54 protein-coding genes and 1 tRNA gene (1 of these 55 running past the window's edge) are annotated in these 57,671 nt (G+C 33.3%); 27 read left to right on the forward strand and 28 right to left on the reverse strand.

What is annotated here, in order from left to right:
* The 8 genes from Q0770_RS00850 to Q0770_RS00885 all read left to right on the forward strand — a co-directional run.
* Window positions 1-1,035, forward strand: partial view of an anthranilate synthase component I family protein gene (locus Q0770_RS00850; RefSeq protein WP_299113046.1) — the 3' portion only. Its footprint begins 372 nt before the window's first position; the window shows 1,035 of its 1,407 coding nt (coding positions 373-1,407); the start codon falls outside the window, past its left edge; the stop codon is at window positions 1,033-1,035.
* Between the two features lies 1 nt (window position 1,036).
* Window positions 1,037-1,603 carry an aminodeoxychorismate/anthranilate synthase component II gene (locus Q0770_RS00855; RefSeq protein ID WP_299113049.1) on the forward strand — a complete coding sequence of 189 codons (567 nt, stop codon included), beginning with the start codon at window positions 1,037-1,039 and terminating at the stop codon, window positions 1,601-1,603.
* A 7-nt stretch (window positions 1,604-1,610) separates the two neighbouring features.
* Window positions 1,611-2,603: an anthranilate phosphoribosyltransferase gene (gene trpD, locus Q0770_RS00860; protein WP_299113051.1), complete on the forward strand. Its 993-nt coding sequence runs from the start codon at window positions 1,611-1,613 to the stop codon at window positions 2,601-2,603.
* Window positions 2,600-3,385 (forward strand): indole-3-glycerol phosphate synthase TrpC, encoded by a 786-nt coding sequence (trpC, locus tag Q0770_RS00865; RefSeq protein ID WP_299113053.1) that lies wholly within the window; start codon window positions 2,600-2,602, stop codon window positions 3,383-3,385. Before trpD ends, trpC begins: the two co-directional genes overlap by 4 nt.
* Before the next feature lie 98 nt (window positions 3,386-3,483).
* Window positions 3,484-4,095 carry a phosphoribosylanthranilate isomerase gene (locus tag Q0770_RS00870; protein ID WP_370454708.1) on the forward strand — a complete coding sequence of 204 codons (612 nt, stop codon included), beginning with the start codon at window positions 3,484-3,486 and terminating at the stop codon, window positions 4,093-4,095.
* Between the two features lie 57 nt (window positions 4,096-4,152).
* Window positions 4,153-5,340: a tryptophan synthase subunit beta gene (trpB, locus tag Q0770_RS00875; protein ID WP_299113056.1), complete on the forward strand. Its 1,188-nt coding sequence runs from the start codon at window positions 4,153-4,155 to the stop codon at window positions 5,338-5,340.
* A 1-nt stretch (window position 5,341) separates the two neighbouring features.
* Window positions 5,342-6,103 carry a tryptophan synthase subunit alpha gene (gene trpA, locus Q0770_RS00880; protein ID WP_299113058.1) on the forward strand — a complete coding sequence of 254 codons (762 nt, stop codon included), beginning with the start codon at window positions 5,342-5,344 and terminating at the stop codon, window positions 6,101-6,103.
* A 392-nt stretch (window positions 6,104-6,495) separates the two neighbouring features.
* On the forward strand, window positions 6,496-6,954 hold the full coding sequence (locus Q0770_RS00885; protein ID WP_299113061.1) for a tRNA (cytidine(34)-2'-O)-methyltransferase: 459 nt from the start codon (window positions 6,496-6,498) through the stop codon (window positions 6,952-6,954).
* Here the strand turns inward: Q0770_RS00885 and Q0770_RS00890 are convergent.
* Genes Q0770_RS00890 through Q0770_RS00900 form a run of 3 tightly spaced genes read right to left on the reverse strand, consistent with a single transcriptional unit; the run spans window position 6,951 to window position 8,690 of the window.
* On the reverse strand, window positions 6,951-7,175 hold the full coding sequence (locus tag Q0770_RS00890; RefSeq protein ID WP_299113063.1) for a VF530 family protein: 225 nt from the start codon (window positions 7,173-7,175) through the stop codon (window positions 6,951-6,953). The two genes, Q0770_RS00885 and Q0770_RS00890, sit on opposite strands and share 4 nt — an antisense overlap.
* A 1-nt stretch (window position 7,176) precedes the next feature.
* A complete protein-coding gene (locus Q0770_RS00895) occupies window positions 7,177-7,392 on the reverse strand; it encodes a DUF6500 family protein (RefSeq protein ID WP_299113065.1) in 216 nt (71 codons plus the stop codon).
* 2 nt (window positions 7,393-7,394) lie between these two features.
* Window positions 7,395-8,690: a DEAD/DEAH box helicase gene (locus Q0770_RS00900; RefSeq protein WP_299113067.1), complete on the reverse strand. Its 1,296-nt coding sequence runs from the start codon at window positions 8,688-8,690 to the stop codon at window positions 7,395-7,397.
* 205 nt (window positions 8,691-8,895) lie between these two features.
* On the opposite strand from Q0770_RS00900, the gene Q0770_RS00905 reads away from it, so the two are divergent.
* Complete coding sequence (locus Q0770_RS00905) at window positions 8,896-9,366, forward strand: hypothetical protein (RefSeq protein ID WP_299113069.1); 471 nt, start codon at window positions 8,896-8,898, stop codon at window positions 9,364-9,366.
* Window positions 9,367-9,577: 211 nt separating this feature from the next.
* On the opposite strand, the gene Q0770_RS00910 is transcribed toward Q0770_RS00905, so the two are convergent.
* From Q0770_RS00910 to Q0770_RS00930, 5 genes are all read right to left on the reverse strand, one after another.
* Window positions 9,578-10,315 (reverse strand): uracil-DNA glycosylase family protein, encoded by a 738-nt coding sequence (locus Q0770_RS00910; protein ID WP_299113071.1) that lies wholly within the window; start codon window positions 10,313-10,315, stop codon window positions 9,578-9,580.
* Complete coding sequence (locus Q0770_RS00915) at window positions 10,315-10,953, reverse strand: hypothetical protein (protein WP_299113073.1); 639 nt, start codon at window positions 10,951-10,953, stop codon at window positions 10,315-10,317. The genes Q0770_RS00910 and Q0770_RS00915 overlap by 1 nt, the downstream gene beginning before the upstream one ends.
* Before the next feature lie 113 nt (window positions 10,954-11,066).
* Entirely contained in the window at window positions 11,067-11,825 is a 759-nt protein-coding gene (gene yaaA / locus Q0770_RS00920; RefSeq protein WP_299113075.1) for a peroxide stress protein YaaA, read from the reverse strand.
* Between the two features lie 84 nt (window positions 11,826-11,909).
* The gene (locus Q0770_RS00925) at window positions 11,910-12,941 is read right to left on the reverse strand and encodes an RluA family pseudouridine synthase (protein ID WP_299113077.1); all 1,032 of its coding nucleotides are present in this window, start codon (window positions 12,939-12,941) and stop codon (window positions 11,910-11,912) included.
* Window positions 12,942-12,944: 3 nt separating this feature from the next.
* Window positions 12,945-13,508, reverse strand: coding sequence for a PASTA domain-containing protein (locus tag Q0770_RS00930; RefSeq protein WP_299113079.1), 564 nt, complete (start codon window positions 13,506-13,508; stop codon window positions 12,945-12,947).
* 153 nt (window positions 13,509-13,661) lie between these two features.
* Here Q0770_RS00930 and Q0770_RS00935 point away from each other — a divergent pair, with 153 nt between their 5' ends.
* The 7 genes from Q0770_RS00935 to coaD all read left to right on the forward strand — a co-directional run bounded on the left by Q0770_RS00935 (window position 13,662) and on the right by coaD (window position 19,189).
* Window positions 13,662-14,639, forward strand: coding sequence for a D-alanine--D-alanine ligase (locus tag Q0770_RS00935; RefSeq protein ID WP_299114048.1), 978 nt, complete (start codon window positions 13,662-13,664; stop codon window positions 14,637-14,639).
* A gap of 66 nt (window positions 14,640-14,705) precedes the next feature.
* A complete protein-coding gene (locus Q0770_RS00940; RefSeq protein WP_299113081.1) occupies window positions 14,706-14,912 on the forward strand; it encodes a hypothetical protein in 207 nt (68 codons plus the stop codon).
* 65 nt (window positions 14,913-14,977) lie between these two features.
* A complete protein-coding gene (locus tag Q0770_RS00945) occupies window positions 14,978-15,274 on the forward strand; it encodes a hypothetical protein (RefSeq protein WP_299113083.1) in 297 nt (98 codons plus the stop codon).
* 72 nt (window positions 15,275-15,346) lie between these two features.
* Window positions 15,347-15,976 (forward strand): hypothetical protein, encoded by a 630-nt coding sequence (locus Q0770_RS00950; RefSeq protein ID WP_299113085.1) that lies wholly within the window; start codon window positions 15,347-15,349, stop codon window positions 15,974-15,976.
* Window positions 15,977-15,980: 4 nt separating this feature from the next.
* Entirely contained in the window at window positions 15,981-16,508 is a 528-nt protein-coding gene (locus Q0770_RS00955; RefSeq protein ID WP_299113087.1) for a peroxiredoxin, read from the forward strand.
* A gap of 9 nt (window positions 16,509-16,517) precedes the next feature.
* Window positions 16,518-18,737, forward strand: coding sequence for a peptidase domain-containing ABC transporter (locus Q0770_RS00960; RefSeq protein WP_299113089.1), 2,220 nt, complete (start codon window positions 16,518-16,520; stop codon window positions 18,735-18,737).
* Window positions 18,734-19,189 carry a pantetheine-phosphate adenylyltransferase gene (gene coaD / locus Q0770_RS00965; RefSeq protein WP_299113091.1) on the forward strand — a complete coding sequence of 152 codons (456 nt, stop codon included), beginning with the start codon at window positions 18,734-18,736 and terminating at the stop codon, window positions 19,187-19,189. The genes Q0770_RS00960 and coaD overlap by 4 nt, the downstream gene beginning before the upstream one ends.
* Window positions 19,190-19,199: 10 nt before the next feature.
* On the opposite strand, the gene Q0770_RS00970 is transcribed toward coaD, so the two are convergent.
* Genes Q0770_RS00970 through alaS form a run of 3 tightly spaced genes read right to left on the reverse strand, consistent with a single transcriptional unit; the run spans window position 19,200 to window position 23,127 of the window.
* Window positions 19,200-20,162, reverse strand: a complete 963-nt coding sequence (locus tag Q0770_RS00970) for a GSCFA domain-containing protein (RefSeq protein WP_299113093.1) — start codon at window positions 20,160-20,162, stop codon at window positions 19,200-19,202.
* Window position 20,163: 1 nt separating this feature from the next.
* Window positions 20,164-20,496: a hypothetical protein gene (locus Q0770_RS00975; protein WP_299113095.1), complete on the reverse strand. Its 333-nt coding sequence runs from the start codon at window positions 20,494-20,496 to the stop codon at window positions 20,164-20,166.
* A gap of 3 nt (window positions 20,497-20,499) precedes the next feature.
* Window positions 20,500-23,127 carry an alanine--tRNA ligase gene (gene alaS / locus Q0770_RS00980; protein WP_299113097.1) on the reverse strand — a complete coding sequence of 876 codons (2,628 nt, stop codon included), beginning with the start codon at window positions 23,125-23,127 and terminating at the stop codon, window positions 20,500-20,502.
* Window positions 23,128-23,273: 146 nt separating this feature from the next.
* Between alaS and Q0770_RS00985 the strand changes: the two genes are divergently transcribed.
* From Q0770_RS00985 to Q0770_RS01005, 5 genes are read left to right on the forward strand one after another with little or no spacing between them, the layout of a single operon-like run.
* On the forward strand, window positions 23,274-24,245 hold the full coding sequence (locus Q0770_RS00985) for a M23 family metallopeptidase (protein WP_299113099.1): 972 nt from the start codon (window positions 23,274-23,276) through the stop codon (window positions 24,243-24,245).
* A 3-nt stretch (window positions 24,246-24,248) separates the two neighbouring features.
* On the forward strand, window positions 24,249-24,578 hold the full coding sequence (locus Q0770_RS00990; RefSeq protein WP_299113101.1) for a MerR family transcriptional regulator: 330 nt from the start codon (window positions 24,249-24,251) through the stop codon (window positions 24,576-24,578).
* Window positions 24,579-24,590: 12 nt separating this feature from the next.
* Complete coding sequence (locus tag Q0770_RS00995) at window positions 24,591-25,190, forward strand: LemA family protein (RefSeq protein WP_299113107.1); 600 nt, start codon at window positions 24,591-24,593, stop codon at window positions 25,188-25,190.
* Between the two features lie 13 nt (window positions 25,191-25,203).
* Window positions 25,204-25,641 (forward strand): TPM domain-containing protein, encoded by a 438-nt coding sequence (locus Q0770_RS01000; RefSeq protein ID WP_299113109.1) that lies wholly within the window; start codon window positions 25,204-25,206, stop codon window positions 25,639-25,641.
* Window positions 25,638-26,468: a YgcG family protein gene (locus tag Q0770_RS01005; RefSeq protein ID WP_299113111.1), complete on the forward strand. Its 831-nt coding sequence runs from the start codon at window positions 25,638-25,640 to the stop codon at window positions 26,466-26,468. The genes Q0770_RS01000 and Q0770_RS01005 overlap by 4 nt, the downstream gene beginning before the upstream one ends.
* Window positions 26,469-26,482: 14 nt before the next feature.
* On the opposite strand, the gene Q0770_RS01010 is transcribed toward Q0770_RS01005, so the two are convergent.
* From Q0770_RS01010 to der, 3 genes are all read right to left on the reverse strand, one after another.
* Entirely contained in the window at window positions 26,483-29,269 is a 2,787-nt protein-coding gene (locus tag Q0770_RS01010) for an outer membrane beta-barrel protein (RefSeq protein WP_299113113.1), read from the reverse strand.
* A gap of 159 nt (window positions 29,270-29,428) precedes the next feature.
* Window positions 29,429-31,849: a T9SS type B sorting domain-containing protein gene (locus tag Q0770_RS01015; RefSeq protein ID WP_299113115.1), complete on the reverse strand. Its 2,421-nt coding sequence runs from the start codon at window positions 31,847-31,849 to the stop codon at window positions 29,429-29,431.
* Between the two features lie 24 nt (window positions 31,850-31,873).
* Window positions 31,874-33,181 (reverse strand): ribosome biogenesis GTPase Der, encoded by a 1,308-nt coding sequence (gene der, locus Q0770_RS01020; protein ID WP_299113118.1) that lies wholly within the window; start codon window positions 33,179-33,181, stop codon window positions 31,874-31,876.
* 100 nt (window positions 33,182-33,281) lie between these two features.
* Between der and Q0770_RS01025 the strand changes: the two genes are divergently transcribed.
* Window positions 33,282-33,794: a GTP-binding protein gene (locus Q0770_RS01025; RefSeq protein WP_299113120.1), complete on the forward strand. Its 513-nt coding sequence runs from the start codon at window positions 33,282-33,284 to the stop codon at window positions 33,792-33,794.
* Window positions 33,795-33,808: 14 nt separating this feature from the next.
* Here Q0770_RS01025 and era read toward each other — a convergent pair whose 3' ends face one another.
* Complete coding sequence (gene era / locus Q0770_RS01030) at window positions 33,809-34,690, reverse strand: GTPase Era (RefSeq protein WP_299113122.1); 882 nt, start codon at window positions 34,688-34,690, stop codon at window positions 33,809-33,811.
* A 19-nt stretch (window positions 34,691-34,709) separates the two neighbouring features.
* On the reverse strand, window positions 34,710-35,168 hold the full coding sequence (locus tag Q0770_RS01035) for an RNA methyltransferase (protein ID WP_299113125.1): 459 nt from the start codon (window positions 35,166-35,168) through the stop codon (window positions 34,710-34,712).
* 40 nt (window positions 35,169-35,208) lie between these two features.
* Between Q0770_RS01035 and Q0770_RS01040 the strand changes: the two genes are divergently transcribed.
* Window positions 35,209-35,826, forward strand: a complete 618-nt coding sequence (locus Q0770_RS01040) for a hypothetical protein (RefSeq protein WP_299113127.1) — start codon at window positions 35,209-35,211, stop codon at window positions 35,824-35,826.
* Here Q0770_RS01040 and dcm read toward each other — a convergent pair.
* Window positions 35,801-37,069 carry a DNA (cytosine-5-)-methyltransferase gene (dcm, locus tag Q0770_RS01045; protein WP_299113129.1) on the reverse strand — a complete coding sequence of 423 codons (1,269 nt, stop codon included), beginning with the start codon at window positions 37,067-37,069 and terminating at the stop codon, window positions 35,801-35,803. The genes Q0770_RS01040 and dcm overlap by 26 nt on opposite strands.
* 91 nt (window positions 37,070-37,160) lie before the next feature.
* On the opposite strand from dcm, the gene Q0770_RS01050 reads away from it, so the two are divergent.
* On the forward strand, window positions 37,161-37,877 hold the full coding sequence (locus Q0770_RS01050; protein ID WP_299113131.1) for a hypothetical protein: 717 nt from the start codon (window positions 37,161-37,163) through the stop codon (window positions 37,875-37,877).
* Window positions 37,878-37,880: 3 nt separating this feature from the next.
* Here the strand turns inward: Q0770_RS01050 and Q0770_RS01055 are convergent, their stop codons facing one another.
* The 9 genes from Q0770_RS01055 to Q0770_RS01095 form a co-directional block, all read right to left on the reverse strand.
* Window positions 37,881-39,296, reverse strand: coding sequence for a TolC family protein (locus Q0770_RS01055; RefSeq protein ID WP_299113133.1), 1,416 nt, complete (start codon window positions 39,294-39,296; stop codon window positions 37,881-37,883).
* Between the two features lie 9 nt (window positions 39,297-39,305).
* Window positions 39,306-39,983: an ABC transporter ATP-binding protein gene (locus Q0770_RS01060; protein WP_299113135.1), complete on the reverse strand. Its 678-nt coding sequence runs from the start codon at window positions 39,981-39,983 to the stop codon at window positions 39,306-39,308.
* A gap of 17 nt (window positions 39,984-40,000) precedes the next feature.
* A complete protein-coding gene (locus Q0770_RS01065; RefSeq protein ID WP_299113138.1) occupies window positions 40,001-40,744 on the reverse strand; it encodes a head GIN domain-containing protein in 744 nt (247 codons plus the stop codon).
* 36 nt (window positions 40,745-40,780) lie between these two features.
* Window positions 40,781-43,135, reverse strand: a complete 2,355-nt coding sequence (locus tag Q0770_RS01070) for an ABC transporter permease (protein WP_299113140.1) — start codon at window positions 43,133-43,135, stop codon at window positions 40,781-40,783.
* Between the two features lie 163 nt (window positions 43,136-43,298).
* Window positions 43,299-45,746 carry an ABC transporter permease gene (locus Q0770_RS01075; protein ID WP_299113142.1) on the reverse strand — a complete coding sequence of 816 codons (2,448 nt, stop codon included), beginning with the start codon at window positions 45,744-45,746 and terminating at the stop codon, window positions 43,299-43,301.
* A 29-nt stretch (window positions 45,747-45,775) separates the two neighbouring features.
* Window positions 45,776-48,208: an FtsX-like permease family protein gene (locus Q0770_RS01080; protein WP_299113144.1), complete on the reverse strand. Its 2,433-nt coding sequence runs from the start codon at window positions 48,206-48,208 to the stop codon at window positions 45,776-45,778.
* A gap of 27 nt (window positions 48,209-48,235) precedes the next feature.
* Entirely contained in the window at window positions 48,236-50,641 is a 2,406-nt protein-coding gene (locus Q0770_RS01085; RefSeq protein WP_299113146.1) for an ABC transporter permease, read from the reverse strand.
* A gap of 132 nt (window positions 50,642-50,773) precedes the next feature.
* Complete coding sequence (locus tag Q0770_RS01090) at window positions 50,774-51,451, reverse strand: ABC transporter ATP-binding protein (RefSeq protein ID WP_073082207.1); 678 nt, start codon at window positions 51,449-51,451, stop codon at window positions 50,774-50,776.
* 34 nt (window positions 51,452-51,485) lie between these two features.
* On the reverse strand, window positions 51,486-52,736 hold the full coding sequence (locus tag Q0770_RS01095; protein WP_299113149.1) for an efflux RND transporter periplasmic adaptor subunit: 1,251 nt from the start codon (window positions 52,734-52,736) through the stop codon (window positions 51,486-51,488).
* Window positions 52,737-53,011: 275 nt separating this feature from the next.
* Between Q0770_RS01095 and Q0770_RS01100 the strand changes: the two genes are divergently transcribed.
* From Q0770_RS01100 to Q0770_RS01110, 3 genes are all read left to right on the forward strand, one after another.
* Window positions 53,012-54,364: a sigma-54 dependent transcriptional regulator gene (locus tag Q0770_RS01100; protein ID WP_299113151.1), complete on the forward strand. Its 1,353-nt coding sequence runs from the start codon at window positions 53,012-53,014 to the stop codon at window positions 54,362-54,364.
* On the forward strand, window positions 54,354-55,697 hold the full coding sequence (locus Q0770_RS01105) for a PAS domain-containing sensor histidine kinase (RefSeq protein ID WP_299113153.1): 1,344 nt from the start codon (window positions 54,354-54,356) through the stop codon (window positions 55,695-55,697). The genes Q0770_RS01100 and Q0770_RS01105 overlap by 11 nt, the downstream gene beginning before the upstream one ends.
* A gap of 95 nt (window positions 55,698-55,792) precedes the next feature.
* On the forward strand, window positions 55,793-56,518 hold the full coding sequence (locus Q0770_RS01110; RefSeq protein WP_299113155.1) for a DNA/RNA non-specific endonuclease: 726 nt from the start codon (window positions 55,793-55,795) through the stop codon (window positions 56,516-56,518).
* 53 nt (window positions 56,519-56,571) lie between these two features.
* Here Q0770_RS01110 and Q0770_RS01115 read toward each other — a convergent pair.
* Together Q0770_RS01115 and Q0770_RS01120 are read right to left on the reverse strand one after the other, a co-directional pair.
* Window positions 56,572-56,644: transfer RNA gene (locus Q0770_RS01115), tRNA-Met, on the reverse strand.
* Window positions 56,645-56,750: 106 nt separating this feature from the next.
* A complete protein-coding gene (locus Q0770_RS01120; RefSeq protein WP_299113158.1) occupies window positions 56,751-57,593 on the reverse strand; it encodes a Two component regulator three Y domain protein in 843 nt (280 codons plus the stop codon).
* Window positions 57,594-57,671: the final 78 nt, after the last annotated feature.

The raw sequence follows: 57,671 nt of genomic DNA on the forward strand, positions 1-57,671 counted from the left end.
TTTGAAGACGTTACTATTTCTAAAAAAGACAATTCTGTTGAAATTCCAGACATGTATTATGCTGTGTATCAAAATATCATTGCTATAAATCATTTTAAAAATGAGGCCTACATATTTGCACATTGCCCAGAAGGAATAGATAGTAATGTTGAAGAGATTGACAAGCTTATGAATGTTCAAAATTTTGCGTCTTTCAACTTTAATACTAAAAGTTGTATTTCATCCAATCTTACGGATAGTGAATTTTTAGAACATGTAGATTTAGCAAAAAAGCATTGTGCTAGAGGTGATGTATTTCAGTTGGTATTATCACGTCGTTTTACACAGGAGTTTTCTGGAGACGATTTTAATGTGTATCGAGCATTGAGAAGTATTAATCCATCGCCTTACCTATTCTATTTCGATTACGGAAGCTTCAAAATTTTTGGAAGTTCACCCGAAGCGCAACTCATTGTTGATGATGGATTAGCAGAAATTCACCCAATTGCAGGAACCTTTAAAAGAACCGGAGATGATGACAAAGACGCTGTTCTTGCTGAAGAATTAATAAATGACGAGAAAGAAAATGCCGAACATGTGATGCTTGTCGATTTAGCCAGAAACGACTTAAGCAGGAACGGAAATAATGTAAAAGTGGAAACTTACAGAGAAGTTCAATTCTTCTCTCACGTTATTCATCTAGTAAGTAAAGTTACTGGACAAAAACACGACAAAACCTCAACCATGCAGGTTGTGGCAGATACATTCCCAGCGGGGACCTTAAGTGGCGCACCAAAACATAAAGCTATGCAACTCATAGAAAAATATGAAAAAACTAGCCGTGGATACTACGGTGGTGCTATAGGTTTTATGGATTTTGAAGGTAACTTTAATCATGCCATTATGATTAGAACATTTTTAAGCAAAGATTACAAACTTAACTGGCAAGCTGGTGCCGGATTGGTATCTAGATCTAATCCTGAAAGTGAAAAACAAGAAGTATACAACAAGTTGGGCGCTTTAAATAAAGCCATTGAACTTGCAAAAGACATTTAATATGAAAAAAGTTTTAGTCATAGACAATTACGATAGTTTTACCTATAATCTTGTTCATTATTTAGAAGATTTAAACTGCGAGGTTACCGTAAAACGAAACGATAAATTAACATTAGAAGAAGTTGATAATTTTAATAAAATTGTGCTCTCTCCAGGACCAGGAATTCCAGATGAAGCTGGATTATTAAAAGCAATTATTCAAAAATATGCACCTACAAAAAGTATACTTGGGGTTTGTTTAGGGCAACAAGCTATTGGTGAAGTTTTTGGTGGCACATTAGAAAATTTGGATACTGTTTTTCATGGTGTCGCAACAAACGTTACACTATCTGTTAATAACGAAGACTTGTTCGATGGCTTAGGTAAAACTTTTGAAGTTGGTCGTTACCACTCTTGGGTTGTCAATGCCAACTTACCAGATAGTTTAGAAGCCACATCATTCGATGAGAATGGACAAGTGATGTCTCTTCGCCACAAAGTGTATGACGTAAAAGGTGTACAATACCATCCAGAATCGGTTTTAACGCCTAGTGGAAAACAAATTTTAAAGAATTGGGTGAATAGTTAAAAAGAATATGAAAGACGTTTTAAACAGACTTATAGCGCATGAAACAATTTCAACTGAAGAAGCCAAGCAAATCATAGTTAACATATCCAACGATATGTACAACCCAAGTCAGATTGCTTGTTTTCTATCAGTATACATGATGCGTAGTATTACTATCGAAGAACTTCAAGGGTTTAGAGATGCGCTTTTGGAGCTTTGCATTCCAATAGACTTAAGCGACTATAATGCCATTGATATTGTTGGTACTGGCGGTGATGGCAAAAACACTTTTAATATTTCAACATTATCGTCATTTATTACAGCTGGTGCTGGTGTTCATGTTTCTAAGCATGGTAATTACGGTGTATCTTCAACTTCAGGCTCATCTAATGTCATGGAATATTTAGGTATGAAGTTTTCTAATAATGAAGATTTTCTAAAACGCTGTTTAGACAAAGCCGGTATTTGCATTTTACACGCACCTTTGTTTCATCCAGCTATGAAAAATGTAGCGCCTATTAGAAAAGAATTAGGAGTTAAAACATTTTTTAATATGCTCGGACCCATGGTAAACCCATCATTTCCTAAGCATCAATTGTTAGGTGTTTATAATTTAGAGATACTACGCTTGTACAGTTTTTTATATCAAAAAACAGATAAGAATTATAACATTGTTTTCGCTTTAGATGGTTATGACGAAATCTCATTGACTGGAAAAGCAAAAATAATTTCTAATCATTCTGAGACCTTGTTTTCTCCAAGTGATTTAGGTTTAAAAACCACTGCACCATCTGAAATTTTTGGCGGAGATACCATTAAAGATGCGGCAAATCTTTTTGTAAATATCATCGACGGAAAAGGGACTGAGGCACAAAATAATGTAGTGTGTACCAATGCAGGTTTGGCAATAGCCACACGAGAACAGATATCACATAAAGAAGGTTTTGAACTAGCAAGAGAATCTTTATTAAGCGGAAAAGCAAAGCAAAGCCTAGATAAACTTATAGAATTAAGTAAATGAACATTTTAGATAAAATAGTAAAAGATAAACGCATAGAAGTTGACTTACGCAAGTCACTTATTCCTACAAAGCAATTGGAACAATCTGTTCTTTTTGAAAGGGAAACCGTTTCGTTATCAAAAAAACTAAGAAATAGTAATAGTGGCATCATTGCAGAACACAAAAGACGCTCACCATCTAAGTCTGTAATCAATCACAATCTAAATGTACAAGATGTAGCTTCTGGTTATGAAAACGCTGGTGTTTGTGGCATGTCCGTTTTAACTGACGGAAAATATTTTGGCGGTAGTTTAGACGATTTATTGATTGCAAGAGCTAGTTCTAGTTTGCCTTTGTTAAGAAAGGAATTCATAATCGATGAGTATCAGATTCTAGAATCAAAGTCATATGGAGCAGATGTGATTCTTCTCATAGCGGCTATATTAACTAGAGATGAAATAAAGCAATTTTCCGAATTCGCGAAGCAACTAAATCTCGATGTGCTATTAGAAGTTCACAACGAAGCTGAATTACATAAATCTATTATGCCTTCTCTGGATATGTTGGGTGTAAATAATAGAAATCTAAAAACTTTTGAAGTCAGCTTAGAAATTTCAAAACAACTAAGTCAACTCATCCCTGAAGACCTCGTAAAAGTATCTGAAAGTGGCATCAGTTCTATTGATGCCATAAAAGAATTACAGCCTTATGGATACAAAGGTTTTTTAATTGGTGAAAATTTTATGAAAACAGATAACCCAGGTGAAAATGCGGAAAAATTTATAAATGAATTGATAAAATAACTGTCATGTCGAACGTATGTGAGACATCTCATCTTGAGATTTCTCAATCGCTTCGCTCATGTCGAAATGACTAAAGAATGAAATTAAAAGTTTGTGGAATGAAATATCAAGAAAATATAGAGTCTGTTGCAGCATTGCAACCAGACTATCTTGGCTTTATCTTTTACGATAAGTCTTCACGATTTTTTGATGGTGAAATTCCAGAACTTCCTCAGACTATTAAAAAGACAGGTGTTTTTGTAAATACTGATTTAGAAACTGTACTTCAATTAATAAAAAAGCATTCTTTAAAAGCTGTTCAATTACATGGAAATGAATCTCCAGAATATTGCAAAACTTTAAAAGATTCTGATGTTGAAATCATCAAAGTGTTCAGCATAAAAAGCACTTTCAATTTTGATGTATTAAAGCCTTACGAAGGTATTGTAGATTATTTCTTATTCGATACAAAAGGCAAACTACCTGGCGGAAACGGTTACACTTTCAACTGGGACGTATTGAAAGATTATTCTTCAACTACACCCTATTTTTTAAGTGGCGGTATTGGATTAAGTGAAATTGAAAAATTAAAAGCATTCCAAAAAAGCCCAGCTTCAAAATACTGCTACGCTATTGATGTCAACAGTAAATTTGAAATCGAGCCTGGATTAAAAGATATTAATGAATTAGAAAAATTTAAAAATGAAATTAGTCATGTCGAACGTATGTGAGACATCTCACCCTGAGATTTCTCAATCGCTTCGCTCATGTCGAAATGACAAAAGACTATGAAAACAACATTCAACATTAACGAAAAAGGATACTACGGCGAGTTTGGAGGTGCATACATCCCTGAAATGCTATACCCAAACGTAGAAGAATTACGTCAAAATTATCTGAAAGTTATGGCTGAGCCTTCTTTTCAAGAAGAGTTTAATCAACTTTTAAAAGATTATGTGGGTCGACCTTCTCCACTCTATTTTGCAAAACGTCTTTCCGATAAATACAACACCAAAGTGTATCTTAAACGCGAAGACTTAAACCATACTGGTGCACATAAAGTCAATAATACCATCGGGCAGATTTTAATGGCTAAACGCTTAGGCAAAACGAGAATCATTGCTGAAACTGGTGCCGGACAGCATGGTGTTGCTACTGCAACTGTATGCGCGTTAATGGGTATGGAATGTATCGTTTACATGGGCGAAATAGATATCGCAAGACAAGCACCAAACGTAGCGCGTATGAAAATGCTAGGCGCAGAAGTAAGACCAGCATTATCTGGTAGTCGCACCTTAAAAGATGCTACAAATGAAGCAATCCGCGATTGGATTAATAATCCTGTTGACACACACTACATTATTGGTTCTGCGATTGGCCCGCATCCATATCCAGATATGGTAACACGCTTTCAGTCTATTATTTCAGAGGAAATAAAATGGCAATTACAAGAACATGAAGGCAAAGAAAATCCAGATTACGTTGTAGCTTGTATTGGTGGGGGAAGCAACGCTGCCGGAACTTATTATCATTTTTTAGATAACGAAGACGTTGGTATTATAGCTGTAGAAGCTGCAGGAAAAGGTATTCATTCTGGAGAGAGTGCAGCCACTTCTGCATTGGGGAAAGAAGGCATCATTCACGGTTGCAAAACCTTACTAATGCAAACCAATGATGGACAAATTACCGAACCTTATTCTATTTCAGCAGGCTTAGATTACCCTGGCGTTGGTCCAATGCATTCGCATTTGTATAAATCGGGTCGCGGAGAATTCTACTCAGCTACAGATGATGAAGCCATGACTGCTGGTCTCGAATTAGCGCAATTAGAAGGCATCATTCCCGCTATAGAAACAAGTCATGCTTTGGCTATTTTTAGTCACAAAACTTTTGAACCAGACGACATTGTAATTATCAGTTTGTCTGGTCGTGGTGATAAAGATTTACAGAATTATATTGATTATTTTAAATTATAAGATGAACAGAATAAATCAAAAATTAAGAGAAAACAAAAAATTGCTTTCTATATATTTTACAGCAGGTTATCCGAATATTAATGACACTGTTACCATCATACAAAATTTGGAGAAAAGTGGTGTGGATATGATTGAAATTGGCTTACCATTCAGCGACCCATTAGCCGATGGACCAACCATACAAGATAGCTCTACAAAAGCACTTCAAAATGGCATGACGAGTGAGTTATTATTTCAGCAATTAAAAGATATTCGCAAAACAGTTTCTATTCCATTAATCATTATGGGCTATTTTAATCCCGTCTTGCAATATGGCGTGGAAGCCTTCTGTAAAAAATGCCAAGAGATTGGTATTGACGGATTAATTTTACCTGATTTACCTGTAGATGTATATGCAGAGCAATACAAAGATACTTTTGAAAAATATGGACTTATCAATGTGTTTTTAATCACACCTCAAACATCAGACGAGCGAATTAGATATATAGATTCAGTGTCTGACGGATTTATTTATATGGTAAGCTCCGCAAGTACAACAGGCGCAAAATCTGGGTTTGGAAATGCTCAGGAAGATTACTTTAATCGCATAGCCAATATGAAACTTAATAATCCGCAGGTTGTAGGTTTTGGCATTTCTAATAACGAGACATTTACCCAAGCTACGAGACAAGCTAAGGGCGCTATTATTGGAAGTGCTTTTATAAAGCATGTAACTGCAAATGGAATTGATACTATTGATGATTTTGTAAATACAATCTTTTAAAGTGAAAAAAGATAGCGATGTTTTAGCGTTTAGTTTTTTGTACCTAGTAATTTATACGTTTATCTATATTATTACATACTATGATATTGATGCTTTTCTTTTTATACTTATAATAATAGCTATTTATAGTTTTCCGTCTTTAATAACAGTTTTAATTTTGTTATTTATTGAACGGCAATTTAAATTCAGAATTCATAAGATATTCTATATGATAGTCTCAATAATTATCTTTTATATCTCTTTTATAATTTGGAATAAAGATGGATATGATACTAAAAACCTTTATCCGTCATTATCGATGGAAATTCATATCATAATCTATTATGCAATTCTCTGTCATGTTCTATCTTATATAATTCTAATGGCTTCAAAATATTTAAAAAAGAAAATAAATGCCACTTAACATCGTCCTCATAGAACCCGAAATACCTAATAACACAGGAAACATAGGTCGCTTAGCTCTAGCTACAGGTTCTCGCTTGCATTTGGTAAAACCTTTTGGTTTCGAAATTGACGATAAACGTTTAAAGCGTGCTGGGCTTGATTATTGGCAACATCTCGAAGTTATCTACTATGACAATGTCGATGAATTCTTTAAAATGAATGAAAACCAAAACATAGTTTTTCTGAGTAGTCATGGCACCAAACATCATTGGGATATTAGTTTTGAAGATGACATGTTTCTCATTTTCGGGAAAGAGTCTGTTGGACTATCAAAAGACATCACTGAAAAGTATACCGAACAACTTTTTAAAATACCAATGTATAGTAATGAGATAAGGAGTCTTAATCTCGCTAATGCTGCTAGCATAGTTACTTACGAAGGTTTACGTCAACTTAATATAGATTAACGACGTTTTTCTAGCATATTCAAATACATCTTCTCCACCTTGGTTCTTGCCCAAGGTGTGCGTCGCAAAAACTTTAGACTGCTCTTTACGGATGGTTCGTGGGTAAAACAACGTATATTAATTTGATGTCCCATATATTCCCAACCGTAATGCGCCACTAAATCTTCTACAATTTGCTGAAGTTTGACACCATGTAAAGGATTATTAGGCTGAGAATTCATACTATAAATCTAAAACAATTTGTTTGATTTTCACAGCCTTTTCAAAATGGTTTAATTGATGCGTTTGTATCCACCACGTTGCAGCTTCCATCAATAGAATTGGGTTATCATTCTTATTTTTAAAAAACGCATAAAAAGAAATGCCAACATTGGTACCTTTAGCTGCAATTTTCTTATCACAAACCTCAATAATTTTGGCTTTTAAAGTTGGAGTCATAATTAATTTCTACTATCGTTATTACGTCTTCTATTTCTGTTACGATTTCTATTACGGTTAGAGTTTCTTGAATTAGAACCACCTTCACTTTTAGGTTTATTTTGACGTCGTCCTTGACTACGTTGTCTATTCTGACCAGGTTTTATAGGTTCAGTCGATGCATTTGGGTCTGGCTCAAAACCTTCAACAATATCTACAGGTATTTTCTGGGCAATCAGTTTTTCAATATTTTTTAAATACAATGTTTCATCTGCACTAACTAGTGATAGTGCTTCACCACTCGCTCCTGCTCTACCAGTACGCCCAATTCTATGCACGTAATCTTCGGAAATATTAGGCAACTCAAAATTTACCACATGAGGTAATAACGGAATATCCAATCCACGAGCAGCAATATCTGTAGCAATTAAAACTCTAACTTTTCCACTTTTAAAACCTGCTAAAGCTTTTGTACGTGCACCTTGACTTTTATTACCATGGATTGCAGCCGAAGATATGCCTGCACTAACCATCTTTTTTGTCAATCTGTTTGCGCCATGCTTAGTTCTAGTAAACACCAAAACTTGTTGCCAATTACCTTCAGAAATGAGTTTAATAATTAACCCTGTTTTTTTAGTCTTAGCAACTCTGTATACTTTTTGCTCTATAACCTCAACAGCTGTATTTTCTGGCGTAGCCTCAACTTGCACAGGATTATTTAAAATAGAATAGGCTAGCTTTTTAATATCCTTAGAAAAGGTAGCCGAGAACATTAAATTCTGGCGTTTTGCTGGCATTAGTTTCATTACGCGCTCTATATCACGTAAAAAACCCATATCTAACATGCGGTCGGCTTCATCCAAAACAAAAACCTCAACACGTTTTATAGATAGTAAGCCTTGGTTTTCTAAATCTATTAATCGTCCAGGTGTTGCTACCAAAACATCAACACCTTGACGTATGGCTGCCACTTGGGGTTTTTGATTAACACCTCCAAAAATTACAGCACTTTTAATATTTAAAAACTCTGAATATTCTCTAACATTAGCAAATACTTGTGCCGCTAACTCCCGTGTTGGCGTAAGTATCAATGCACGTATTGGCCTATACTTTTCTTTTGGGTTCTCTGATAAAAAATGTAAAAGTGGCAAGGTAAAACCTGCTGTTTTCCCTGTACCTGTTTGCGCAGAAGCTAGCACATCTTTGCCTTCTAAAACTGGCGGAATGGCTTTGGCTTGTATGGGAGAAGGCGTTTCGTAACCTTTTTTGGCAATAGCTTTGAGTAAAGGCTCAGATAAGCCTAAGGATTTAAATGACATACATCTTATTTGGTTAAGATGAATATTATTAAAATCTCACCTCTTTTAATTTTAGCGAAAATACTGCTAATTTTTGCTTTAACTTGTATTTGTTTGACTTTATAAATTATTTCTTCTAACTTTCGTTTAACAACCGATAAAATCAATTAAAACAGAATTTATCTAAACATTGTAACCAATTGCATGAAAGACTCAGAAATGAAAAATGAATAATTCCCAAAGGAAAATACAAGATAAATGGAAAAAGGGCTTTGTTCTTGGTCTAGATTGTATAACATACTCAAATGGTAAAATCATAATTGGGAGTGTTTACAGAACTGAAAATCCAAACAATGGAGAAATTAAACAATATTGGTCTCCTATATGCGATACAGAATTAGAAAAAATAGAAAAATATGATGACGACATTTGGACCGAATATGATATTTTTCATGGAAGTTTTGAATATGAAAATCAAAAAATTGTATTTGGAGATGGTGGAATGGGAAACGAGGGATACATTGCTTCTACAAAATTAAACGGAGAGTTAAATTGGTCTATTTTCTTTACTTTCTCAAACCCTATATCTAAAGCTGAAATAATTGAAAATCGATTAGTCTGCTATGGTCATTCAGGCACTATAATCAATATCGACTTAAATGAATTATCCAAAATTAAGGTAGACTATGTGGTTTAGAATAACTGGTTACAACACTGTATATAGTAAATAGGGCTTTTGGTAGTTAACGAAAGTTTAGTGCTTTTTACCAACACCGCCAAATCGTTGATTTGGCTTTTAAAATGAATACGATAAAAACAAAATACAACGTTTTGGCTCAGTGCAAACTTGAAAGTGTATCGCTTTCTACTGCCCTACTTGCCATATATTAACCGTTAAACGAAACCATCTAAAAAAACTCCCGATACTGTAGCACCCTAAAATCAAAGGTATTAAAGTTTGGATTGCTTGCTTTTAATTGTTTGTACAATGGCATTCTGCTAATTGAGATATTTGCAGCACCTGAGCCAGAGGTTAGTGATACGGTTCTAATTATACGTATAGACTCATTTTTGTCATTCCGAAATGAGTGCAGCGATTGAGGAATCTCATCCTTATGAGATGTCTCACTGCGTTTCGACATGACAGGTATCTGAAACTGATGTATTCTTGGCACTTCATTAGAAATCAATTCTAGTTTTATGTTGTAATCTTTTATGTGCTTTCTAAAAAAGTATTCGGGTCCGTTTTTACTATTTCCGCCAGTAAATAAGAGCATCTTAATTTTGGGGTGTTTTTTAAGGTAACCTATTAAATCTCGTAACTTAATGTTTTGCATACCTAAATCCGAAGCATCAATCTTTTCGCGCTCAGCGCTAGCTACAATATCACACACACCAATGTTGTGTTTTACCAAATAGGCTTTACGTTCTTCAATAGCGTCTTGAGAATTATCGAAACGTAAGCCTAAATTATGAATCACATCTATCTTTTTCCAGAGTGAATTATGATAACTTCCGTAACAGAAATCAACATCTTTTTCGTGCGAGTCTCCTGTAGAAAATCGTGGCGGTGGTAATGTGCCAACAATAAGCTTTGTAGCATCCTCTGGAATAAATGGTGGATATGGATGCTTATGCAAAAACATTACAATGTTTTTAATATCTGCTCAACCTCATTAATAGTTTGTCTAAATAATCGGCGATTAGGCTTAGTCATATGTTGCGCTTCATTACTAATATCTTCAAGTAAGGACTTGCCTTCTTCTTTCCTATTATTTTCAATATAAAATTTAGCTAATTCTAAACGCTCGCTGTAATTTGAATATGGCCTGTCGATAGCTTTTAATTCTCTTTCAGCGGCCTCTAAATCGCCTTTTTCTCTTAAAGCAAGTCCATAGCAAAATTGATGTTTTGAACCTTTAAATTCAGGCTTATCTTTAATTTGTTTAACATGTGAAATGACTTTATCAAAATCATTCATCTGAAAGTAACACAAAACCAATTGCTGATGCGCGTATAAGGCATTTTGAGATTTATCTTTCAGTGTAATTTCGTAATTCGAAATGGCATTTTGATAAGCCTTGATTTCAAAATAGGAATCTGCCAAGTCCATTCGATTAGCATACGTATCGGTAAATTCAATCTTCTTTTCGAGGTCTTTTATCTTCTTTGTTGGATTGACAATAGACGTAATTTCATTTTGAAATGTATTGACATCGCGAGTGGTTAAAACCTGAGTGATAATATAAAATAAGGCACCAGCTACAGGAATTAAAAAAATCACAAAGAACCAATAATAGGGCTTGTGATTTTTATATATGTGATAAAGGCAAAATACCTTAAGAGCAATAATTAAATAGTATAGCATCGAAATTAATTGATGCTTAAAGATAGAAACTATCTTACAAAAACCAATTCTTTTTCTGAAGACAAGTCTTCACTAAATCCGTAGTTTTCATAATTAAATCCTTTAACATCTTCTAAAGTTTTAGCATTGGTATCAATAATGTAACGTGTCATTAATCCTCGTGCTAATTTTGAAAAAATAGCAATAGTCTTATAAGTATCTCCTTTAAATTCTTTGAAATTAATAGTAATCACAGGCACTTTTAAAGCCTTTACATCTATAGCTTTAAAATACTCGTTACTTGCTAAGTTTAAAAACAATTCGTTATCCTCTAATTCATCATTTAGAGCTTGCGTCACTTTCTTTCTCCAAAACTCATATAAGTTTTTGTTTCTACCTACAGGGAATTTAGTCCCCATTTCTAGTCGGTAAGGCTGTATTAAATCCAAAGGTTTTAGAATACCGTAGAGTCCTGAAATGATTCTCACAGTATCTTCAACCTTATCGAGTTTTTTAGTATCGATTGAATACGCATCTAATCCTCGATACACATCTCCGTTAAAGGCATACATGGCTGGACGTGCATTCTCTGAGGTAAACGGCAAAGACCATTCTTGATTACGTTCGTAATTTAATTGTCCTAAATTATCAGAGATATGCATCAGCTTAGATAAGCTTTTTGCTGATTTCTTTTTTAATAGTTTATTGATGCGTTCTGACTCTGCCAAAAAACAACTCTCCGTCGTTTTTGGTGTTGGCAATTTGCTTTCAAAATCTAGAGATTTAGCTGGAGATAATACAAGTTTCATAGTGTACTCAATTTTTCAAAATCAAATTTACGACTATGCTTTTAGAATTAAAATAGGGTTTAACAATAAATACTTATATCACTATTAGTTTTCTTGATGCTTAGCATAATGTTTCCACTTTTCGATACACTGCTGCATATCCTCTGGAATATCAGTATTAAAGCTCATAAACTTTCCTGTAGTTGGATGCTCAAATCCTAGAGTTTTGGCATGTAAAGCTTGTCTTGGCAATACTTTAAAACAATTGTCTACAAATTGTTTGTATTTGGTAAATGTTGTGCCTTTGAGTATCAAATGTCCGCCATAACGTTCGTCATTAAAAAGCGTATGCCCGATATGCTTCATATGCACACGGATTTGATGTGTACGGCCAGTTTCGAGCTTACAACTTAATAAGGTGACATAACCTAGGCGTTCAATAACTTTATAATGGGTTACAGCAGGTTTTCCTTTGTATGCATCATCGCCTTCAAAAACGGTGTTTTGTAATCTGTTTTTTGGATGGCGTCCTATATTGCCTTCAACAGTACCTTCATCTTCTTTGACGTTTCCCCATACGATGGCAACATACTCGCGCTCTGAAGTCTTTTCGGCAAACTGATTGGACAAATGATTCATAGCATGCTCAGTCTTAGCTACGACCAATAAACCACTCGTGTCTTTATCTATACGATGTACTAAACCTGGTCTATCACTTGAGTTTTTTGGTAAGTTTTCAAAATGAAAAATCAAAGCATTAATCAAAGTCCCTGAATAATTCCCATGACCTGGATGCACAACCATACCTGCTGGTTTATTAACCACCAACAAATCCTCATCTTCATAAACGATGTCTAATGGTAAATCTTCACCAACCAACAAATTTTCGTGAGGTGGATGCTCAAATTTTACTCTAATAACATCGTTTGGCTTAACCTTATAATTAGATTTTACTGGCGAGTCATTAACAAAAATACTTCCGTCTTTTGCTGCAGCCTGAATTTTATTTCGGGTAGCATTTTCAACAAAATTCATTAGGTATTTATCTATACGAAGTGGTTGTTGCCCTTTTTCTACAACAAATTTGTAATGCTCGTAAAGGTCATTCTTAGGTGGAAGTTCTGGAGTTGTGTCCATATACTAATTTGAAGAAGCCCGATTACCATTACCCAAAACCAAATCGATTTTAGATTTTAATGGTAGTTTATCGCCAACTTTAATGTTTTTGCCTTTGTGCTTTATACCTAAAACGACATCTTTCCCGATATTATCTATATAGGTTTTTTCGCCCAAGATAAAACCTAAAGCTTCTAGTGTTGGCTTAGCTTGCCTGTAGGTACGTCTCATAATTTCTGGCACAGCTACTTTTCTGTAACCAGATGGGTTAAGCGTTAGGTATATTTTTCTGTTCTCTTTTACTTGAGCACCAGCAATTGGGTCTTGCTCAATTACCGAAAACTTAGGGTAATTAGGATTAAAATTAGCCGAATCTTGAATCTGCATCACCAAATCGTTATCATCAAGTTCTATCTCTACAGTCTCTAACGATTTTCCTTTTAAATCTGGCACCGTTACAAACTCTCCGTTATTGGTTGTAATGTCTAGCCATTTTAATAACAAAAAACAGAAAACTACAACTGCAACTACAGCCAAAGCTAATTGTTTAAAAAATACTTTACTCTTTAAAAACTTAATGATGCTCATGCGATAAATATTGTTCACAAAACTAATGAAATTCTAGTTTTCTAGATTATTGAGATTTACTTTTTTATATACGCTTGTAATTTACAAATCGATTTTTGGTGTTGAAATAAAATAAATGATACTTTTACATAACAACTTTTTTACAAGCGTATTATTTTGAAGAACATTGCAATTATTATGGGTGGTTACTCTAGCGAATATGAAATTTCGCTTAAAAGTGGTAATGTGGTCTACGAAACCTTAGACCGAAACAAGTACGCACCATATGCCATACATATTTTCAAAAATAAATGGGTTTATGTTGCAGAAAGTGGTGAAGAAGTGCCTATTAACAAGGATGATTTTTCTATACTAATTAATGGCGAAAAGATTACGTTTGATTGTGTTTTTAACGCTATTCATGGTTCTCCTGGCGAAGATGGTTTTATACAAGCTTATTTTGAACTGTTGGGTATTCCGCAGACTAGCTGCAGTATGTATCAAGCTGCATTAACTTTTAATAAACGTGATTTATTAGCAACCCTAAAGCCCTTTGGTATTAAAACTGCTGAGAGCTATTATATAAACCTTGGAGACACAATTAATGAAGATGCTATTGTCGAAAAAGTAGGCTTACCTTGTTTTGTAAAAGCTAATAAAGCCGGAAGTAGTTTTGGCATTTCTAAAGTGTATAAAAAAGAGGATCTAATAGCCGCCATTGAACTGTCGTTTAAAGAGGATGATGAGATTATTATTGAGCAATTTTTAGATGGTGTTGAAGTTTCTGTAGGTGTCATTTCTTATAAAGGCGAAACCAAAGTCTTACCAATTACTGAAATAGTCTCAGAAAATGATTTCTTTGATTACCAAGCTAAGTATGAAGGCAAATCTCAAGAAATCACACCAGCGAGAATCTCTGAAGATTATGAAAATAAAGTTAGAAGAGAAGCCAAAAAAATATATGAAACACTTAAAATGAGTGGTTTTACTCGCAGTGAATTTATCTTTAAAAACGATGAACCTTACTTACTCGAAGTTAATACAGTTCCAGGACTGACTAAAGAAAGTATATTACCTCAACAAGCTGCTGAAGCAGGTATTTCTCTGTCGGATTTATTTGACAATGCCATTGAGGAAGTGATGAAAAAATAATTAGTTGATTATTTTTAATAGCATTATTTTTTTCACTATTTTTAAAGAAATATAAATTCTTTTTTTATGAAAACACTTAGTTTAAAAAAAATGGAGAATGTAGTAGGTGGTAATGACGATTGCTTCAACACTGTTGGATTATCGGCATTTGCAGGACTACTCTTTGGAGGACCATTAGGTATGGCTCTTAATGGTTTATGGGCTTATGGAGTCAGTTCAGAATGTGCTAATGTTCAATATACAGGAGGGACTCCACCTCCAGGATGGCCTTAATATCAAAATTAATTATTAAGTTTAGAAATATCGGAGAATAACTTCCGATATTTTCTTTTATAAAAATGAACGAAATTTCTTCATATATAAAGAATATTACAAAATCTTACAAGGATATAGTTTTATTTTCGAATAAAATGGAAATTGTTCTTAGTAAAGAACAACTATATAAGATTATCATTTTCTCATATGAAGAAAGGGTAAGTATTTCATATGAATGGAAGGCAGGCATCTTAGGACATTTTCTATTAAAAAAAGACTATTTAATAATGGAAGATTTATTAAAAAAAATAAAAGAAGGTTTAATTAGTAAAGATTATCATATAGATATTTTAGTAAGAAATGATATCTCATCTTCCTAAATGAAAATTATTTTTCATTTAAAGTACTTTTCTTTAAAATTGCTTTCCCGATAATACTAAATTCTAAGCTCATTGAATAAAAATCTATTCTTTTTTGCTACTCTTTCGTCATTAACACTTTTTTTTGCTTACTATTCAGGAGTAATTTTGGAGACAAATCAATTAGTAATTAATTCTTTATCTGAAAAATTAACTAATCAGCAAATAAATAAACACTTAAGTTTCCAACAAAAATGGGAATGGTTAAGTTACATACTTATTCCATTTCTGCTTTTTTTTAAAATAGTTTTAATTGCCGCTATTATTGATTTAGGTTGTTTTTTTTTCAATAGAGAAATCAAATACAAGAAATTATTCAACATTGTATTAAAAGCTGAATTTATATTCTTATTAGTAATTATATTTAAAACCTTGTGGTTTTATTTTTTTCAAACAAATTATGAATTAGAAGATTTACAATATTTTTATCCATTTTCTGTACTAAATGTTACTGGTTATGAAGGCTTAAAAATTTGGTGGATTTATCCTTTACAAGTTCTTAATCTTTTTGAGTTAGCCTATTGGTTCATTTTAGCATATCTTTTAGGTAAAGAGTTGAAAATTAAAACTGATAAAGGTTTTTCTATTATAGCATGTAGTTACGGTATAGCTTTACTTATTTGGATAATAGCAATAATGTTTTTTACTCTAAACATGAGCTAGTTATATGAATAAAAAGACATTAAAAATAGTAGTTGTAATAACCATATTACTTGTAATATCTTTTTTAGGTTATCAAGTAGCAACTAAAGCCAAAGAAAAGAATGCTATCGCAAATAGTATAATAAATGTTCCTGAGTTTAGCTTTAAAACTTTAGATAGTATTGTATTTACTAGCAGTAGTTTATACCCAAATTTGCCAATAGTTTTTTTGTATTTCAATAGTGAATGTGAGTATTGTCAATATGAAGCGCAAAGTATTAGTGAAAATATTGATGAATTTAAAGATATACAGTTAGTATTTGTATCAACAGAATCTATTGAAAAGATTATAGCATTTTCAAAACAATATAATCTAATAGATAAAGAGAATATCATATTCTTAAATGATACTAAAGATGAGTTTTCAAAAATCTTCAATGCCTCTTCAATTCCATTCACATTAATCTATGATAAAAAGCAACAGCTTATTAAAACGCATAAAGGGCAGTTAAATGCAGTTGGTATATTAAGAATTATTAACGAGCAGAAATAACAGTATTATATGCCTAAAATAGACCAACTATCAAAAAAACAACTACAAGACACATTTATTTTACAACACGATCAAAGCGATTGTGGTGTAGCTTGTTTATTATCTCTAATAAATTACTACGAAGGCAATAATTCTTTAGAGAAACTACGAGAGTTAAGTGGTACTACAAAGCAGGGCACAACACTTTTAGGCTTATACCAAGCAGCAAGCCAATTAGGTTTTACAGCGCAAGGTAATGAAGCCGATATACAAGCAGTAATAAATCATAAAGAACCTTTAATACTGCATGTTGTCATTGAAAAGCGTTTACAACATTATGTAATATGTTATGGTTACGAAAATGATAAATTTATAATTGGCGACCCTGCAAAAGGTATTATCACCTATACAAAAGAGGAGTTAGAAAACATTTGGATATCTAAAACTTGTTTAACACTCACGCCAAATGATAATTTTGTAAAAGCAGAAACTACAACAAATGACAAAAAGCAATGGTTTCTTAGTATTTTAAAAGAAGATTACAGGCTAATTAGCTTTAGCATTTTATTAGGTTTAGGCATTGCTATTTTAGGTATGGCAATGGCAATATTTTCGCAAAAACTAATAGATGATATATTGCCTTCAAAAGATTTTACAAAACTTATTACAGGGGTAGTATTAGTAGCCTTTTTACTTTTGGTTAGAGTATTATTTACTGCATTACGAGATTATTTTTTAATAAGACAAACTAAAGACTTTAATAATCGTATAATTGATAGTTTTTACACAGCAATATTACATTTGCCAAAGCCTTTTTTTGATACTCGCAAAATAGGCGAATTAGTGACACGTTTAAACGATACACAACGTGTGCAAAGTGTTATAAAAATGGTTGTAGGTAATGTAGTTATTAATGCTTTAGTAACTATTGTTTCTTTAGGGTTCTTATTTTATTATTCCTTGCAAACAGGACTAATAGCTTTTGTGAGTTTACCATTTTACTTTTTTCTGATTTATAGCTTTAATAAACGTATCATTAATGCCCAAAAAGGTGTGATGCAAGGTTATGCAATGAGTGAAAGCAATTACATTACCTCTATGCAAGGTATAGCCACAATCAAAAACAATAATAGGCAATCTATGTTTCAAAAAATTAACCAACTCATCTATGGTAACTTCCAAGAAAAAGCTTTTAATCTTGGCAAGATAAATGTGCGTTTATCTGTATTTTCTGGAGTATTTAGCGTATTGTTTTTGATTGGAATTCTGATTTATACATCGATACAAGTCTATGATGAAACTATGCAGTTAGGCGAGTTAATGGCTATTTTAGGTATTGCAGGTTCATTACTGCCATCGGTAGCCAGTTTAGCATTGATTACCATACCAATTAATGAAGCTAAAGTTGCGTTTAATAGAATGTATGAGTTTGCATCTATTGAAAAAGAAAGTTTAGGAAAAACAGCAATAACAACTTTTGAAAATTTAAATGTTAAAAACTTATCATTCCGTTTTGCAGGAAGAAGTCAATTATTCAAAAATATTAACCTCTCAATTTCAAAAAATGAGTGTGTTGCCATTGTTGGTGAGAGTGGAAGTGGTAAAAGCACCTTTGGGCAGATACTTCAAAAATTCTACCCATTTGAGAGTGGAGCAATAATCGTTAATAATAAAAACAACCTTAAAGATATAAACACTAATGATTGGCGAGATGTTTTAGGAGTCATACCACAAGACGTAACTATTTTTAGCGGTAATGTTATAACCAATATTTTATTAGGAAAAGAAGATAGTCTGGAAAACATAGAACAATTTTGTAAAGATTTTGGTTTTGAAGATTTTATTAAAAGTTTACCTCAAGGATTTGCCACAGTTTTAGGTGAAGAAGGCATTAATTTGTCAGGTGGACAAAAACAGATTATTGCATTAATGAGAGTGTTATATAAAAAGCCACAATTATTATTGTTAGATGAGTTTACTTCTGCAATGGATAGAAAGACAGAACATTTTGTATTGCAACTTCTAAATAAACTAAAGGAAGACATAACTATTATTTTTATCTCCCATCGTTTACATTCTTTAAAACACATTGCTGATAAAATATATGTAGTTGAAAATGGTCAAACTTTAATTAACGGTACACATCTTCAACTGCTAAAAACTGAAAATTTTTATAGTGATTTTTGGAAAGAACTTAATTGTCATTTTAACTTTATATTTGTCTTATCAACCTTATATATGATTTTATGAAACGAGCAATTTTTCCTGGTTCTTTTGACCCCATTACCTTAGGGCACTACGATATTATACAGCGAAGTGTCACACTTTTTGATGAAGTTATTGTAGCTATTGGTATCAATGCGGATAAGAAATATATGTTCTCTTTGGACGAACGTAAAGCTTTTATTGAAGATGCTTTTAAAGATGAACCCAAAGTTAAAGTTGTGACTTACAAAGGCCTAACTGTTGATTTTTGTAAAGAAAATAATGTTGAATTTATTCTTCGAGGCCTTAGAAATCCTGCGGATTTTGAATTTGAAAAAGCCATTGCGCATACCAATAGAGATTTAGCACCTATAGAAACTGTATTCTTATTAACTGCCGCAAGTACATCATACATCTCGTCTTCAATTGTAAGGGATGTGATTAGAAACAATGGCGATTATACTAAGTTAGTCCCAAAAAGTGTACGGGTTAAGTAAGATTCTTGTTTTAAAATGTAATATGAGAAAATATGCTTTCTAAAGCTTCCTGGTTTTCTTGAAGTCTAAATAAGAACTTTTGATGCGTATCGGAATTAGGGTTAAAAGGTTTATGAGCCAACCCTTTTTGTATGGCATTAACCTCATCCATGATAGCTTCAGAGTTCTGATGTATCCATACTGAAGCAAATTTTCCCCAGATATAATCTATGGCCAATTGATTTGGGTGTAACATATCATCCTTATAAAATCTATAATTGCGCAGTTCATCCATCATGATTTCATAAGACGGAAAATACCCTTCGGCTTCGCTCAGCAACCGGTTACTTTTAAGAGTTTGATGTATAGCAGTTATTAAATGCGATTTACTCTGCGTGTTTTCTACAAAGCCATCTTTAATATGTCTCACGGGAGAAACCGTAAAGATAAATTGAGCATTAGGATTTATTGATTTCACCAAACTCACAGTGGCATCAAGTGATTCTGATATCTGATTTACAGAAAGCAGTTCTTTTAAGAATTTCTTTTGAGGTACTTTATGGCAATTGGCAACGTGTTGGTCTGTTTCAATATGCCTGTAAATCCAAGATGTTCCTAATGTAATAATGATGTGAGACGCTTCTTTTAGGAAGTTATAAGTCTTTCTTATATTTTTATTTAGCTCGGTTAATAATCCATCTTTTAAAGGATGACTTAATTGTGAATGTGCATCAAAACAGTGCCATTGTTCGTTATTAAAAAAGATATCTACCTCAGTATATTCTTTTTGGTTTATGGCATTAGTGATTAGGGTTTCTATTGCAAAAGGTTGAAACAATATACCAAAAGGGTTTTGCAAAGATTGAAATTTGAAATACTGAAACTTCTCTCCAATATTTTCAGAAAAACAAGATCCTAGCAACAGCACTTTTGAGTTGTAATCTATTTGATTAAAACGCTGTGGTTGTAATGGTATTTTGGTCTGAAGATTCAAATTATTTAGTGAGATCATCTAATAATTCATTATATACTAATCTCCATGCTTTTTCTCTATTACTATCATCAATTGATAAATGCTGAAGTATTAATTCAATTTTGCTTTTAAACATAAGGCACTTCGATTTTGCTTCATCTATGGTATTAAAAAAGTCAGTATGAAACATAACTCCATATATGCCGAGAGTAATTGCATATGGAGCATCATAACTATCCTCTTCAAGAGTTATTCTAGCCCCATTTACATGCTCTTCATCTATAATAATCCTTCCTCCTTCTGAACCATTATCACCTAATGTTTCTTTATTATTGAAATGTGTCCAGAATTCCATTAATTACTTAATATAATTAATCACATTATTTAATGCCTCATCAATTCCAGCTGGGTTTTTTCCTCCAGCTGTGGCAAAGAAAGCTTGACCACCGCCACCACCTTGAATATGCCTACCTAATTCTCTGACAATAGTTCCTGCGTTTAAATCTTTTACTGCTACTAATTCTTTTGAGATGTAACAAGACAAGATGGCTTTTCCATTATTCTCAGCACCAAATAATAAAAACAAATTATCGTATTGACTCCCTAATTCAAAGCATAAGTCTTTAATACCACTCGCATCTAAATCTACTTTTTTAGCTAAAAACTGTACACCATTAACCTCAAAGATTTCATTCTTTAAATCGCCTTTTAAGTTTTTGGCTTTGTCTTTTAATAACTGCTCTATTTGCTTTTTTAAATCACTATTCTCAGCTTGTAAGCTTTGTAACGCTTTAACAGGTTCCTGAGCATTATTAAGCATGTCTCTCATTTCGAAATATGCGCGATTATTTTCAAAATAAAAATCTTTAACAGCATCATTAGTGATAGCTTCTATACGTCTAATACCAGCTGCAACTGCACCTTCTGAACGGATTTTAAAATGCCAAATATCACTTGTGTTATTAACATGTGTTCCTCCACATAATTCAATAGATTGACCAAATCTAATGGTCCGTACTGCATCACCATATTTTTCGCCAAACAAAGCCATAGCACCTTCTTCTATTGCTTGCTCCATTGGTACGCTTCTATTTTCTTCTAGTGGTAATTTACCTTCAATACGTGCATTCACAAAATTCTCTACATCTCTCAATTCTTCTAACGTAAGTTTTGAAAAATGTGAAAAATCAAAACGTAAGTATTTTGAATGTACTGCAGAACCTTTCTGTTCTACATGGTCACCCAACACCTCACGAAGCGCTTGGTGCAATAAATGTGTTGCTGTATGATTACACTCTGTTCTATAACGTTGCTTTTCATCAACGACAGCCTTAAAGGTTTCGTATAAATGGTCTGGTAGGTTTTTCGTAAAGTGAATAATAACATTATTCTCTTTTTTAGTATCTACTATATATATAACATCTCCATGCGCGTCTTGTAAATAGCCTTTATCTCCAACTTGTCCACCACCTTCAGCATAGAACGGCGTTAAATTAAAGACCAATTGATACATTTCGCCATCTTTTTTTGAAGTGACTTTTCTGTATCTCGTAATTTTTACATTAGTCTCAAGCGTATCATAACCTACAAATTCTTGCTCTGCATCTTCCAAAAGCACTGTCCAATCGTCTGTTGACATTTCACTTGCCTTTCGTGAACGGTTTTTTTGTATTTGTAGATGTTCTTCAAACCCTTTGTGGTCTAATTTCAAATCTTTTTCTGAAAGAATTAAAGCTGTTAAATCAATAGGAAAGCCATAAGTATCATACAGCTCAAAAGCTTTCTCTCCGGAAATAGTATCACTTTTTGTTTGTTTTATAATACCATCAAGTAGAATTAAACCTTGCTCTAAAGTTCTTAAAAAAGACGCTTCTTCTTCTTTAATAACGTTTTCAATTAATTGTTTTTGGGCTTTTAATTCTGGAAAAGCTGTTCCCATCTTTTTACTTAAAATATCAACTAAGCGATATATAAATGGCTCTTTCTGGTTTAAAAACGTAAACCCATAACGAATAGCACGTCTTAAAATTCGACGTATCACATAACCTGCACCTGTATTACTTGGCAATTGACCATCTGCAATAGAAAATGCTACTGCTCTCACATGATCAGAAATCACACGAATCGCAATATCCACTTTTTCGTCAGAAGTTTCTGGGTCTTCATAAGTAGAATTTGTAATGGTTTCTATCTCACGAATAATTGGTGTAAACACATCGGTATCATAGTTAGACTGTACGCCCTGTAAAACCATACATAGACGCTCAAAACCCATTCCTGTATCTATATGCTTATTAGGTAAAGTTTCTAAATCTCCACTAGCTTTTCGGTTGTATTGCATGAAAACTAAGTTCCATATTTCAACAACTTGCGGATGATCCATATTTACTAAAGTCTTACCGTCAACTTTTGCTTTTTCTTCATCAGAACGAATATCTACATGTATCTCACTACAAGGACCGCAAGGACCTTGATCTCCCATTTCCCAGAAATTATCTGCTTTATTCCCTTTTAAAATTCGGTCTTCAGCAATGTATAGTCTCCAAATATCATAGGCTTCTGTATCCATATCAAGATTGTCTTTATCATCACTACCTTCAAAAACAGTGACGTAAAGCATATCCTTTTTAATACCATAAACATCAGTCAATAATTCCCATGCCCAAGCAATAGCTTCCTTTTTAAAATAATCTCCAAAACTCCAATTGCCCAACATCTCAAATAAAGTGTGATGGTAGGTGTCATAACCCACCTCTTCTAAATCGTTGTGCTTACCAGAAACTCTCAAACACTTTTGAGAATCGGCAATTCTATTTTTCTTAGGTTCCGAATTTCCTAAAAAATACTCTTTAAAAGGTGCCATTCCAGAATTAACAAACATCAAAGTTGGGTCGTTCTTTACTACCATAGGTGCCGAAGGCACAATAAGGTGTTCTTTATTTTTAAAAAAGTCAAGGAATTTATTTCGGATGTCTTGAGACTTCATTTTTATCTAATTTTATCGCCTAAAATTTAATTTTACTTCCAACGTTATCTTTTAAGATGAACAGTGTTGTAAATATCTTAAGTACGAAAGTATTTTTATATTTGTATATTGTTCTAGTTGGGCACAAAAATAGAACATTTTAAGATATGGCTAAAGTAAAATACTATTACGATTCTGAAACATTATCGTATCGTAAAATAAGACGTAAAAAGCGTACTACTGTTAAGTATGCTCTAGCGTTTTTATTAGCCTCTGCTTTATTTGCTTTCTTTATAGTTATAGTTGGTGGTTATTTCTTTGAATCTCCTAAAGAGAGAGAGCTAGCAAGAGAACTAGACAACATGCAATTACAATACCAATTGCTTAACATACGTATGGATGATGCTATTACTGTTCTCGAAAATATTGAAGAACGTGATAATGCCATTTATCGCCTTTATTTTGAAGCCAATCCAATTCCTGAAGAACAGCGTCGTGCTGGTTTTGGTGGTATTAACCGTTACAAAAAGTTTGATGGCTTTGACAATACAGCTCTAATAAGTGAAAGTAATAAGCGCCTTGACATACTTGAAAAAGCAATGGTCGTGCAATCAAAATCGCTCGATGAGATTGCCATTTTAGCTAAGGATAAGGAAAAATTTTTGGAAGCAATCCCAGCAATACAACCTGTTAAGAACGCAGATTTGACTCGTATGGCTTCTGGTTACGGCTACAGAACAGACCCTTTCACCAAAGTGCGTAAGTTTCATTATGGAATGGATTTTACAGCGCCAAGAGGCACACCTATTTTTGCATCAGGTGATGGTATTGTTAAACGTGCAGATAACAGTTCTTCTGGTTACGGAAAGCATATACGTATAGATCATGGTTATGGTTATGTTTCTCTCTATGCGCATTTATACAAGTATAATGTTCGTATTAATCAACGTGTAAAGCGTGGCGACCTTATAGGTTTTGTTGGTAGTACTGGACGCTCAGAAGCACCACATTTACATTACGAAGTTTTTAAAGATGGTGAACGCATAAATCCTATAAATTTCTACTACGGAAACTTATCCGCTCAAGAGTTTAATGAACTTTTAGAGAAAGCCTCTCTAGAAAATCAATCTTTAGATTAATACATGCATATAGATTTACCAGAAAAGCGTTATTATGGTATTGGCGAAGTTGCCAAAGCCTTTAATGTCAACACCTCTCTTATACGCTTTTGGGAAAAAGAATTTGATGTCATTAAACCTAAAAAAAACGCAAAAGGTAACCGGAAATTTACGCCAGAAGATATTAAGAATCTTAGGTTTATTTATCATTTGGTAAAAGAGCGTGGTTTTACATTAGAAGGCGCAAAAACACACATTAAAGAAGAAAAACAAGAGGCTTTAAGCAACTTTGAAATTATAGCAAAGCTTGAAGGCATTAAAGCAAAACTCATTAAAATAAAAACACAACTTTAAAATCAACCAATTATGAAAAAGTGGCTTATTCCTTTAATAGTAATCGCTGTCATTGTATTTAGCATATACAAATGGGCTGTTGGATTTAATAATACGGCAGTAGAGCATGAAGCAAATGCAAAAACAGCTTGGTCTAATGTTGAAAGTTCTTATCAAAGACGTAATGATTTAATAGGAAATTTAATAAAAACCGTACAAGGAGCTGCAGATTTTGAAAGAACTACTCTAAGAGAAGTTATTGAAGCTAGAGCAAAAGCAACATCAACTACCATTGATGCTAGTAACATTACTGCTGAAAATATTGCTCAATTTCAACAAGCTCAATCTGGTTTATCTGGTGCATTATCTAAATTATTGGTTTCAGTAGAACGTTATCCTGAACTTAAGGCGAACCAAAATTTCTTAGAATTGCAAAGTCAACTTGAAGGTACAGAAAACAGAATCAATGTGGCTCGTGACCGATATAATGAGAAAGTAAATATTTATGATATTTATACTACCAAATTTCCTGGAAAAATATTAGCTGGATGGTTTGGGTTTGAAGAAATGCCGCGATATAAGGCCGATGCTGGTAGTGAAAATGCGCCTGATGTAGAATTTGATTTTGATTAAATCGAATTAACACATGTCCAACATCGAAAACTTTCTAACTGCTTCTGAAGAAGATGCTATTGTTGCTGCTATCCGTGATGCTGAAAAAGACACCTCTGGCGAAATACGTGTACACATAGAGCAAAACTGTACTGGTGATGTTTTTAAACACGCTATGGAAGTTTTTCATTATTTAAAAATGGATAATACAAAAGAACAGAATGGTGTTTTAATCTATGTTGCTGTAGACAAGAAAAGCTTCGTCATCTATGGCGACAAAGGCATAAATGAAGCTGTTGGAAAAGACTTTTGGGATGCTACAAAAGATAGTATTGCTGCACATTTTAAAAACGGCGAATTTGCACAAGGTTTAATAGAAGGTATTAAAAAATCTGGGCAACAATTATCTAAATATTTCCCTTGGTTCCATGGAGATTCTAACGAACTCGATAACTCAATTTCTAAAGGATGAAGTTAAGGAATCAATCAAAAAATAGCCTTTACAAACTCATAGTATGTACACTATTCTTATTGAGTTTTCAGTATACTGAAGCACAATATCAAATACCCGAAACGCCAGAATTTCAAACAAGTGTTTACGACTATATTAATTTATTTTCAGAATCAGAAAAAAATAATCTTGAACAGAAATTAATCCGTTATTCGGATACAACTTCAACGCAAATAGTTATTATAACTATACCTTCTACAGAAGGTGAAAACATCAATTACCTAGGTGCTCAATGGGGTCAAAAATGGGAAATTGGTCAAGAAAAAGAAGACAACGGTGTTCTTATTTTACTTGCAAAAAATGATCGTAAAATAGCTATTAATACTGGTTATGGTGTGGAACATTTATTGACTGACGCCATGAGTAAGCGCATCATTGATAGAGATATCATCCCTTACTTTAAACGTAATGATTATTATGGCGGACTCAATCGTGGTGCTGATGCTATTTTTGAAGTTTTAACAGGCGAATATCAAGGCTCAAGACAATCATCTTCTAATAATGAATTTCCGTTTGGATTACTGTTTATTCTATTTATCATTTTTATCATCTTTATTATTGCCATATCTAAACATAAAGGTGGACGTGGTGGCGGAAATAGAGGGAATCATAAAAACAGCACAAGCATTTTGGAAGCCATTATTCTAAGTAATATGGGGCGTGGTAGCTACAGAAGTGGTTCTTCATCCGGTGGCTTTGGCGGCTTTAGTGGTGGAAGCTCAGGCGGATTCGGAGGCGGATTCGGAGGCGGCGGTTTTGGTGGTGGCGGTGCTTCCGGCGGATGGTGATTTCTACTATTTATCTAATCTAGGATTATAAAGCTATTAGAATTTGTTTTTCCTTTACTTCCCAGACTATTAAATTTCCAACTAAAACTTAGCATAAAATATTGCTGCAATACAGTGCTCTGAGAATCTTGTATGTAATCTGCTGTGGCAACTCTTCTCGCATTGGTATTCTGGTTTAATATATCATAAGCTTTTAAAGTCAATGTGGCTTTATCTTTAAGGAACGTATATGCTAAAGTAGAATTCCAAAACCATGCAAACTTCTGAAAACCAACGGCCACATTAGGATTGTAATTATAGTTAATATCGTTTCGCCATTCAAACTTCTTAGGCAGGAACATCGCTGTTCTAATCCTTAAATTATGAGTTAAAAATTCTTGATTATCAAAGTCAGCCAAATCAAAACGAGTCGTATTATATGAAAGGTTATAAGTTGGTGTAATTTCCATAACATCTTTCCAATTAAATGTCACACCTAATCTTGGCCCAAAATTGGTATTATTAGATGCATATTTTACATCATTATTAAAATTAATACGTCTATTTATGCCTCCATTAAATCCAAAATTGAGTTTTACAGTACGTAAAGAATCTACTTTATAAGATTTTCTAAAACTTCCACCACCACGTATTCTATAATTACCATCAACATTGTCATAAGTCGTTGTTCTTACAAAGTTTTCATCTACTGTAGATCGTGTTACTATTTCATCTTGTGTTGTAGAAGCACTTAGGTTAAGAAAAATGCCTGTACGTTTTTGAAAATCGAAATTATTAAAACCTGCGTAAAGATTATAATCATTAGATGGGCTTAGCTCAGGGTTACCAACTATAATATTTAAAGGATTAGACACATCCTGGAACGCTTGCAACTGTCTTAACTGCGGCGGTCTATTTCTTAAACTATACCCCGAATACAGAGAAGCTTTATCACTAAATCTATAATTAAAATTTCCATCTAACTCTATTGCATTAAAACGCTCTTTAGCACTAAGTGCTGGTCTTAAAGCATCTTCATTTTCTAATGTTCTATTCACATAACCTACTTCTAAACTAACTCTTAGTTTGTCTTTTCGGTAACTTAAATCTAAACTCGGCGTTGTTCTACGATTTGTGAATTTAAAATCTGAACTTAAATCTGTATTAAACAAGTCGTACTCTAAAGTAGCATCGTTAAAATCGAAAGTAGAATTTTGGCTACTTCTAACTTCAGAAAGATGACTCAATTTTGCATCTAAAAAGAGTTTTTTTGCAATTAAGGGTATGCGATACGTACTACTCAAACGGTATTTATTAAAATCTGAATTATTTGCTCTTTGCTGATTTCTTAATATATCATCGACATTTGGGTCCGTTATTAGTGTTTCAGATACTTGAAACTCATCACCATCTGTTTCGCTAAATTCTGTCTCAAAAGCAAACTTTAAAAAACTCCCGTTTTTACCAAAACGTTTTGTAATATCTACATCTGTATTAAACCGTCTAACTTCTGAGTCGGAAAAAGATTCAAATGTGGATTGATTGGTTAAATCCTGATTTTCATCAAAAGTTTCATCAAAACGATTATTAAAACGTTGATTTTTCACATAGTTAAAAGAAGGTGTTATGTTGATTAAAAATGTAGAATCGACTTCGATATCAAAAGCTGCATTAAAACGATGATTATCATTATCTGAGGTTTCACGAGATGTTGAGTTGGTAAAGAAACGAGCGTCAGGTAAAATATTTTCTCGCTCTATTCTACTGTCATTTTCAGAGCTACTACGAGAATAAAAATAATCTGAAGACACATCAAAACCTTTAGCTAAAACATCTGCATAATTAGCACCTGCATTTCTTGAAGTAATAATGCCCTGACCTCCTCCTCCAAAAGAACGTCCATTGATAGAAAATGCACCACTACTATTTACACTCACTGATGATATATTTCCACCTAGCATTTTTTCGATTTCGCCAAAACTAAAATTAGGAGAATTAATATTATTACCACCAGCCAAAACACTTATGCGCCTATCATTATCAAAGAGGTTTAAAATACCTGCAAACTCGTTCCGTTCATCGGTTCCCGTTCCAGCGGACAAACGTCCAAAAACACCTTTGTTATTTTCTTCTTTAATTGTAAGATTAATCGTTTTGTTTTCGTCATCTCCTTTTTCGCCAGCAAATGCTTGCGCCTTAGTTTTTGTATCTGTAATCTGAACTTTATCTATAATCTCCTTGGTTAGATTACGTGTTGTAATTGTAGGGTCATCACCAAAAAAAGGCTTACCATTAACCAAAATTTTATTTACTGGCTTTCCGTTAACTGTAATTGCGCCAGTTGCATCAACTTCTACACCAGGTAATTTTTTTAATAAATCTTCAACATTAGCGTCTTTTTTGGTTTTAAAGGATGCAACATTAAACTCTAGTGTATCCTTTTTAACTGTAATTGGTGGTGTAGCTTTTATTACCACCTCGTCTAATGCATTATCATCAATTTTAAGTGAAATAGGTCCCAAATTAATATTCTCTTTGTCAATTGCTATTTTCTTAGAATAGGTAGAATAGCCTACATAGGATATAAACAAGTTTAGGAAATCATCATAGGTTTTATCCTGTAACAAAAACATGCCTTCTCTATCGGTAATTGTATAAGTTACCAAACTACTATCTTTTACACGTTGCAAATAAACTGTAGCAGACTCTAAAGGGGTCTTAGTATCTTCTGCTATAAGTGAACCTTCAATTTTAAAAGATTTTTGTTGAGAAAATACATGTGCAGAAAAAATTAAAGCTAAGAGGATTAATGTTCGTTTCATTTGATTGATTGATTTGCGTTCAATACTATAACTATTTTTATAGTTGTACAACTATTATTTTAGTTTTAACTAAATTGTAACAGTAAATAATTTAAAAACAAATCTATACAGATATTGTAGGATATATCTTAACCAAACATTAAATAGTATTAATTAGTGTTAACGCTTTAGAGCAAAATGTTTAGTGAAAGTACGGCCATCTTGTAAGCTAACTAAGAACCAATAATCGTCAGATGGCATAAGATTACCATTATAACGACCATCCCAAATTGGGTTTTGCGCAGACAACTCAGTAATTAACTTACCGTGACGATTAAAAATTTGGACTCTTGAATTTGCTAAAAACTCTTCATTAAAACCATCTATAGTCCAGAAGTCATTATTTGAATCTCCATTAGGCGTAAAGAATTTTGGAAACCCTATCACTGGGAATGATTCTGAAACAACACCGCAACCATTCTTATCTCTAACATATACGGTTTGGATGCCAGAACGCACATTTTCAAACACATTTGAATCTTGAAAGGGTCCGTTTTGTGAAGTAAACGAAAATTCATAATCTCCATCACCAGAAACATTCACAGTTACTATATTATTCTCAACACCATCAATAACATCAATGCTATCAAATTCTGCAATACTAGACGGCAAAACTTCAATATTTCTTCTATTAGTACAACCGTTGACTTCTGTAACATCAACCCAGTAAAGTCCTGGTTCGTTTACCTCAATTTGAATCGTAGTTTCTAGAGTCGACCAATTGTAATAAAAGTTATTAGGTATACCATTTACAATACCACTATCTAGTACAATTTTGGAAGGAAATATGTCTAAGCAATAAATGATTTTTTCATCTAGTAATAATTCTGGGAGTGGTTTTACTTCAAGATTAACTTCGAAAATCCCTAAACAAGCTAGCGCATCTGTGACCTTCACAAAAATTGTTTCATTATTAGGCATTGCGTTGATGTAACTATTTGAAAACTGATTAGTATTCAATAAAGCATCATTAAAAGTCGGGAAGAATGATGTCTGAGCTGTAACAGGCATTCCCATTAAAACCTCATCATTTAAATCCGAAAGATTAAATTCAGTAAAACCATCTTCTTCCTCATCATCGCACATAGAGAGTTCAAAATTTTCAATTGCAGGAAGCGACACACTTAAAGTAACTTCAGCAATAGCAAAACATCCCGAAGTTGGATTTAAAACTCTTGCGTATACAATTTGATTATTAGATGTATTGGTATAACTCGATGCATTAATAGGAATTGTGAATTGATTATCTTCAAAAAAGCTTACAACATTAGATACACTTGCATTTGCAATTAAACCGCTATAAATCTCTAAATTAAAAACTGAAATTCCATCAGCAGAAGCATCATCGCATTGCTGAATAGTAATATCATTCGATTCAGGAGTTGAATCGATAGTAACAGTTAATGGCGACCGACCACCATCAGCACATCCCATAAACCTTGCAGAAATCCATAATGTTGTTGTTGTATTAAAAATAGCTGTATAAGAACCTCCTGTATTAACTACATTGGGTGATGAAGGTCCATCATACCATATAACTTCATCTGTATTAGTTGTCAATGTCAAAGTAATTTCATCTCCTTCACAGCCTTCTTCATTTTCAAAAGACAATTGGGGCATATTTATACTAGTAGCAGCAGACAAATTAACAGCAGGATCACCAGGTAGTCCTCCAAATTCTATAATATAGCCTTTAGGATGGTAAGGTCCATTGACATCCGGGTCTCCTGCCAAAGGCAAATCGTTCCATGACCCTAATATACCAATACTTGGGTCTGTGATGTGGGCATAATCTTCGCCTACTGCTCCAAAATTATTTGGCTCGTTTGTATTCCAGAAAGAAAATTCACCATTAATTGGACTAAATGTGGATTGATCAAAAAATTCGGTTCCAGCTTCTGGACCTGTAACCCATTTCCATATATTTTCGGTTTCTTCGTCAGTAGCACCAATCCAACCTGCACCCGACGCTTGCTCTCCGGTTAATTGCGCTTCCTCTGGAGTTGTTATTGTTGCTAAATAACCTTGTAATCCAAAATAATCTCTTGTAGCTGCTTCTGCTCTAGCATCTGCCCAAGTAATCCCAAAACTTGCTATGTAGAAATAATAATGGTCAGTTGATGGTAAATAATTAGCATTTCCTAAATTGATAGAGAAACTTCTGTCTGAAGAAAAAATAGTCTGAGTTGTTGTAAACTCAACATCTAAAATTGCAGCTTCAAATTCAGCAAAAGTTGCTGGTCCGTTTAATACCAATTGTCCTTCTGTCTGTTGCCAAACTGGAGTAATATTAGGATGTATTCCTGTAAGAGTCAATACATCAAAACCAGAAGCATAGCCTTCAGAAATCTGAATAAAAATTTCGTCTAAAGTTGTATCTGTAACATCTGGATCAGTAATACTAACGCTAGTCACTATGTTAATTGGCACACTAGGACAATACCCCTGATCACCAGTAGCTGCTATCTCAGGTGGTAAATCTTGTGCACACAAAGAAAGTATACTTGCAGAAACAAAAAGTAAAGCAAGAATTAATCTCAATTTTATCATAGCATGGTAAAAATACTATTTTTTACGCATGTATACACTTACTGGTACACCATGAAAATCAAACTTTTCTCTCAGTTTGTTTTCTAAGTATCTTTTGTATGGCTCTTTTACGTATTGAGGTAAATTACAGAAAAATGCAAATTGAGGTTGAGGTGTTGGCAATTGCATGATATATTTAATCTTTACAAACTTACCCTTATAAGCAGGTGGAGGATAACTCTCAATAATTGGCAATAACACGTCATTTAAAACACTTGTCTTGATTCGTTTAGAGCGGTTATCATAGACCTCAACAGCAGTTTCAATAGCTTTAAAAATACGTTGCTTGTTCAATACTGATATAAAAACTATTGGCACATCTGTAAAAGGCGCAATTTGTTTTCTGATATAGGTTTCAAATTCTTTAGCTGTTTTAGTTTCTTTCTCAACTAAATCCCACTTGTTAACCAAGATGACGATACCCTTTCTGTTACGTTCAGCAAGCCAAAAGATATTCTGAACTTGCCCATCAAAACCACGAGTAGCATCTAATACTAATAAGCAAACGTCTGAATGCTCTATAGCACGAACACTTCGCATTACAGAATAGAACTCTAAATCTTCTTTTACTTTAGACTTACGACGAATACCTGCAGTATCCACAAGATTAAATTCAAAACCAAAACGGTTATATTTTGTATCTATAGAATCACGAGTGGTACCGGCAATATCAGTTACGATGTATCTATCTTCACCAATTAATGCGTTTATGAAAGAAGATTTTCCTGCATTTGGTCTACCAACTACTGCAAAACGCGGTAATTCATCTACCTCTTCTTCCTCTTCATTATCAGGTAAAGCTTCAACTAAAGCATCTAATAAGTCCCCTGTACCACTACCATTAATACTAGCAATAGTGTAATAATCCCCAAGACCTAATGAATAAAACTCAACTGCATCTTCAGCCCTTTTATTATTATCGACTTTATTTACAGTAAGAAATACAGGTTTTTTAGATTTTCTTAATAAATCAGCAACATCCTCATCCATTCCTGTCACACCACTCTCGACATCCACCATGAAAATAATGGCATCTGCCTCGTCAATAGCTAATTCTACTTGCTTGTCTATTTCGGCTTCAAAAATATCATCGCTTCCAACGACATATCCACCAGTATCAATAAGAGAGAATTCTTTACCGTTCCAATCACTTTTTCCGTAATGTCTATCTCTGGTTACACCACTAACGGCATCTACAATGGCCTCACGACGTTGTATTAATCTGTTGAAGAATGTTGATTTCCCTACATTAGGACGCCCAACAATGGCTACTATACTACTCATATCTATTTGATTTACTCTGCATTACATATCCTGTAAGCGGCTGCAAAGATAGTATTATATATTTAAGAAAATGTTTTAATTTAGAAGCTACTATACAATTATGTCATTATCTAACGAAATAGTATTACGTCCGCGCTTTAAGTTTGATGTGGAAGCAACAAACGAAAAACTGTTAGCTGGGTTTGAGGAGCAAAAAGCAAAGCAGTCTGACTTTGTCGTTACTCGATTAGATGACCACGTATTTATACGATTCCCAAAGCAAGAACAACATTATTGGTCTCCTCAATTACATTTAGAAATAAATAAGAAAAGTAAAACACATGCCACCATTTATGGGCTTTTTGGTCCTAACCCAACGATTTGGACGATGTTTATGTTTCTTCATTTTGTAGTTGCTGGATTATTTATTGCTTCTGGTATTTGGGCATACACTAATATGACTTTAGGAGAGTCTTACGCCATCCCTCTTTTTTTCACTCTATTTATGGTAGTTGTTTGGTTTACACTTTACTTCATTGGACGAATGGGAAAAGCCAAAGGAAAACCTGACATGTATAAGTTACATGCGTTTATGAGAGATACACTACATTCTGAGGGTATCCATTCTATCTAAGAATGTAACAGGATTTATTTCTGATTGTAACCGAAACGTCTTAGCTGCTGTTGGTTACTTCTCCAATTTTTATTCACCTTAACATAGAGTTCAAGGTGCACTTGTTTACCAAAAAATTGTTCTAAATCTTTTCTAGCTTCTATACCAACGCGTTTTAAAGCAGAACCTTTATGCCCAATAATAATGCCTTTTTGAGTTTCGCGCTCTACCATAATTACAGAGCGAATCCTGATAATATTATCTTCTTCAAAAAACTCTTCGGTATCTACTTCTACCGCATATGGAATTTCTTTTTTGTAGTGCAAAAGAATTTTTTCTCTAATTGCTTCATTAACAAAAAAACGTTCTGGCTTATCTGTTAATTGGTCTTTCGGATAAAATGCTGGCGACTCAGGAAGCAACTCAACTATTCTATCAAACACATTCTGCACATTAAATCCATTTAAGGCAGAAATTGGATAAAACTCAGCATTAGGCACTTTCTCTTGCCAAAGCTGTGCTTGCTCTTCTAATTGTTCTTGATTTGAATTATCTATTTTATTAAGAAGTAATAAAACTGGAATTTTAGAATTGGTGATTTTCTTGAAAAATGCTTCATCTTTCAATTCTTTTTCACCAATCTCTACCATGTAAATCAGCACATCGGCATCTTCAAAAGCAGATTTTACAAAATCCATCATGGAAGACTGCAACTCATAAGCGGGCTTTATAATCCCTGGTGTATCACTTAAAATTACCTGAAAATCATCCCCATTAACAATACCCAAAATACGATGACGAGTTGTTTGCGCTTTTGACGTAATGATAGACAATTTTTCACCAATAAAAGCATTCATCAATGTAGATTTACCCACATTAGGATTACCAATAATATTTACAAAACCTGCTTTATGCATATTTATATTTTATGCAAAGTTACGACCTTGGTTTGTTTATTCCTCTATCGTACATCACAATACTTCCTGCAACAGATACATTAAGACTTAACTGTGATTTAAATTTAACTAAAAAATGACTCTTCTTTATGGCTTGCTTAGACAAACCATGGTCTTCTGCACCTAATAAATAGACGCAACGTCTTGGATGATGAAAGGTTTCTAAATCTTCTGCTTCTTCTGTTAACTCTACACCAACAATACGAGCACCTTTTGGTAAATTATTAAAGAATTCTTCAAACGACTCATAATGAAAATACGGCATTGATTTTACGACATTATGCGTATCACTTGCTTGTTTAGCATAGCGATTTCCGATGGTAAAAATGAAACTTGCCCCTAAGTTTTGAGCCGAACGCCATAACACTCCCAAATTCTCAGGTGTTTTTCCGTTTTGAATACCAATACCGAAGAACTCGTTTGTAAAGTTGTTATTCATATAGCAAAAATATGATTATTTTGGAAGTGTAATTTCATATATGTCACACTTTAAAAGAGATTTAAATAAAGAACAATTACTTGGCGAATATCTCGATACTGTTTATCAAAGTTTGAATTTACATTTTGAGCGAAATGAAGATTTAAACCTCCAGCATCGAGGTGTGGATTTGCTGTATCCAGAGAAAGAAGGCATTTTTATTGATGAAAAAGCACAACTAGATTACCTAAACAAAAGTCTTCCTACCTTTACTTTTGAACTATCTTATCTAAAAAATGGAGAGCAAAAATTAGGTTGGCTTCTGGACGAAAGCAAACTCACCACGCATTATTTTTTGATTACTGGAATTTATGTTATGCATAAAACCGACTTATCTAAAGGCTTTAAAAAATGTATCATCACCAGTGTGAATTGTAAAAAATTGTTGAATCATTTAGAATTAAAAAACTTATCTAAAAAACGGCTACTTCAATATGATGCGGACTTAAGAGATTTTGAAGATAAAAAGCTTAAAAACGAAATTGACGAGCTATGTCCTAAAACTGAAGGTTTGCTCTACTTTTCGCCTCACCTTTCTGAACAACCCATTAATCTCCAACTTCGATTAAAGTATTTGATAGAAATTGGTGTAGCTAAACATATTTACCCTTTACGATAACATTGAAAAGCGTTTCTACAATTCTTTCTACAACACCTACAACCAAAGCATTACCCATAAAAAATGCACGCTTGGTATCGGTTACGCCTTCAAGCTGTGTATGATTATCAGGGAACATATTCAAACGTTCTAACTCTACAGGTGTTAATCTTCGATAGCCTTTTTTTGTTTTAATCACGTGCTTAAAACGTGATGCTGATTTCCCACCCTCTCCCGTAATTATCGTACGTGAGGCATTATCTAAAGCATCTGGGAAAATCATAGCACCTTCAGCGTAGTTGTACTTAAAACCGTCTTTAGTTTCACGGACTTCTTTTTTGGCCCCTTTGAGATAATTCCATTTATCGAGCTCTTCTTCAGAAATGTAATACTCATCAGGCACTTCTTTATCAGAAACTAAAACATCTTTAAGTTTGGTTCGTTTGCCGTCAAAATTGGCTTTAGTTTTTAAAGTAAAAACCTCCTCATTGACATAAAGCCCGCTAATATTAAAAGGCGATAACTTTCCTCCTAAATTAAAGGTGTCTGAAATGGTTTTCACATCCTCTTTTAACTGAAATTTATAGTCATCTTTTTCAAATGCAACAGGGAAACTTTTTGCTAAAATGCCATCTTTCAAAATCCAATCTTCTTCATCAGACTTATTTAAATTATCGTAAAGCTGAGTTCCTTTTAAATAGGCTAAAATGAATACGCGTCGTCGTCTCTGCGGCATTCCATAATCGGCAGCATTTATAACACGCCACTCAACCGCATAACCTAAATCTGATAGACTTTTTAACATAATTGCAAAGTCACGCCCTCGTTGTTTTGATGGTGACTTTAATAGCCTATCAACGTTTTCTAAAAAAAGATATTTGGGTTTTACTTGGCTTTCATTTAGAATACGATAAATTTCCCACCACAATACACCTTTTTTACCTTCAAGACCTTTAGAGTTTTTAAGTGTTGTTGCTACAGAATAATCCTGGCAAGGAAAACCGCCAACTAGTAAATCGTGCTCTGGAATATCAGAAACTGATACTTTAGCTATGTCTTCATTAGAGTGATTTTGTCTTCCAAATCTAGCCTCGTAGACCTCAGAAGCATGTTGCCGTTTTGTTGAAGGCTCCCATTGGTTGCTCCAAACGACTTCAACTTGTAAATGAGAATCTTTTTCGTTGAATTTCTCTAATCCCAATCGAAATCCACCCACACCGGCAAATAATTCTACAACTCTGATTTTTTGATTTTTCTCGTTCATTTTGTAAGATGGTTCGAAAATAGGTTTTAAATATTCAAAATAAAAAGTATTTTTCAGAATAAGATAATACTCATTTAAATTAGGACCATTTATGATTCAAACAATAACTCATATTATAGCTAATTGGCAAATAGTTGTATCTGACAGAGGTAATTTAAATAAAAATAATCCTAATAAAATTGACTATAATTCTTTATCTAGAATTTGTCATTTCAATGGATGTCGTAATCCTATTAATATAAGACGGACTTCAGGACTATGCGACGAACATCAAACACATCAACACGATTTACTATTATCCCTTAAAGATAATGAAGGTATTAATGTAGGTGTACCCGCACACCAAGACATTATAGATTGTTTAATAGAATGGGCAAAATCAAGAAACTATAACCTATCTGCTTTCTTTGAGAAAATTTCATTTTCAATTCTTGGCAATGTACCTGATGTTACTAGTTTGGCTGGAGAAATTACTTATGATAATATTGAAACCCCTAATTTCGATGAAATATTTAATAATTGTATTTCTGTAGCAGAAGAGTTTTTCCCAAGTAGAAATAACTCTTCTTATCAGCCATTATCAACTCGAACTGGTGATATTCCAATTATAGTTTTAGCTCACATCTTTATTGGTTTAATAGTTTGTGAAGAAGCAAATCGTGGTGATAGATGGCACTGTAGAATCATAAGAAAAGATGAAACAAAAACTTCACAATTAGGAGGTGCTATGCCAATAGCTTATTATGCGGCTAAATCTTTTAATTGGGGAATTGAAATGGGAAAATCTGCAAGATTTCTAACAAGATAATTTTTAATTTCCTCGGTAATAATCTAAAACTTTTACTCTTAGTAAGTATTCGTACTTAGTATTAGCTAGATTCACTTTTGCGTTATCTAGATTATTTTTACTGGTAATATAATTTAAAAAATTAGAAACCCCATTATTAAAACGTATCTCATTAATCCTATAGGATTCTTGGTAAGCATCAACCTGACGTTGTAAACTTTGGTAACGATTATATGTCGCTTCCATATCAAAATGGACTTGGGCAATCGTATTTTTAATATCAAGATGTGTACGCTCTAATTGCAAGAGACTTTCCTCAACATTAATTTTTTCTAGGGCTACATTATTTTTTGCTCTAAAGCCGTTAAGTAGGGGTACACTAACTGATATACCAACAACAGTATTTAAGTTATTATCAAGTTGGTCACTAAATTCTATTTGTTGAGCTTCAAAATTTGTTTGCTCTGATTGTACAGGTAGATTTTGCCCACCTAGAGTTACAAAATCACCCGTGTCAACAATACTTGTCCCTGTAGCATTAAATATTTGCGCCGCACTGGAATAGTTACTATTAATACCTGCAAACACTGAAATTTCTGGTGTAAATTGTGCTTTAGCCACACTAACACCTTTCTTAGATGCTTTAAGCCTTAACTTTTGTGCTTTGACTGTTGCTAAATTCTCTAATGCAGCTTTAAAAACATCGTCAGAAGTCAAGCCATATTCTTCAATATCAAACATAAGGTCTAAAGCCTGTATGTCTATATCATTTTTAAGGTTTAGTAATTGAACCAAACTTAATTTTGTACTATTATAGTTACTTTCTGAATTTAGAACACTTGTTTCATCACTTGCTAATTGACCTAAAATATCATTATAATCTGCAGGATTTCCAGATTCGTTTTTATAAAAATCCTCTTGAATTTTAAGTTGCTGTTTTGTGACCTCCAATCGTGCTTTATTTAAATCCAAAACAGCTTTTGCATTTAGCACTTGAAGATATGTCAATGTAACATTGAGTACTAAATCTTGTTTAGCAGCTTCGGTTTCCATTTCGGAAGCTTTTTTATTTAGTAGATTTTGCTTTGCTGAATTTAATAATCTAAATCCATTAAAAATGGTCATGTTCAAGCTTAAACCTAGATTTGAAAATGTGAGTTCTTGATTGATAAAATCATTTGTAAATGGGTCGATACTACGACCATCATTGACTCCCAAATTAAAATTACCATTAACAGATGGCGCCATGTTCCAAAGGGATTGCCTGTAATTTATTTTTGCAGAATTGGCACGCAAATCGGTAGACTTTAAATCGAGATTATTTTCTAAAGCGATAGAGATACATTCATCCAAAGTATAAGATTTCAGTGTTGAATTTTGACTATATCCTCCTAGACTCATCACAAAAGTGAGAGTTATTATTACATGTTTAAGCTTCATAATACGTAGTTATTCTTCGACTATTTTTCCGTCGAGTAGATTAATAATTCGAGAGCCATAAGCCGCATTTTGTTCTGAGTGTGTGGCTTGAATTATGGTCACTCCTTCTTTATTTAATTGAGAGAAAAGCTCCATAATTTCGGTACTCTGTTTAGAGTTCAAATTCCCCGTAGGCTCATCAGCTAAAATCAATTTTGGATTTCCTATTAATGCTCTAGCAATTCCTACTAATTGCTGTTGTCCTCCACTAAGTTGTTGGGGGAATAAATCTTTTTTGCCAACAATATTAAACCGGTCTAACATATCGGCCACTAGAGCTTTTCGTTCAGAAGATTTTACACTCTTATATAGAAGTGGTGTTTCAATATTTTCCCAAACGGTTAACTCATCTATAAGATGATAGGCTTGAAATACAAAACCAATATATTCTTTGTAGAGCTTAGACCTATTTTTCTCTTTCATACTATGCACTGGTTCTCCGAGAAAAGTATAACCGCCACCTGTAAAACTATCGAGCATACCTATACAGTTAAGCAATGTAGATTTCCCTGAACCTGATGGCCCCATAAGTGAGATAAATTCACCTTCATTGACTTGAAGATTAATAGTATCTAGTAAAGTGACTTTATTACTACCGGAATTTACTGTTCTAGTAGCCTCGTTTAAACTTAAAAGTTTTGTTTTCATTTTTTGATTGGTTTCAGTTAATCTATTTGACTAATCGTTGAAGCACCTATACTTAGTCCTCTGTCAATTTCTGGATTACCTTTATAGAACAATTCGGCTTCACCATAGGCTGTAAACTTGATACGTTCTGATGATCGCACAGTAAATTTTGCTTCTCCATATGCCTTTAGCTTTGAGGTATTATTATCTACTTCAACCAAGTTAATTTCACCTTCACCAAAAGCAGTTATCCATTGATGATTTATTTTTCCTTTATTAATTGTTAATTGACTTTCGCCGTAAATATCCGCATTCAAAATTTTAAAATTAACCTCATTAAAAGTCACCTGAGATTCGCCATAAATTTTGAGTTTAAACTCTTCAACATCTATTAAACTCTCACAAACAGTTCTTTGCTCACCGCGAAGTGATAGATTATCTATATTCTTGTAAGTCACTTTTATTGTTAACACCTTATCCTTATAAATTGGCACTTTCATTTTTATGCCATTCTTAACAATTTTCTTATGCTTAGTAGTCGTTTTCGCATCATCTAAATATACACGTAATGTACCTCCGTTAACTTCTATATTTACTTTATCATCAGATAGTGTGTTTTCAAGAATAGCTACTGAGTTCTCGTCTCCTTTTACAAAAGTCGTCTCGATATGAGGACTAATAATTACTTTATTAAAATCTGCTACTAATTTCTTTGTTTGCGCTGTAACTAATTGCATTAGTAACAAGCAAACTATGGTGATTATTTGTTTTAAATTTTTCATAATGATTTCGTTTTTTGATTTATAATAATGATATTTTTATTCAGTCTTTAAACTATCTACTGGGTTAGCAATTGCAGCTTTTATGGCCTGAAAACTCACAGTTACTAAAGCTATAATCACTGCTAAAATTCCAGCTACTAGAAACACTATCCAGTCAATTTCTATACGATAGGCGTAATCTTGAAGCCAACTATATGTTGCATACCAAGCGATTGGAACAGAAATTAAAATTGAAATTCCTACAAGCTTTAAAAAATCCTTGGATAGCAACTTTACAATACCTGACACACTAGCTCCTAATACTTTACGCACGCCTATTTCTTTACTTCGTTGTTCTGCAGTATAAGCAGCTAAACCAAACAGTCCTAAGCATGAAATGAGAATAGCTAGGATTGCAAAAATTTGAGATAACTCACCAACTAATTGTTCATTTTTAAATTTAGCATCAAAAGCTTCGTCAACAAAAGAATATTCAAACGGGTATGCTGGATTGTATGTTTTTAATACAGCTTCTATATCTGAAAGAGCTCTATCTATTGGTACACCTTCTTTGGTTTTAATAAACATATACCTAGCATACGGAGGGTAATTCATAAACATTACTGGGTCGCTAGAATCGAACATATCACCATAAACATAATCTTTAACTACACCTACAACTTCTAATGGTCCATCTCCTCGATTAATTATATTCCCGATAGGGTTTTCATTACCCATCATTTTAGCTAAAGATTGAGAAATCAATACGCTCGTACTATCAATCTCATAATTTTTATTAAAACCTCTTCCTTCGATGATTTCCATTCCTGTGGTTTCAAAAAAGCTTTCTGTTACGTTTCTGAAAGAAATTAAAACATCTTCAGTATCGGTTCCGCCTTTCCATGTAAAACCAGAACCATTATTGCCACCAGATAGTAATTGAGAATTACAAAGTGTAGCATTGTATACAGAACCTGTTCTTATTAATTCTTGTTGAATTACATCGAATTTTGGAATAAAATCCTCATCTATTTGCATCGACAATAATTGATTCTTATCATAACCTAGATCCCTATTTTTTGCATGCTGAATCTGCTGATAGACTAGTATCGTAAAAATTATAAATACTATAGAAATTGTAAACTGCCCTACAACTAACCCTTTTCTAATAAACGACGCTGAGCCTTCTGATACTTTAAGGCCTTTAAGTACTTGTACTGGTTTAAAGGATGATAAGTAAAATGCTGGGTAAAGACCTGCAAAAACACCGCAAATCACTGTAATACTTAGAAGCGCTAAAATATGTATAGGATTACTTAAACCTAAAGCTAAATCTTTCTCTATAATAAGGTTAAATTGTGGTAATAAAACAGCTAAGAAAAGTACACTTACAATAGCGGCAATAAAGGCTAACATTAAAGACTCAGAAATAAACTGTGTTACTAACCTACCTCTGCTAGACCCCATGGCTTTACGTACGCCAACTTCGTTGGCGCGTTTTTCACTTCGTGCAGTAGACAAATTCATAAAGTTGATACATGCAATGAGTAAAATGATAAATGCAATAATGGTAAATAAACGCACATAAGTAATGCGCCCACCAACAATTTCACCTCCATCAAATTTAGAGCGTAAATGCCAATCTTTTATCGAATGCAAAAAAGCATAGTCGGTTGTATTTTCTTCTTTCTTTACTATTAAAGTTCTTACTTGAGCATCAACAGTTTTAAAATTAGCTTCTGGCGCTAGTTTGACAAAGGTGTCCGAAAAGTTGTTCCCATAAAAAGTCATCCATTCTTCACCTTCTGCATAGCGCTCAAAAGGGGCTACCCAATCGAATGGAAAAGTGACATTCTTAGGTAAATTTTCTACTACGCCTGTAACTAAATAATTGTCTTTATTACTTACTTTAACAACTTTACCGATAGCCCTTTCTCCTTTTCCAAACAATTGTTCTGAAGTTTCTTGGGTAAGGACAATAGCTTCGGGATTAGTAAAAGCATTCTCTCGATTTCCTTCTATAAATTTTAAACTAAAAATATCTAAAAAGTCCTCATCAGCATAGCGCCCTCGTCTAGTAATAGAATTATCACCAAATGCAAACAAAATTTCTTGTAGGTTAGAACGTGTTGCCTTTTCTATTCCTGGAATCTCATTAAGCATGTCTTGTGCTAATGGTCCTGGAGTGGAGTAAAACGTGCGCCATTCACCTTCGTAATTCTGATTGGTTGGTACGTAAAACACTTGATCCTGATTTGGAAAACCCGTATTAAAACTTACCTCATCTTCAACCCAAAGAAAGATTAAACTGGCACAGGTAATACCTATAGCTAAACCAAAAATGTTTAAAAAGCTATATCCTTTATTCTTTAGTAAACTCCTTAATGCTATTTTTATATAATTGATTATCATAAGCGTTAATTTTTTAATTGATGTTTTAATTTCCAATTATATAGTCAAGATGATGCCAAAATCGCAATTAATTGATTTTCAATAATTTAAAATTATATTTAAAAACAAATGTGTCCGATTTTGATACACTTCTTGTTCAAAACCGAACACTTAAAATTTAGTTTTATTCAGACCTTAAAGAGTTTACAGGATTTGCATTAGCTGCACTTAATGTTTTGAAACTTATAACCAATAATGCAAAGAAAATCATCGCTGCACCACCAACTATAAATGCTATAAAACTGATGGATGTTTTATAGGTGAAATCTTGAAGCCAACTATATATGCCATACCATGCTAAAGGTGTAGCTATAACAAAAGCAATAGCAACAAGGATTAGGAACTCTTTACAAAGCAAGGTGTTGATTTGAAGCAACGATGCACCTAAAACTTTACGCACTCCTATTTCCTTGACACGACGGTTTGTTGTATAAATAACAAGACCCAACAAGCCAAGACAGCTAATTAAGATAGACAAGCCTGTTGACCAATTCAATAATTTTGAAATCTTCTTTTCTCGGTTGTAAAATGTTGCAATTGTTTCATCCATAAACTGAACACGATAGTCTTCCGTCTCTGTATATACAGATTTATATGCATCTTCAATTTTTGCCAATGTGGATTTTAAATTATCTGAAGATTGATTATGAAAAGAAACATGTATTGCCTGAAACTGACTAAATTGGGAACGATACCAATCACCTCTGAGTGCCATTGGTTTTATTTCAGATTTTAAAGAACGTTGATTAAAATCGGTCATAACGCCCACAATAGGTGTTTGCTCATCATTAACCGTCAATGTCTTACCTATAGCATCTTGTGGTGTATTGAAACCTAATTTCTTAAGCAATGTTTCATTTATTACCAACTCTCTTACTGTGTCGTTTCTATGCACTCTCCCAGCTAACAAGTCTAATTCAAATAAATTGGCATATTTAGTGTCACCAAATAGATATTGCATTTCAGACTTAATGATTTCTTCTCCATCTGTATACGTAATATTAGTCGTATTTGTAGAGTATGATGCCGGAGCATGACTCCCCACACTTACAAATTTTACCTCAGGAATAGCTCTTAACTTCTCAGCATAGAGTTCTTTTTTAGAGAGTTCTCTTTCACTTCGAGGTGAATAAACAGAAACTATAGCATCGGTCTTAAAACCCATATCCTTGTTCAATAAATAATTGATTTGTTTTCCTACCAGTAAAGTCCCTATGATAAAAACCTGGGCAATTGTAAATTGAAATACCGTTAAAAATTTTCTCAATCTTACTTTCTTTTCACCTGCTGCCATATGATTTTTCAGAACAGATACCGTATTAAATTTTGAAAGCACTAAGGCTGGATAAAACCCTGATAAAATTGTAACTACTAAAAGAAGAAGAAGAATACTCAATACGATTAACGGTGCTTTAAATAATTCGAAACTCAAATCTTCTGGAACAAAATCTGAAAACACATTAATCAACCATTTAGAAAGCGCAATTGATAGTAATGCAGAAAATAAAACTAACAAAAATGTTTCACCCATAAACTGACCAATCAACTGCTTTCTTGAGCTTCCCAGTGTTTTTCTTATCCCAATTTCCTTAGCGCGTTGCGATGCTTGTGCTGTATTTAGATTAATAAAATTAATACAGCCGAGCAATAATAAAAACAGTGCTACCAATGCCAAATTACTTAGTAAAGATTTGCTTGCTTGACCTTTAGACCAATCGTAAATACCATAGTCTTCATTAAAATGAATATCACTCAATGGTTGTAATTGAAATTCCCTAGACATCTCATACTTCTTATCATCTTCATCTGTATGCTCTAAGGCCAAATCGTCAAATCGCTTTTGAATTGAAGCCACGTTTGCAGATTCTGTTAGTTTTACAAATAACTGAGAATCGGAGTTGGTATTACCCCATTGTCGCTCTAGAAGCTCCCCTCTCCTATCGGTCTGTAAAAGAGTTTGATGAGAAACAAATTCCTCAAAAACAAAATCAGTACGGTTTTTAAAATTCTCAACAACTCCAGAAACAGTGATATTTATAGAATCGTTATAAACCAAAGTCTTACCTATTACATCTGCTGGAGCCGTATTTGGGAAATATTCTTTGGCACGAGTTTCAGTAAGGATTACATTATTTGGTTTATCTAAGACAGTAGATTTATCGCCAGCTAAAAACTTATAATCAAAAATATTAAAATAGGCTTCATCTGTATACATCACAAAATTAGGCCATTTAAACTCTGTGTTGTTTGCTCTATTCTCAACTTTTGAAGGTCTATTAATATAGAACTCAGTAATGATTTCAAAATTTGAGTTATCAGCTATAGCGTCCTTTAATGCTAATGTTACTCCAGAATTATGAAATGTCCCTTGCGGACTTTTAAAGTCTGATACAACTCTGTAAATACGGTCTCCATCTTTATGAAAATCATCAAATGTATAATCGTAATAAATCATAAGACCAATTACAAATGACGCACTTAAACCTATGGTAAGACCAATAACATTAATTAGCGAAAACACTTTGTGTTTCATGATATTTCGCCATGCTATTTTGAAATAATTTTTAATCATGATTTCTATTTTTTTGATTGATGAATAATTTACTCAGTCTTTAAACTCTTAACAGGATTTGCAATTGCCGCTTTAATAGCTTGAAAACTCAATGTAATTAGAGCTACTACTAATGCAACAAATCCAGTAGCTGCAAAAATTCCCCAAGTAAGATCTATTCTAAAAGCAAATTCCTGTAACCATTTGTTCATAAACCACCATGCAATTGGTGTTGCTATTATAAAAGCAATGATGACCAACCTCACAAAATCCTTAGATAGCATTTTTATAATATTAGCTACAGATGCACCCAATACTTTACGTATTCCAATTTCTTTTGTGCGTTGTTCTGCGATATATGTTGCCAATCCAAATAGCCCTAAACAAGCAATAATTATAGCAAGTATTGCAAAAGCCATTGCAACTGTACCAACCCGTCTTTCTTGTCTATACATATTATCAAAAGCCTCATCTAAAAATTGATAATTAAATGGCATGCCTGGAGCGACAGCTTTGTATTTATTTTCAATTGTAGATAGTAAACCACTAATGTCTGTAGTATTAAAACGGTATGCTGTTTCCCAACTGTTATTTTCTAATTGGAAACATAAGCCTCCAACATTTTCACGTAGAGATGCAAAATTGAAATTTTTAACTATCCCAATAATTACATGGGCTTGTGGGTTACCATTATCATCTGATGTATATAGTTTTTTCCCAATCGGGTTTTTAAAACCAGCTAATTTAACCGCTGTTTCATTCAAGATTATACCTGTTGAATCTGAACCAAAATCGCGAGAAAAATTTCGACCTAATTTTATTTCCATACCAATGGTTTCCAAATAATCATAATCTACATTCCAATACTGCATGTTGAATCCATTGGATTCTGTCATAACCGTTTCTGTAGAAAATGTTGTATCTGAGCGCGAAGAACCACCAACTGGTAAATAACCAGCAAATGATGCCGATTTCACTTCAGTTAATTGTTCAATTTCATTTTTTAGTGATTGCCTTGTTTCCTCTGATAAGCCAAAATTATTAACTACCAATACATGATCTTTATTAAATCCTAAATTAGAATTTTGAATATGATTGAGTTGTTTGTATATGACTATAGTGCCAACAATTAATATAATGGACGTTGCAAATTGAAACACGACCAAAAAATTTCTCAAAATATTTTTTTTATTACCCAAAGATAATTTGCCTTTTAAAACCTTAATAGGTTGAAATGAAGACAAAAAGAATGCTGGATACGTACCTGCTAAACCGCCAACTATAAAAGGTAATGCAAAAATGAAAATTAAAAATTTTGGACTCAACAAGGATGACATTAACATTTCTTTTCCTGAAACATTATTAAACCAACCTAAAGACAACCAAACAATCAATAAGCCCATAAAAAGAGCTAATATTGCTATTAAAGTTGACTCGGTTAAGAACTGGCCAATTAATGCTTTCTTTTCAGAGCCTAAAACTTTACGAATACCAACTTCTTTTGCTCTACCAGAAGATCTTGCTGTTGTAAGATTTATAAAATTTATACATGCAATCAACAGTATAAATAATGCAGCAGCAGAAAAAATATAGATGTACTGAATATTACCATTAGCACTTAATTCAATATTTCTAGATGAGTGTAGATGTATATCGGTAAGTGGCATTAAAGAATATTCTAATCTATTTCCGCTTGCTTCAAAATCATCCATACTAGAAATTTCCATCAATTTGGATGCTTGGGGAAGTACGTACTTATTAATAACCTCTTTAAAATTCTTATTAAAAGCTTTATAATCGGTACCTTCTGTTAATAGCACATACGTATGAAAATTATGACTTAAATAATTTCCAAAATCATAATCGACATTAGCCATGGAAAAAAAGAAATCGAAATTGAAATGTGAATTTTGAGGCATATTTTCAATAACCGCAGTTACCTCATATAATGTCCTTCCATCATCATCAGTTTCTAAAAATTGTCCTATTGCTAATTGTGGGCTGCCAAAATAACGATTAGCAGCTCTTTCTGTAATAACTACGGTGTTTGGGTTCTTAAGTGCAGTTTCTGTATCTCCTAGTATTGCGGGTAGTGTAAAGACCTTAAATAAGGTAGAGTCTGCATGAGTTACTGCACTTTGGTTAATATAGTCGTTTCCATTTTTTATTAATTTAGATCTTTGCGATGCATAAAGTCTTACAAAATTATCAACCTCTGGGTAATCATTCTTTAAAACTTCTCCTATTGGGTCTGAACTTACCGCCATACTCAATTCTGTACCTCCAAAAATGATATCCGAGTTTATACGATAAATACGATCTGTATTTTCATGGTAACGATCATAACTTATTTCATCAATCACAAACATAGAGATTATAATAAAACATCCTATACCTAATGATAATCCAATAATATTAATAGCTGTAAAGCCTTTATTTTTAATAAGGTTACGCCATGCAATTTTGAAATAATTTTTAATCATGATTTCTGTTTTTTTGATTGATGATGATTACTCTGTACGTAAAGATTTCACGGGATTAGATGTTGCTGCTTTTATAGCTTGAAAGCTTACTGTGATTAATGTGATTATAAGTGCTCCAATACAAGCAATCATAAACACATCCCATCCTAATGACGTGCGATATGGAAACTTTTGTAACCAACCACTCATAACATAATAAGCCAATGGAGAAGCTATAACTAGAGCTATGGTAACTAAAGTGATGAAATCTTTAGACAATAGAATCCACAACTGACTTATAGATGCACCTAACACTTTTCTAACACCTATTTCTTTAGTACGTTGCTCAGCTACAAAAGAAGCCAAACCAAATAACCCTAAACAGCTAATAAATATCGCCAATCCTGTAAATACCCTTGCTAAGCTAGCCACACGCTCTTCAGATCTGAATTTCTTCCCATATTCCTCATCTACAAACTGATAGTCGAATGGTACGTTAGGAAAATTTGCTTTAAAAGTGTTTTCAATTAATTCTAAATTCTTGCTTATACTGTTCTGAGGATTCAGTCTTAAGTTGTAGTAAGAAATATTTCCATATTTCTCAAATTCATACATAGCCTGTTTCACAGGTGTGTATGGTGATTGTACAATCATATCATCAATTACACCTATTATTTTCATTGGTGGTTCTGGGTTAGTATCATCTACATCAGAATCTCTAATATATTTTCCTATTGGATCTTGCAATCCCATATATTTAACAGCCGTTTTGTTTAGAATTACTGCATTAGAATCTGTTGCAAACTCTCTTGAAAAACCTCTACCTTCAATAAGTTTTAAACCTAAGGTTTCTACAAAATCATAATGCACAGATGTATATGCTAGATCTTCTTGAAAACCTTGTGGCTTACCATCCCAAGTATAACCACTTCTATTAGACCATATCTGTGTAGTTGGGCTACTCATAGCCGTCATATGTGTTGCTCCTCCAGATGTAATAAATTGTTGACGCATTATATCTTGCTTCCCAACAAACTCAGAACTCATAACTGGAATTTGAACTAAACCATTTTTATCATAACCTGTTGGTCTATCTTTACTAAACTGAATTTGATTCATTACAACCAGAGTCCCAATAATGAGTGCCACAGATATAGTAAATTGAGCAACTACTAAAACCTTGCGAGGTAAAGAAGAATAGCGACCAGCTTTAAATGTCCCTTTTAAAACTGCAACTGGATTAAATGATGATAAATATAACGCTGGATAACTTCCTGACAGGATTGCCGTTACAACAACAAATAACAATCCCATTAACCAGAAAAGCCCATTAGTCCATGGAAATAATATCTCTTTACTAGCTAAGTTATTGAATCCATTTAAAGAGATTAACACTATCCCTAAAGCAACTATAAATGCAAAAAAGACAATAAGAAATGACTCCGTTAAAAATTGAAAAATGAGCTGACCTCTTTGTGAGCCAATTGATTTACGGATTCCTACTTCAGTTGCACGTTTTTCTGAACGCGCAGTACTTAAATTAATAAAATTAATACACGCTAATAAAAGAATAAATATACCTATGATACCAAATAACCAAACATTTTCAATTCGTCCTCCAGATTGCACACCATTTTCCCAATCTCCTCTGAGATACCAATCTTTCATTGGAAAAAGAAAAATCTCAGGATTAAATTCTGCCTCTTCAGGTGAGTTTCTAATTTTAATATCACGGATTTTTGCTGAAACAACTTCCATAGTTGTATTATCATTAATCTGGGCAAACATCTGAAATGAATTATTCCCCCAACTATTCTCAGCATTTCTAACCCATTCTTCGGTAGCTACATAGAATTTCCATGGCATTAAATATTTAGCACCATTAAAAGAATTGTTCTCAGCTAAATCTTTATAGATAGCAGTTACTTTGGCCGGATTAGCATTATTAATTTTAACCAATTTCCCTAGTGGATCTTCTGAACCAAATAAAGCCTTTGCTGTTTCTTCAGAAAGCATTAATGAATTTGACTGCTTAAGACTTTCTTTATCTCCTTTAATTACATTCAGCTCTAACATCTCCACCGCTCCATCTTGAATATAATAACCTGATACATTAATATTTTTGTCTCCATAACTTATATATCTGGTAAAATTCCAAGATGACATAAGTAAATGCTTAAAATTATCACCAAATTCTTCGCGCATTGCAAACTCTAAAGGCCTAGGAATTGCAGGGCCTGTACCAATATTATCATTAGCAGATTCGTGCTGAAAAACTTGAGCTATAGTCGCTTTTTCTTTGAAAGAACTATCATAATTAAGTTCATCAAAAATCCAAAGCCCAATTAGTATTGTTGCTGCCATACCAATTGCCAAACCTGAAATATTTATAAAAGAATATACCTTGTTTTTGAGAAGGTTTCTAAACGCTATTTTGAAATAATTTTTAAGCATGCTTTCTAAGAATTACTGTTCGTTTTTTGATGAATTTGGTATCAACACTTCAGTATATTTTGGTTGATTGATTATTGATTGATGAATTATTATACTGAAGTGCCTTTACCTTGGTTGATTGGTACAGATGATTTATGCTAAAATATTCTCCGTCACTTTCTGACCGTCTAGCATTCTTATGATTCTATGACTATACTTTGCATCATGCTCACTATGTGTTACCATAATGATTGTTGTCCCTGCTTCGTTTAAATCTATAAGCAAATCCATAACTTCATTTCCATTGGTACTATCTAAATTACCCGTTGGCTCATCGGCTAAGATTAATTTTGGATTATTCACTACTGCTCTGGCCACGGCCACACGCTGTTGCTGACCACCTGATAATTGTTGAGGAAAATGATTACGACGGTGCATAATTTGCATTTTTTCTAGAACCTCTTCAACACGTTTTTTGCGTTCTGCAGGTTTTACTCCTGTGTAGATTAATGGTAATTCAACATTTTCGAAAACTGTAAGCTCATCAATGAGATTAAAACTCTGAAAAACAAAACCTACATTATGCTTTCTTAAATCTGATCGCTTACGCTCATTATAACCTGCGACTTCTTCGCCATTAAACTTAAAACTGCCACCATCAGGGTCATCTAGCAATCCTAAGATGTTAAGTAATGTAGACTTTCCACATCCAGAAGGCCCCATTATGGCAACAAATTCGCCTTGTTTAACTTCAAAAGACAGTTTGTTTAATGCAATAGTTTGGACTTCTTCCGTTCTATAAAATTTCTCTAAATCCGTAATCTGTATCATTATTCTTGTATTTAGTGTTCGTTAATTGATTGTTTTATTTTAAAATAAGTTCTTCGGTATCTCCAAAAGAATCGTAGCTCGATGTCACAACTTTATCTCCAGGATTAAGACCTTCTAATACTTCGTAATATTCTGTATTCTGACTTCCTAAACGGATGTTTACTTTATATGCAGTATCTCCATTTTCACTGACTTTAAAAATCCAGTTTCCGCCTGTTTTTTGGAAAAAGCCGCCTTTAGAGACTAACAAAGCTTCTTTTTCAGCACTTAATGCTACTCTAATCTGTAAATTTTGCCCACGACGAATACCTTCTGGAACTTCACCTTCAAAAGTCATATCCACTTGAAAACGCCCATTATTAACTTGAGTAAACACTTTCTTAATTGTTAAAGTATATAGCTTCCCATTGAGTGTAAATGTTCCTGCTTGTCCAGTATAAATTCTAGATATATAATGCTCGTCTATATCTACTCTTACTTTATAGCCTGTAGTAACATCGACTTGACCTAAACGCGTTCCTTTATTGATTGACTGACCTATCTCAGCATCCAAAGAGGTTAATTGTCCATCTATTGGAGCACGCACTACTAAATCTCCAACTTTCTTACGCATTAATTCTAAAGCACTTTGTGTTCTTGAGTAAGAACTTTTGGCTTGATTAATTTCTAATTTTGATGAGATAGAATCTTCAGAAAGCACTTGCTTAGCTAATTTCATACGTTCTTTCTGGTAATCGAAATTATTTTTAGAAGATTCATAATCTTGACGACCTATAGCGCCTTTATCATACAAACGTTGATTAAGATTATAAATACGCTCTGCTTCGATGAGGTTATTCTCTACATCTGTAAATTGGTTTTGTCTGTTAATAGTATTTTGTCTCGCTGCATTCTGAGAAATCTGCATTTGCGTTAAAAGGTTGTATACTGATGTCTCTTGATTAATTAAACTCAACTCTAAATCTGTATTAGACAACCTTAAGATTGGTTCGCCTTTTTTAAGTATGGCACCATCCTCTACAAACTTCTCTTCTACACGACCACCTTCAAGAGCATCTAAATAAATTGTTGTGATTGGTAACACAATTCCGTTTACTGGAATATTCTCTTGAAAAATAGACTTTGAGACTGTATTAATAGAAATACGTTCTTTCTCTACATTGAGTTTTGAACCCCCTGAAGTCTGAATAATCACATAAGCTATTAAAACAATTATTGCTATAATTCCACCAATAGTGAGGAGCTTTTGAGTTGAGAATTTTTTCTTTTCGATTGGTACGTCCATTTTTTGATTTTTAATTACGTTATAGATATAGTGAAGATGATGCCAAAAACGCAAATATTTAAAAATCAATATGTTATATTTTTATTTAAAATTAAAAGTGTCCGTTTTTGATACACTTTATGTCCGATAGTGTACACTCTTGCGACACTTTAAATTTTATTTTTTTAAGCAGTGCATAAGTTGTAATATTGTGAGAGAACCCTTCGGATTGGTTTAAAGACTCTTTTTAAACTTTAAACTAGCATCTGTAATAATTAAACCTTGATTATCGAGTAATGGTATTAAAAAACGCTTCGATATTAGTTATAGACGATGATGCAGATGTACTCACAGCATTACGTCTTCTATTAAAGCCATTGGTAAAACATGTAGTTACCGAGAAAAACCCCAATAATATAATTGCTCAAATTGAGAAATCTCATTACGATATTATTATTCTGGATATGAATTTTACTGCTATCGTAAACACAGGTAATGAAGGTATATTTTGGCTAAACAAGATTCAAAAATTAAAACCAGACACTTCAGTTATATTAATGACGGCTTATGCTGATATTGACTTAGCCATCCGAGGATTAAAAGAAGGTGCTTCAGATTTTTTAATGAAGCCCTGGAAGAATGAAAAAATTATCGAGACGATAAAAACAATCTTAAGCCAAAAGACGTCAAACAACAAAAAACAAAAGACTCTAAACTCTGATACTGTTGAAATCATTGGTGAAAGCGATGCTATGCAAGATGTCTTTGTAAAACTTAAAAAGGTAGCACCAACAGATGCTAATGTCTTAATTCTTGGCGAAAATGGCACCGGTAAAGATTTGATAGCAAGAGCGCTCCATGAGAATTCTAATAGAAAAGATAAACCCTTTATAAAAGTTGATGTTGGTGCTTTAACCTCCTCACTTTTTGAAAGTGAATTGTTTGGTTATAAAAAAGGCGCTTTTACAGATGCTCGTGAAGACCGTGAGGGGCGTTTTGAAGCCGCAAATGGTGGTACATTATTCTTAGACGAAATTGGGAATATTACTCTTGGTCAGCAAGTACGATTACTAACTGTTTTACAAAACAGACAAGTCACACCATTAGGCTCAAACGAGTCTATAGATATAGATATCCGACTGATTTGTGCAACTAATGTAGACCCTAAAACATTGGCTGATGAAAGTAAATTTAGAAAAGATTTAATTTACAGAATTAATACTGTAGATATTATTATTCCACCACTTAGGCAACGAGGAACTGATATTACTGAGCTATCTAGGCACTTTGTGTCTATGTATGCAGAAAAGTACAACAGGAACCCTTTTACCTTTGATACTGGATTTATTTCAAAATTAAAAAAGCATGATTTTCCAGGTAATGTTAGAGAGCTTCAGTATGTTTTGGAACGTGCAGTAATAATGACAGACGGTAATGTTTTAAAAATAGACGATTTGGTTTTTTCTTCTATTGAACGCTCAACGACTACAAAAAGCATTGAAACAAATAGCCTTAACCTTGATGACATTGAGAAAAATGCGATTCTAACTGTTTTAGAAAAACACAAAGGCAATGTTTCTAAGTCTGCTAAAGAGTTAGGCATTACTAGAGCAGCACTTTATAGACGACTTGAAAAATATGAACTATAAAGCATACATCTTTAGGCTCTTTTTTAGGATTATACTTATTGTGGGTTTAATTCTAGGGTTAATTTACACTATAAAGATTGACAAAAACACTTATGCCATTATACTTAGCATTAGTTTAGTCTATCTTCTAATAAACACTTACACGTTTACAAAACGCCGTTTTGTAGCTATGGACGATTTTTTTGAAGCCGTGAAATACCGAGATTTTTCTAGATGGTTCCCGGAAGATAGAGGCCCAAAAGACATTCGGTTTTTGTACACTGGCTTTAATGAGATTAACCGAACCATCAAAGAAATAAATTCTCAGAATCAAGCACAATATGTGTATTTGCAGAAGATTTTAGAAATGGTAGACATCGGTATTATTGCCTATAATCTTGAAACCGGTGATGTCCTTTGGAGTAATGATTCTTTTGGTGATATTTTGGATGTGCCGTCTTTTAAAAATATTCGTTTTGTAGAAAACAGAAAACCAGATTTATTCAATACCGTTTTTGAAACCTATCACCGTGAACCTAATTCAATTTCTATAGCACTTCAGAATGAAAATATTAAAATATTGATTTCTGACACTGTGTTTCAAGTTGATGATGATGCCTTTAAATTAATTGTCATTCAGAATATTGATGATACTTTAAATAAAAACGAATCGGAGTCTTGGAAAAAATTATTGAGTGTTATGACGCATGAAATTATGAATTCTATTGCTCCTATTTCATCCTTGGCAGATACGCTCCAACAAAATTTACAGCTAGCTCTTGAGCAACCTGAAGAATCTCAACTCGAATTAGAAGACATCAATTCTGGTATAAAAACCATAAAAAATCGTAGCGAAGGATTACTAAAATTTGCAAAAACATATCGCAGTTTGAGTAAAGTCACGCAACTTAACTTACAACGGGTTAGAGTCAGTGAATTGTTTAATAATATCCAACTCTTAATGGAGCCTTCTATAAAGGCAAAAGATATTGATGTAGACTTTAAAATTTCTGGCCCAAAATTAGAATTAGATATAGATACACATCTTATAGAGCAAGTATTAATCAATCTTCTTTTAAATGCCGTTGATGCATGCAAAAACAAAGACAATGCAGAAATCAGGGTTGAAGCTTCACAAAATTCTAATAGAGATATTGTCATAAAAGTTTATGACAATGGTTCTGGAATCCCACAAAATATCTTAGAAAATATTTTTGTACCATTCTTTACCAGTAAAACTACCGGTAGTGGTATTGGATTAAGTCTTTGCAAACAAATTATGCTTCTGCACAAGGGGCGTATCATGGTAAAAAGCATTGAAGGGCAAGGCACCGTCTTTAGTTTGGTTTTTTAATTATTTGTCGCCCTTTCTCAAAGTCAAATATTTTGACTACATTTAGCTATAGCTCTGATAGCTAACATTTTAAACCGAATTTTTAAACCAAGTTTATGAACCATCTTTCTAATCTCAAAAGAGAAACAAGGTATGGTCTACCAACAGCAGACCAGATATTATTTAATCGTTTTTATGTTATAGGTTACTCCTATTATTTTAGACAAGCCAAATGGGCTTTAGAAATTATAGACCCAGACAAAACCGATGTCAGTCGTTTGGATAATTTTAGGCCAGATTATAGAATTCCGGAGCGTTTTAGAGCAGATTTAGATGTTTACGAAGGCTCGGGTTACGATAGAGGTCATTTGGTTTCTAGTGCTAATCAGATAGAGGTAGATATTCAAAACAGTGAGACCTTTTTACTCTCAAACATGGCCCCTCAAAGACCCATGTTTAATAGAGGCATTTGGAAACGTTTAGAAACTGCTGTACGAGATTTAAATAGTCTTAAAAAAGTATTTGAAACCTATGTAATTTCTGGTCCTTTATTCTTTTTTGATGAAGAAATTGAAATGATAGGTGATGACGACGAAAACATAAAAGTATCACTACCTATTCCACATGCATTTTTTAAATCTATCCTTGTTGAAAATAATACTGGAACAATAAACATGTGGTCCTTTATTATCCCTAATAAAATTACAAGTGAACCTCTTGAAAATTTTCTCGTTGAAACCTCTAAGGTCGAAAAAATATCAGGGCTTCTACTTTGGGACACTTTGGTTGGCACCAAGATGAATCGTGAAAAGAACAAAATCCGAAAAATGTGGAAACATTAGTTCTAAGTCTTGGAAATAAAAAAAGCCTCACATTTCTGTGAAGCTTTATCTAGTAGCGGGAACTGGACTCGAACCAGTGACCTTCGGGTTATGAGCCCGACGAGCTACCTACTGCTCTATCCCGCGATATTGGATGGCAAAGATAATACTTTTTTTAGATTATAAAAGAACTATCAAAAAAATAACCTTCAATTTTTATTGAAGGTTATCTCTACTTTATTAAAGCTAAATTTTAGTTGTCGTCAACTTCTTCATCTAGAGTCACTAACTCTCCTTTAGTGTTATCTACATCAATTTCAAATGTTATAATATTTGGCATTTTTAATTGTAAATTGGCATAATTACCTGTAAAATTATTATTACCAAGTAATAAGGTATTGAGGTTCCCTAATCTAGCTATACTAGATGGTAATTGGCCATAAAAACTATTGTTAGATAGGATTAACTCTTCTAAATTAGACAATTCTCCAATGTTACTAGGAACTGTTCCAAATAATTTATTATCAAAAACACTTAGAATTTTAAGCTTGTCTAAATTTGAAATTTCAGAAGGTAATTTCCCAGTAAATAAATTACTGCTTAAACCTAAATTTTCAATTTTATTTAATTTACCAATAGCACTTGGTATCTCACCTGTAAAACTATTATTATATATCTCTAAAACTTTTAAGTTTTGCATTTTACCTATCTCTTCGGATAATTCTCCTACAAAATTATTAGAGAATAATTTTAAAGTCTCTAATTGATGTAAGGCAAAAACTTCTGAAGGTAATTCCCCAACTAAACTATTAAATGATAAATCTAAAACTCTTAAAGTGCTTAGCTCTTTTATACTAGTTGGTAAAGTACCGTTAAGGTTATTGAATGCTAATTTTAATTCTGTGATTTGCTCCTTTTCTATTGTGACACCGTGCCAAGTAGAAACTGGTTTTGATAAATCCCAAGAGTTTTTCCAATTATCACCATCAGTGAAATTGTACAAATCTATAAGGGCATCTTTCTGGATTTCAGATATATCTGCATGGGAGAATGCAGTTAATAATAGGCATACTATTAGTGAGTAAAACGTTTTCATATTTGAGCGATTTGGGCGAGGGAACCGTTTTAACTACATCAAATATAAATTTTTATTCGATATTACCGATAAAACAAA

Origin of the sequence: uncultured Winogradskyella sp. (genome assembly GCF_947501905.1) — a bacterium.
In the GTDB taxonomy this organism is placed as follows: domain Bacteria; phylum Bacteroidota; class Bacteroidia; order Flavobacteriales; family Flavobacteriaceae; genus Winogradskyella.

Coding starts and splice junctions, on each gene's coding strand:
- Q0770_RS01000 (WP_299113109.1), top strand. CDS start 25,204: ATGTCCAACATCGAAAACTTTCTAACTGCTTCTGAAGAAGATGCTATT.
- Q0770_RS01100 (WP_299113151.1), top strand. CDS start 53,012: ATGGTATTAAAAAACGCTTCGATATTAGTTATAGACGATGATGCAGAT.
- Q0770_RS01070 (WP_299113140.1), bottom strand. CDS start 43,135: ATGATAATCAATTATATAAAAATAGCATTAAGGAGTTTACTAAAGAAT.
- Q0770_RS00910 (WP_299113071.1), bottom strand. CDS start 10,315: ATGTTTTTGCATAAGCATCCATATCCACCATTTATTCCAGAGGATGCT.
- Q0770_RS00995 (WP_299113107.1), top strand. CDS start 24,591: ATGAAAAAGTGGCTTATTCCTTTAATAGTAATCGCTGTCATTGTATTT.
- trpD (WP_299113051.1), top strand. CDS start 1,611: ATGAAAGACGTTTTAAACAGACTTATAGCGCATGAAACAATTTCAACT.
- Q0770_RS00990 (WP_299113101.1), top strand. CDS start 24,249: ATGCATATAGATTTACCAGAAAAGCGTTATTATGGTATTGGCGAAGTT.
- Q0770_RS00895 (WP_299113065.1), bottom strand. CDS start 7,392: ATGACTCCAACTTTAAAAGCCAAAATTATTGAGGTTTGTGATAAGAAA.
- Q0770_RS01120 (WP_299113158.1), bottom strand. CDS start 57,593: ATGAAAACGTTTTACTCACTAATAGTATGCCTATTATTAACTGCATTC.
- Q0770_RS01025 (WP_299113120.1), top strand. CDS start 33,282: ATGTCATTATCTAACGAAATAGTATTACGTCCGCGCTTTAAGTTTGAT.
- Q0770_RS00940 (WP_299113081.1), top strand. CDS start 14,706: ATGAAAACACTTAGTTTAAAAAAAATGGAGAATGTAGTAGGTGGTAAT.
- Q0770_RS01035 (WP_299113125.1), bottom strand. CDS start 35,168: ATGAATAACAACTTTACAAACGAGTTCTTCGGTATTGGTATTCAAAAC.
- Q0770_RS01075 (WP_299113142.1), bottom strand. CDS start 45,746: ATGATTAAAAATTATTTCAAAATAGCATGGCGAAATATCATGAAACAC.
- Q0770_RS01050 (WP_299113131.1), top strand. CDS start 37,161: ATGATTCAAACAATAACTCATATTATAGCTAATTGGCAAATAGTTGTA.
- Q0770_RS01085 (WP_299113146.1), bottom strand. CDS start 50,641: ATGCTTAAAAATTATTTCAAAATAGCGTTTAGAAACCTTCTCAAAAAC.
- Q0770_RS00905 (WP_299113069.1), top strand. CDS start 8,896: ATGAATAATTCCCAAAGGAAAATACAAGATAAATGGAAAAAGGGCTTT.
- Q0770_RS01110 (WP_299113155.1), top strand. CDS start 55,793: ATGAACCATCTTTCTAATCTCAAAAGAGAAACAAGGTATGGTCTACCA.
- trpA (WP_299113058.1), top strand. CDS start 5,342: ATGAACAGAATAAATCAAAAATTAAGAGAAAACAAAAAATTGCTTTCT.
- Q0770_RS01060 (WP_299113135.1), bottom strand. CDS start 39,983: ATGAAAACAAAACTTTTAAGTTTAAACGAGGCTACTAGAACAGTAAAT.
- Q0770_RS00960 (WP_299113089.1), top strand. CDS start 16,518: ATGCCTAAAATAGACCAACTATCAAAAAAACAACTACAAGACACATTT.
- der (WP_299113118.1), bottom strand. CDS start 33,181: ATGAGTAGTATAGTAGCCATTGTTGGGCGTCCTAATGTAGGGAAATCA.
- Q0770_RS01040 (WP_299113127.1), top strand. CDS start 35,209: ATGTCACACTTTAAAAGAGATTTAAATAAAGAACAATTACTTGGCGAA.
- Q0770_RS01105 (WP_299113153.1), top strand. CDS start 54,354: ATGAACTATAAAGCATACATCTTTAGGCTCTTTTTTAGGATTATACTT.
- Q0770_RS00890 (WP_299113063.1), bottom strand. CDS start 7,175: ATGAATTCTCAGCCTAATAATCCTTTACATGGTGTCAAACTTCAGCAA.
- trpC (WP_299113053.1), top strand. CDS start 2,600: ATGAACATTTTAGATAAAATAGTAAAAGATAAACGCATAGAAGTTGAC.
- Q0770_RS01055 (WP_299113133.1), bottom strand. CDS start 39,296: ATGAAGCTTAAACATGTAATAATAACTCTCACTTTTGTGATGAGTCTA.
- Q0770_RS00900 (WP_299113067.1), bottom strand. CDS start 8,690: ATGTCATTTAAATCCTTAGGCTTATCTGAGCCTTTACTCAAAGCTATT.
- trpB (WP_299113056.1), top strand. CDS start 4,153: ATGAAAACAACATTCAACATTAACGAAAAAGGATACTACGGCGAGTTT.
- Q0770_RS00975 (WP_299113095.1), bottom strand. CDS start 20,496: ATGGAATTCTGGACACATTTCAATAATAAAGAAACATTAGGTGATAAT.
- dcm (WP_299113129.1), bottom strand. CDS start 37,069: ATGAACGAGAAAAATCAAAAAATCAGAGTTGTAGAATTATTTGCCGGT.
- Q0770_RS01080 (WP_299113144.1), bottom strand. CDS start 48,208: ATGATTAAAAATTATTTCAAAATTGCATGGCGTAACCTTATTAAAAAT.
- yaaA (WP_299113075.1), bottom strand. CDS start 11,825: ATGAAACTTGTATTATCTCCAGCTAAATCTCTAGATTTTGAAAGCAAA.
- Q0770_RS01090 (WP_073082207.1), bottom strand. CDS start 51,451: ATGATACAGATTACGGATTTAGAGAAATTTTATAGAACGGAAGAAGTC.
- Q0770_RS00955 (WP_299113087.1), top strand. CDS start 15,981: ATGAATAAAAAGACATTAAAAATAGTAGTTGTAATAACCATATTACTT.
- Q0770_RS01095 (WP_299113149.1), bottom strand. CDS start 52,736: ATGGACGTACCAATCGAAAAGAAAAAATTCTCAACTCAAAAGCTCCTC.
- Q0770_RS00930 (WP_299113079.1), bottom strand. CDS start 13,508: ATGAGCATCATTAAGTTTTTAAAGAGTAAAGTATTTTTTAAACAATTA.
- Q0770_RS00855 (WP_299113049.1), top strand. CDS start 1,037: ATGAAAAAAGTTTTAGTCATAGACAATTACGATAGTTTTACCTATAAT.
- coaD (WP_299113091.1), top strand. CDS start 18,734: ATGAAACGAGCAATTTTTCCTGGTTCTTTTGACCCCATTACCTTAGGG.
- Q0770_RS00870 (WP_370454708.1), top strand. CDS start 3,484: ATGAAATATCAAGAAAATATAGAGTCTGTTGCAGCATTGCAACCAGAC.
- alaS (WP_299113097.1), bottom strand. CDS start 23,127: ATGAAGTCTCAAGACATCCGAAATAAATTCCTTGACTTTTTTAAAAAT.
- Q0770_RS00945 (WP_299113083.1), top strand. CDS start 14,978: ATGAACGAAATTTCTTCATATATAAAGAATATTACAAAATCTTACAAG.
- era (WP_299113122.1), bottom strand. CDS start 34,690: ATGCATAAAGCAGGTTTTGTAAATATTATTGGTAATCCTAATGTGGGT.
- Q0770_RS01065 (WP_299113138.1), bottom strand. CDS start 40,744: ATGAAAAATTTAAAACAAATAATCACCATAGTTTGCTTGTTACTAATG.
- Q0770_RS00925 (WP_299113077.1), bottom strand. CDS start 12,941: ATGGACACAACTCCAGAACTTCCACCTAAGAATGACCTTTACGAGCAT.
- Q0770_RS00885 (WP_299113061.1), top strand. CDS start 6,496: ATGCCACTTAACATCGTCCTCATAGAACCCGAAATACCTAATAACACA.
- Q0770_RS00985 (WP_299113099.1), top strand. CDS start 23,274: ATGGCTAAAGTAAAATACTATTACGATTCTGAAACATTATCGTATCGT.
- Q0770_RS01005 (WP_299113111.1), top strand. CDS start 25,638: ATGAAGTTAAGGAATCAATCAAAAAATAGCCTTTACAAACTCATAGTA.
- Q0770_RS01010 (WP_299113113.1), bottom strand. CDS start 29,269: ATGAAACGAACATTAATCCTCTTAGCTTTAATTTTTTCTGCACATGTA.